This window comes from Candidatus Enterococcus murrayae (assembly GCF_017315985.1).
Taxonomy (GTDB): Bacteria; Bacillota; Bacilli; order Lactobacillales; family Enterococcaceae; genus Enterococcus_A; species Enterococcus_A murrayae.
This window is the reverse complement of sequence record NZ_JAFLVR010000009.1, coordinates 1-57,671: the sequence shown is the minus strand read 5'-3', so window position 1 is coordinate 57,671 and position 57,671 is coordinate 1. Positions and strand designations below refer to the sequence as shown.

Annotated in this window: 49 protein-coding genes (1 of these 49 running past the window's edge); 7 read left to right on the top strand and 42 right to left on the bottom strand. The window is 40.5% G+C overall.

All coding sequences use genetic code 11. The features are described 5' to 3' along the window. Window positions 1-1,862: the 5' portion of a Xaa-Pro dipeptidyl-peptidase gene (locus JZO85_RS04455; protein WP_207107322.1), read on the bottom strand. Its footprint begins 529 nt before the window's first position; 1,862 of the gene's 2,391 nt are visible here — the first part of the coding sequence; the start codon lies at window positions 1,860-1,862; its stop codon lies off the left edge, out of view. 138 nt (window positions 1,863-2,000) lie between these two features. Further along, the gene (locus tag JZO85_RS04450) at window positions 2,001-2,606 is read right to left on the bottom strand and encodes a TetR/AcrR family transcriptional regulator (RefSeq protein WP_207107321.1); all 606 of its coding nucleotides are present in this window, start codon (window positions 2,604-2,606) and stop codon (window positions 2,001-2,003) included. A 138-nt stretch (window positions 2,607-2,744) separates the two neighbouring features. Between JZO85_RS04450 and JZO85_RS04445 the strand changes: the two genes are divergently transcribed. Beyond that, window positions 2,745-4,652, top strand: a complete 1,908-nt coding sequence (locus tag JZO85_RS04445; protein ID WP_207107320.1) for an NAD(P)/FAD-dependent oxidoreductase — start codon at window positions 2,745-2,747, stop codon at window positions 4,650-4,652. Window positions 4,653-4,838: 186 nt separating this feature from the next. Next, window positions 4,839-5,111, top strand: coding sequence for a zinc ribbon domain-containing protein (locus tag JZO85_RS04440; protein WP_207107319.1), 273 nt, complete (start codon window positions 4,839-4,841; stop codon window positions 5,109-5,111). Between the two features lie 41 nt (window positions 5,112-5,152). On the opposite strand, the gene JZO85_RS04435 is transcribed toward JZO85_RS04440, so the two are convergent. The 14 genes from JZO85_RS04435 to JZO85_RS04370 form a co-directional block, all read right to left on the bottom strand. After that, a complete protein-coding gene (locus tag JZO85_RS04435) occupies window positions 5,153-6,388 on the bottom strand; it encodes an MFS transporter (RefSeq protein WP_207107318.1) in 1,236 nt (411 codons plus the stop codon). A 53-nt stretch (window positions 6,389-6,441) separates the two neighbouring features. Further along, on the bottom strand, window positions 6,442-9,030 hold the full coding sequence (locus JZO85_RS04430) for a glycoside hydrolase family 38 N-terminal domain-containing protein (RefSeq protein WP_207107317.1): 2,589 nt from the start codon (window positions 9,028-9,030) through the stop codon (window positions 6,442-6,444). Continuing rightward, window positions 9,030-10,136, bottom strand: a complete 1,107-nt coding sequence (locus JZO85_RS04425; RefSeq protein WP_207107316.1) for a PTS fructose transporter subunit IIC — start codon at window positions 10,134-10,136, stop codon at window positions 9,030-9,032. Before JZO85_RS04425 ends, JZO85_RS04430 begins: the two co-directional genes overlap by 1 nt. 16 nt (window positions 10,137-10,152) lie before the next feature. Further along, window positions 10,153-10,473: a PTS fructose transporter subunit IIB gene (locus tag JZO85_RS04420; protein ID WP_207107315.1), complete on the bottom strand. Its 321-nt coding sequence runs from the start codon at window positions 10,471-10,473 to the stop codon at window positions 10,153-10,155. A gap of 15 nt (window positions 10,474-10,488) precedes the next feature. Then, a complete protein-coding gene (locus JZO85_RS04415; RefSeq protein WP_207107314.1) occupies window positions 10,489-10,935 on the bottom strand; it encodes a PTS sugar transporter subunit IIA in 447 nt (148 codons plus the stop codon). Continuing rightward, the gene (locus JZO85_RS04410) at window positions 10,932-12,833 is read right to left on the bottom strand and encodes a BglG family transcription antiterminator (protein ID WP_242550211.1); all 1,902 of its coding nucleotides are present in this window, start codon (window positions 12,831-12,833) and stop codon (window positions 10,932-10,934) included. Before JZO85_RS04410 ends, JZO85_RS04415 begins: the two co-directional genes overlap by 4 nt. A 329-nt stretch (window positions 12,834-13,162) precedes the next feature. After that, a complete protein-coding gene (locus JZO85_RS04405) occupies window positions 13,163-14,326 on the bottom strand; it encodes an MFS transporter (protein ID WP_207107313.1) in 1,164 nt (387 codons plus the stop codon). A 167-nt stretch (window positions 14,327-14,493) separates the two neighbouring features. After that, the gene (locus JZO85_RS04400; protein WP_207107312.1) at window positions 14,494-14,859 is read right to left on the bottom strand and encodes a PqqD family protein; all 366 of its coding nucleotides are present in this window, start codon (window positions 14,857-14,859) and stop codon (window positions 14,494-14,496) included. Beyond that, window positions 14,852-16,771, bottom strand: coding sequence for an OPT/YSL family transporter (locus tag JZO85_RS04395; RefSeq protein WP_207107311.1), 1,920 nt, complete (start codon window positions 16,769-16,771; stop codon window positions 14,852-14,854). Before JZO85_RS04395 ends, JZO85_RS04400 begins: the two co-directional genes overlap by 8 nt. Window positions 16,772-16,857: 86 nt before the next feature. Then, window positions 16,858-18,276, bottom strand: coding sequence for a dipeptidase PepV (pepV, locus tag JZO85_RS04390; protein ID WP_207107310.1), 1,419 nt, complete (start codon window positions 18,274-18,276; stop codon window positions 16,858-16,860). Between the two features lie 616 nt (window positions 18,277-18,892). Beyond that, window positions 18,893-21,520, bottom strand: coding sequence for a pyruvate, phosphate dikinase (ppdK, locus tag JZO85_RS04385; protein ID WP_207107309.1), 2,628 nt, complete (start codon window positions 21,518-21,520; stop codon window positions 18,893-18,895). Between the two features lie 204 nt (window positions 21,521-21,724). Continuing rightward, window positions 21,725-22,225 carry a YehS family protein gene (locus tag JZO85_RS04380; RefSeq protein WP_207107308.1) on the bottom strand — a complete coding sequence of 167 codons (501 nt, stop codon included), beginning with the start codon at window positions 22,223-22,225 and terminating at the stop codon, window positions 21,725-21,727. Window positions 22,226-22,341: 116 nt separating this feature from the next. After that, on the bottom strand, window positions 22,342-22,713 hold the full coding sequence (locus JZO85_RS04375; RefSeq protein ID WP_207107307.1) for a DUF1304 domain-containing protein: 372 nt from the start codon (window positions 22,711-22,713) through the stop codon (window positions 22,342-22,344). A 198-nt stretch (window positions 22,714-22,911) separates the two neighbouring features. Continuing rightward, complete coding sequence (locus JZO85_RS04370) at window positions 22,912-24,660, bottom strand: glycoside hydrolase family 13 protein (protein ID WP_207107306.1); 1,749 nt, start codon at window positions 24,658-24,660, stop codon at window positions 22,912-22,914. Window positions 24,661-25,262: 602 nt separating this feature from the next. On the opposite strand from JZO85_RS04370, the gene abc-f reads away from it, so the two are divergent. Further along, window positions 25,263-26,756 carry a ribosomal protection-like ABC-F family protein gene (gene abc-f, locus JZO85_RS04365; RefSeq protein ID WP_207107305.1) on the top strand — a complete coding sequence of 498 codons (1,494 nt, stop codon included), beginning with the start codon at window positions 25,263-25,265 and terminating at the stop codon, window positions 26,754-26,756. A gap of 83 nt (window positions 26,757-26,839) precedes the next feature. Here the strand turns inward: abc-f and JZO85_RS04360 are convergent, their stop codons facing one another. From JZO85_RS04360 to JZO85_RS04350, 3 genes are all read right to left on the bottom strand, one after another. After that, window positions 26,840-27,538 (bottom strand): GntR family transcriptional regulator, encoded by a 699-nt coding sequence (locus tag JZO85_RS04360; RefSeq protein WP_207107304.1) that lies wholly within the window; start codon window positions 27,536-27,538, stop codon window positions 26,840-26,842. Window positions 27,539-27,717: 179 nt separating this feature from the next. Beyond that, window positions 27,718-30,120, bottom strand: coding sequence for a trans-4-hydroxy-L-proline dehydratase (hypD, locus tag JZO85_RS04355; protein ID WP_207107303.1), 2,403 nt, complete (start codon window positions 30,118-30,120; stop codon window positions 27,718-27,720). A 134-nt stretch (window positions 30,121-30,254) separates the two neighbouring features. After that, a complete protein-coding gene (locus JZO85_RS04350) occupies window positions 30,255-31,034 on the bottom strand; it encodes a glycyl-radical enzyme activating protein (RefSeq protein WP_207107302.1) in 780 nt (259 codons plus the stop codon). A gap of 176 nt (window positions 31,035-31,210) precedes the next feature. Between JZO85_RS04350 and JZO85_RS04345 the strand changes: the two genes are divergently transcribed. Next, on the top strand, window positions 31,211-31,753 hold the full coding sequence (locus JZO85_RS04345; RefSeq protein ID WP_207107301.1) for a helix-turn-helix domain-containing protein: 543 nt from the start codon (window positions 31,211-31,213) through the stop codon (window positions 31,751-31,753). 114 nt (window positions 31,754-31,867) lie between these two features. Here JZO85_RS04345 and JZO85_RS04340 read toward each other — a convergent pair whose 3' ends face one another. The 10 genes from JZO85_RS04340 to JZO85_RS04295 all read right to left on the bottom strand — a co-directional run bounded on the left by JZO85_RS04340 (window position 31,868) and on the right by JZO85_RS04295 (window position 41,386). Further along, complete coding sequence (locus tag JZO85_RS04340) at window positions 31,868-32,668, bottom strand: N-formylglutamate amidohydrolase (protein ID WP_207107300.1); 801 nt, start codon at window positions 32,666-32,668, stop codon at window positions 31,868-31,870. 117 nt (window positions 32,669-32,785) lie between these two features. Then, complete coding sequence (locus tag JZO85_RS04335; RefSeq protein WP_207107299.1) at window positions 32,786-33,892, bottom strand: M42 family metallopeptidase; 1,107 nt, start codon at window positions 33,890-33,892, stop codon at window positions 32,786-32,788. A gap of 15 nt (window positions 33,893-33,907) precedes the next feature. After that, the gene (locus tag JZO85_RS04330; protein WP_207107298.1) at window positions 33,908-34,972 is read right to left on the bottom strand and encodes a M42 family metallopeptidase; all 1,065 of its coding nucleotides are present in this window, start codon (window positions 34,970-34,972) and stop codon (window positions 33,908-33,910) included. 30 nt (window positions 34,973-35,002) lie between these two features. After that, entirely contained in the window at window positions 35,003-35,524 is a 522-nt protein-coding gene (locus JZO85_RS04325; RefSeq protein ID WP_207107297.1) for a GrdB-related putative oxidoreductase, read from the bottom strand. A 12-nt stretch (window positions 35,525-35,536) separates the two neighbouring features. Continuing rightward, complete coding sequence (locus JZO85_RS04320) at window positions 35,537-36,877, bottom strand: PTS sugar transporter subunit IIC (RefSeq protein WP_207107296.1); 1,341 nt, start codon at window positions 36,875-36,877, stop codon at window positions 35,537-35,539. A 25-nt stretch (window positions 36,878-36,902) separates the two neighbouring features. Continuing rightward, window positions 36,903-37,232 (bottom strand): PTS sugar transporter subunit IIB, encoded by a 330-nt coding sequence (locus JZO85_RS04315; protein WP_206919259.1) that lies wholly within the window; start codon window positions 37,230-37,232, stop codon window positions 36,903-36,905. 18 nt (window positions 37,233-37,250) lie between these two features. After that, window positions 37,251-38,204 (bottom strand): glycosylasparaginase, encoded by a 954-nt coding sequence (locus tag JZO85_RS04310; RefSeq protein WP_207107295.1) that lies wholly within the window; start codon window positions 38,202-38,204, stop codon window positions 37,251-37,253. A 389-nt stretch (window positions 38,205-38,593) separates the two neighbouring features. Further along, the gene (locus tag JZO85_RS04305; protein ID WP_207107294.1) at window positions 38,594-39,112 is read right to left on the bottom strand and encodes a GNAT family N-acetyltransferase; all 519 of its coding nucleotides are present in this window, start codon (window positions 39,110-39,112) and stop codon (window positions 38,594-38,596) included. A 205-nt stretch (window positions 39,113-39,317) separates the two neighbouring features. After that, window positions 39,318-40,619: a M20 family metallopeptidase gene (locus JZO85_RS04300; protein WP_207107293.1), complete on the bottom strand. Its 1,302-nt coding sequence runs from the start codon at window positions 40,617-40,619 to the stop codon at window positions 39,318-39,320. Window positions 40,620-40,654: 35 nt separating this feature from the next. Next, window positions 40,655-41,386, bottom strand: a complete 732-nt coding sequence (locus JZO85_RS04295; RefSeq protein WP_207107292.1) for a GntR family transcriptional regulator, LSA1692 subfamily — start codon at window positions 41,384-41,386, stop codon at window positions 40,655-40,657. 308 nt (window positions 41,387-41,694) lie between these two features. On the opposite strand from JZO85_RS04295, the gene JZO85_RS04290 reads away from it, so the two are divergent. Next, window positions 41,695-42,438, top strand: coding sequence for an epoxyqueuosine reductase QueH (locus JZO85_RS04290; protein ID WP_207107291.1), 744 nt, complete (start codon window positions 41,695-41,697; stop codon window positions 42,436-42,438). Between the two features lie 115 nt (window positions 42,439-42,553). On the opposite strand, the gene JZO85_RS04285 is transcribed toward JZO85_RS04290, so the two are convergent. The 8 genes from JZO85_RS04285 to JZO85_RS04250 all read right to left on the bottom strand — a co-directional run bounded on the left by JZO85_RS04285 (window position 42,554) and on the right by JZO85_RS04250 (window position 49,127). Next, the gene (locus JZO85_RS04285) at window positions 42,554-42,964 is read right to left on the bottom strand and encodes an ester cyclase (protein ID WP_207107290.1); all 411 of its coding nucleotides are present in this window, start codon (window positions 42,962-42,964) and stop codon (window positions 42,554-42,556) included. Between the two features lie 13 nt (window positions 42,965-42,977). Then, window positions 42,978-43,661, bottom strand: coding sequence for a TetR/AcrR family transcriptional regulator (locus JZO85_RS04280; RefSeq protein WP_207107289.1), 684 nt, complete (start codon window positions 43,659-43,661; stop codon window positions 42,978-42,980). A 35-nt stretch (window positions 43,662-43,696) separates the two neighbouring features. After that, window positions 43,697-44,359, bottom strand: a complete 663-nt coding sequence (locus JZO85_RS04275) for a hypothetical protein (protein ID WP_207107288.1) — start codon at window positions 44,357-44,359, stop codon at window positions 43,697-43,699. 222 nt (window positions 44,360-44,581) lie between these two features. After that, window positions 44,582-45,376 carry a Cof-type HAD-IIB family hydrolase gene (locus JZO85_RS04270; RefSeq protein WP_207107287.1) on the bottom strand — a complete coding sequence of 265 codons (795 nt, stop codon included), beginning with the start codon at window positions 45,374-45,376 and terminating at the stop codon, window positions 44,582-44,584. A gap of 362 nt (window positions 45,377-45,738) precedes the next feature. Beyond that, the gene (locus JZO85_RS04265) at window positions 45,739-46,785 is read right to left on the bottom strand and encodes a hypothetical protein (RefSeq protein WP_207107286.1); all 1,047 of its coding nucleotides are present in this window, start codon (window positions 46,783-46,785) and stop codon (window positions 45,739-45,741) included. A gap of 270 nt (window positions 46,786-47,055) precedes the next feature. Further along, a complete protein-coding gene (locus JZO85_RS04260; protein WP_207107285.1) occupies window positions 47,056-47,574 on the bottom strand; it encodes a YjbQ family protein in 519 nt (172 codons plus the stop codon). A gap of 5 nt (window positions 47,575-47,579) precedes the next feature. Beyond that, window positions 47,580-48,275, bottom strand: a complete 696-nt coding sequence (locus JZO85_RS04255; RefSeq protein ID WP_207107284.1) for a triose-phosphate isomerase — start codon at window positions 48,273-48,275, stop codon at window positions 47,580-47,582. Between the two features lie 15 nt (window positions 48,276-48,290). After that, a complete protein-coding gene (locus JZO85_RS04250) occupies window positions 48,291-49,127 on the bottom strand; it encodes a class II fructose-bisphosphate aldolase (RefSeq protein ID WP_207107283.1) in 837 nt (278 codons plus the stop codon). A 156-nt stretch (window positions 49,128-49,283) separates the two neighbouring features. Between JZO85_RS04250 and JZO85_RS04245 the strand changes: the two genes are divergently transcribed. Beyond that, window positions 49,284-50,204, top strand: coding sequence for a sugar-binding transcriptional regulator (locus JZO85_RS04245; protein ID WP_207107282.1), 921 nt, complete (start codon window positions 49,284-49,286; stop codon window positions 50,202-50,204). 100 nt (window positions 50,205-50,304) lie between these two features. On the opposite strand, the gene JZO85_RS04240 is transcribed toward JZO85_RS04245, so the two are convergent. From JZO85_RS04240 to glf, 3 genes are all read right to left on the bottom strand, one after another. After that, window positions 50,305-50,904 carry a short chain dehydrogenase gene (locus JZO85_RS04240; protein WP_207107281.1) on the bottom strand — a complete coding sequence of 200 codons (600 nt, stop codon included), beginning with the start codon at window positions 50,902-50,904 and terminating at the stop codon, window positions 50,305-50,307. Window positions 50,905-50,920: 16 nt separating this feature from the next. Continuing rightward, entirely contained in the window at window positions 50,921-51,385 is a 465-nt protein-coding gene (locus JZO85_RS04235; protein ID WP_207107280.1) for a cysteine hydrolase family protein, read from the bottom strand. Between the two features lie 486 nt (window positions 51,386-51,871). Continuing rightward, entirely contained in the window at window positions 51,872-52,981 is a 1,110-nt protein-coding gene (gene glf, locus JZO85_RS04230) for a UDP-galactopyranose mutase (RefSeq protein ID WP_207107279.1), read from the bottom strand. Between the two features lie 218 nt (window positions 52,982-53,199). Here glf and JZO85_RS04225 point away from each other — a divergent pair, with 218 nt between their 5' ends. Next, window positions 53,200-54,141: a hypothetical protein gene (locus tag JZO85_RS04225; protein ID WP_207107278.1), complete on the top strand. Its 942-nt coding sequence runs from the start codon at window positions 53,200-53,202 to the stop codon at window positions 54,139-54,141. Window positions 54,142-54,941: 800 nt separating this feature from the next. Here the strand turns inward: JZO85_RS04225 and JZO85_RS04220 are convergent. Together JZO85_RS04220 and JZO85_RS23260 are read right to left on the bottom strand one after the other, a co-directional pair. Next, window positions 54,942-56,630, bottom strand: coding sequence for a MucBP domain-containing protein (locus JZO85_RS04220; RefSeq protein ID WP_207107277.1), 1,689 nt, complete (start codon window positions 56,628-56,630; stop codon window positions 54,942-54,944). 290 nt (window positions 56,631-56,920) lie between these two features. Next, on the bottom strand, window positions 56,921-57,526 hold the full coding sequence (locus tag JZO85_RS23260) for an LPXTG cell wall anchor domain-containing protein (protein WP_277988921.1): 606 nt from the start codon (window positions 57,524-57,526) through the stop codon (window positions 56,921-56,923). Window positions 57,527-57,671 lie beyond the last annotated feature (145 nt).

Here is a 57,671-nt window from a genome sequence, read left to right as displayed (position 1 = left end):
TTTTCCCACAAATCGATAGCTTTCGTGTAGCTTTGATATTGTGCTTCAGGCAATTGGTCATTGAATGTGAATTGACCTGAAGCCGCTGTTTCCGCTAAGTTGTTTTCACCCAAGTGATAAACTTTTTCGTTAGCAGGCGCCCAGTCCTTCAAGGTAGCCCATGTTTCAGCCGCAGTATTCTTTTGATAAACAATGTCTGGCAAGAGTTCTTTCGCATTGTTCTCTACGCCATAAAGTTTATGACTCAGCCATAGGTTCATCATATCTTGGAAATCCAGTGACGGCATATTATTGATATAAATGTGCTGTCCCTGATGTAGGATCAGTTTCTTCGCAACCGGTACATCCTTCAACGCATCCCACAAATCCGCAACCTGTCGCGGCTTCACGTTCCAGTCATTCAGTCCATGAACCATCACTACATCGCACTTGATATCTTTGATAAACGGCAAATAGTTGCGCTCATCCCAGAAAGTATTATAATTTCCATACTTCCGGTCCTGCAGCTCTGCCATTTCTTTCAAGTAATCCAAGAAAAATTTCTTGCTGTGAAGATAATCGCCGGCATTGCGCATCTTACTGAAGGTCTCGATCGCCAAAACATCAGCGTCTTCGCCCGGAAATCCGCCCGGCGCTATAACCAAGCCGTTATCGCGATAATATTGATACCAATCAGAGATCGCCGCTTCAGAAATGATGGTTTCCAGCCCTTCAACTTGACGCGTCGCACAAGCAGTCGCTAAAGTACCAAGGTATGATTTTCCCGTCATTGCCACTTTGCCGTTGCTCCACCATGCTTTGATTGCGATATTGTCCGTCCGATTTGTGAAAGCACGGCGATTGCCTGCTAACCATTCAATGTAGGCAACCATTGATGTCGTCTGTTCGACAGATCCGCAGGTTTGAATCCCATCAGAATCTCGTGTACCAATCCCTGAACCATAGACTACCGCAAAGCCGCGAGCTAAGAAGAAATCATTCAAGCTATGATTATTTTCGCGAACGAAGGTCTCTGTTGCATGGGTCGCTTTCCCTTTGACTTCCCGTTCTGCCGGCAATTCTTCTGCTGCCGGCTTATATTGGATTTCTTCGTAAGTCGTCTCTGTTGGTTCTTTGCGCTCCAACGGAACATTCACATCATAGGTCAATTCCTCGCCTGCTGGTCCGTTGACTCCTTGACTGTATGGGCTCGCTGTAAATAATGTTGCCACCTGCAGCCCAGCTTCCGTTTCGGCTGGCCGTAGAATCTCCAGCTTCAACAGATCACGTTTTCCATCTTTGTCCGTATCAAGCGGCGCCTCGACATAGACGACTTCACGAATTAAACGAGAGGTATCAAAGACCGCCTGCGCTTTTCCGTTGAAGAAAAATGGCTTGCTGACTTCCTTATCCAAGTAAAATCCTTCTGAAGCAAGTTTATCAAGATAGTTCAGTCCATTTTTTGTATGGCTTGTTAATAATAAATACCACGCTTCAATGATCGTGTTCTTATCGGAAAAATCACCATCAATCATTGGTATTCCGATTTTTTCAGCCTCTGCAAGAACATCCTTTGCCGCAAAATCAATCGTCGGTTCAAAGTCTAATTGCTGCAGACCCATCGTATAAAAAACTTCTTTCGTTAAAGGAGTATGCGCTTGATAAAATTCCGCCAGATCCGTCGCTTCATCTGCTAAGAAATTGCCAAGTTTACTAATAAAGCCGCTTTCTTCCTTTACTGTTAAAAAGCTTTTGCGTAAAAATTCAAACCATAATTTCGTCGCATTCTTTGCTGAATCGATAGTTAAGAAACCTGCTTCGGTCAATTCCTTCTTCGCTTCATCTAGCGGAACACGTTTTAAACCAAATTGATTGATTTTCATCTACTTCTCTCCTTTTTTTCAGATAGTATAAGTATAACAAAATACTCCGACTTTTCGGTTAAAGTTCAATGAAAACGTTCCCTCGCTTCTTTTAAAAAATAAGCCGGTTCCAAAATTATTTCAGAAACCTTTATCCGCCTATTGAAAATTTTCGAAGTGCAGCGAATCGCTCTCTTTCTGAACAGCATATTCAGGAGCAACGTCGAACATTGTCTCCAATGCACAAATAACACTTTGTTCCCGCTCAATTCGGCCTTGTTTAATACTCCAGAAAACCTCAAACCCGGTAAACATAAATGATGACGCAATGAACAAATCTTGTGCCCCCTGCTGATTTCGGATTTGCTTTTCCTGCTGCGCCTGCTGGATCAGTCCAATGCCGATTTCAGAAAAGGAATGATTGAAATTAAAGGACCCTTTATCTTCATTTAAATTGGCAATATACAACTGCTTCATTAAATCTGCCCCTAATTCTTCACTAGCTCTGGTCAATTCAGTGAAGCAAAACAAGTATTGCTCCCAGTAATTGCCGTTAAATGTCTTTGTTTTTAAGGTTTCATGCAAATAATGTATAACATCATCATAGTAATGAATAAGCAAATCTGCTTTAGAAGAAAAATGATAGTAAAACGCCGGTTTAGTCAATCGGCACTTTGCACAAATGTCTTCGATACTAACTTTATTGTAGGATTCCTCATGAAATAATTGATAAGCAGTATCAAGGATTTTATTTTTTGTCCCCATAATGATCCCTCCTGAGTCTTAATAAGTTTAGCATACCTTCAAAAAAACTGAAAACACTATTGTAAACGCTTCCTTTAAATGGTATTCTTTACTCGAGTAAAGATTGTGATTTACATAACTTTTGAGGAGGAAAACAAAATGAAGCTTTTCGAAAAGGGTAACATTGGAACAATGAAGCTGAAGAACCGAGTTATCATGGCACCCATGGGAACCAAACCAGAATCCGACGGCAGTTACACTCAAAGTTGTATCAATTATTTTGAAGAACGCGCAAAAGGCGGCGTAGGATTAATTATTACCGGTGCCAATATTGCAACAACAAAATATGAAGAACGTCCAGAAAACGAACTGTCTAATTTTCACAATGTAGAAAAGCTGGCGGTTCTGATTGAACGCTGCCACCATCATGGGACAAAGGTTTGTGTTCAGATCACACCGGGTTTAGGTCGGATGGTTTACGCTGATCCCTTCAATCCCCCCTATTCTGCCAGTGATGAAGCATATTCTTTTTGGTTCCCCGAGTTAAAATGCCGCCAGCTTTCTGTTGAAGATATCCATTACTTAGTCGATAAGATTGGTTACTCTGCCAGCCTAGCCAAAGCCGCTGGTGCAGATAGTGTAGAGCTGCATGGTTACGGCGGTTATTTGATGGATCAATTTCATTCGACACTTTGGAATAAACGAACGGATGAATATGGCGGCAGCCTCGAAAATCGCCTGCGCTTTTCAACCGAAGCGATCGCTTCTATTAAAAACTATTGCGGCGAGGATTTTCCGGTTATCATGAAATTTACCGCATATCACGGCTGTGAAGGCGGACGCGAGCTTGATGAAGGTATTGAAATGGCTAAATTGCTTGAAGCTGCTGGTGTTAGTGCTCTGCATGTCGATGTAGGCTGTTATGAGGTTTGGTACAAAGCGATCTCGACGGTTTACGAAGAACCCATGCATCAAATTTTCGCAACCAAAGCCATCAAAGCCGCTGTTTCAATTCCCGTAATCGGCCAAGGCAAACTAGGCGATCCTAGCGACGCCGAAAGTGTCTTAGCAAATAACGACGCCGATTTTATTGGGTTAGCCCATCAAATGCTAGCGGATCCTCATTGGGTAAATAAGGTGAAAAATAATCACCTGGATGATATTACTCCTTGTATCGGCTGTAACGAGTGCCTGCTAGGCGGTTTTAGTGGAAAGCACTACTATTGTGCAGTAAACCCGCTATGCTATGCAGAAAAAGATTATCAACTGACCCCTGCGGATCAACCCAAACGTGTACTAGTCATCGGCGGCGGTCCAGGCGGGATGGAGGCGGCGATTGCTGCAGCGGAACGCGGTTTCGATGTGCAGCTATGGGAAAAATCATCACGGCTCGGTGGAAATCTCCATGCAGCTGGTTATCCAACCTTCAAAAAAGATGTACTTAAACTGATTGACTATATGGAACGAAGAATTTTACGCTTAAATGTTGACCTGCATCTGGGAAAAGAAGCCAATGTTGAAGATATCGTGGCAGGGAATTTTGATAAAATCATTCTAGCAACTGGTTCAAAAAGTAAAATGCCGCCAATCAAAGGAATTGAGTTTGCTGCACCGGCCAACGATTATCTGACTGGCAAAAAACTGCCAGGGAAAAACGTTGTAATCATCGGTGGCGGCTTAGTCGGTTGTGAGACTGCCTTATATATGGAAGAATTAGCTGAACACGTGACCGTCGTCGAAATGCTGGATGATATTTTAAAAACTGTCGTACATTCCAAGAATAATGATTTGTCATTAAGACACCGCATTGCTGCTACGGATATAGAACTACTGACAAGTGCCTCCGTCCAAGAAATTCAAGAGGAGTGCGTAGTGGTGATGTATGATGGCAAAGAGAAAAAAATCCCGGCAGACACAGTGATTGTCGCAGCAGGCTATGACCCTATCAACGATTTGGAAGAAGCCCTGCCACAAACCCTTGACGTGACAACGGTCGGTGACGCGGTAGCTTCACGAAAAATCATTGACGCCGTTCATGAAGCCTATCATTCTATCCGTGTCATGTAAATTTCGGACATTCTGAAGAATAGATCAGCATAACCAAACCCAATCCTTCGTTAAATGAACCAAGGATTGGGTTTTCATGCTTGATGGATCTATTACTAAAGGAAGTTTCATTCCCTCATGTACCAGTGCCGAGCTTTTTGTTAAAATTATGGTAGAACCGATGGTTTATTTGAAGGAGGGAATTTTATGGAAGAAATGGTATTTTGTCAAAGCTGCGGCATTCCGCTAAGAGAAGGCCTATATGGCACTGAGCATGATGGTGCTAAAAATGAAGACTACTGCCTTTATTGCTATAAACATGGTACCTTCACTGAAGACTGTACAATGGATGAAATGATTGCCATCAGTGTGAAGCATATGAAGGAAGCTGGAATGCTGGAACAACAAGGTCAGACCGAGGCAGAAGCAAAAGAATTTATGGAAGGCTTTTTCCCAGATTTGAAACGTTGGAAAAAGTAATCTGACAAAACCTCTTCGCATTTTTTGCGGAGAGGTTTTGGTTAGGTAGACTGGACCCTTTCACCACTTACTTCATCTGGCAGCTTTAGCTGTGAGCTTAGTATACTGGCCAAAAAATAGAGTCCCGCGAAAACAAACAAAGTAATATTCCCGCCAAATCGTTGAAACAAAACCGTTACCAGCATCGGCCCAAAAAAGTTGCTGAGTCCTGACCCCAGGTTTAAAACAGAGACTGCTGTAACCTTATGCTCCGGTACCATCGAAGGGATCAAGGCAGAAAGTGGTCCAAACGCAGCAACCCCAATCGCAAAAACCGAAAATGCCAGAACTAGAAAAATGAAATTGCCTGGGAAATAATTAATAACTACTATCAACAATAAACATGAAAAGCCCGTGATAGTCCCAGAAAATAAGGTGACAATTTTGCGCCAGCCAAACTTATCCCCTAGCTCGCCGAATAAAATACCTGCAATCGAATTAATCACGTAACACGCGGCCCACGCACTGCTCCATTGCAGCAATGTGAAACTGTGCTGCAATAAGAAAATCGGCATCATGATCACAAATCCAAATTGGCCGATATTATTAATCGCTTTGACCAGTAAGCCTAATGTCAGACGTGGAAAGCGAAATAGAATTTGTAATCCCTCCTTCATTTCCCCTGTAATCGATTTGGAAGCTGCTTCAGCTTTTGCTTCCTGACACAATAAAATTGAAAGTATTCCACCGACCAGGACTAAGAAATTGCCTAGCAGAAAGACAGCATAGACACTAAAATAATTTAATAGCTTCGTCGCTAACACCGGACCCACAATGGTCATGCCTAAATTGAAACACAGCCAAAACCATGAAGTTCCTCGTCCCAAATTCTTTGCAGGTGTTTGAATAGTTATCGCCACTAAAAATGCGTAAGCAAATAATGGATATACTGTTCCCCGAAGCATATATCCCGAAAAAATCAACATGGATTGTTTTGCTGCCAACCCTGTTAATAAGACGCCTGTACTTAGGAGCGATAAAAATATACTTGACAACATCACCTTCTTTATCGAATAGCGCTTGACTAGAAAGCTCGTGATCCATGAAAAGAACGCAACAAATATTCCATAGCAGCTAAACAATAACGAGGCTGCCTTTACTTCGAAACCGATTGTTGTTAAATAGGAAGAAAACCAGCTTGTTTCGATTGTCGCACCCAGCATGAAAAAAATTAAACCCACATAACCCCAAAATAGTCCGCTGGAAATACCTGTCTTTTCAATAATTATTTTTTTCATTTACTCTTCCTTTACTAAAAGACTGAGATGATTGGTATCATCCCAGTCTCAGGTTACTTGATTAAGAATGTAACAACACTGTATGGATCAACTATTTCTGTATACTCCAAAGGTTCTTCTACTGCATTGATTCGTAAAACCTTGTTTCCAATGAATAGCTCCCTGACTGGTAACTGGATTTCATTAGCCGTCGGGTTCTCAAAACGCACGATGAAAGCAGAAGAATCATAATAGGAACGATGCAGACTACTAATGAATAATTCTGTTTCACCAAAATCAAGTAGGCTATACTCTTTTTCCTGAAGTGACAGCTTCGTTTCAAAGGTCTGGATTTTATTATCGATTCGCTGTACGAAATAATTTAATGCTTGTTTTTGATAAGATACGGATGGCTGCAGCAACTGATTTTTCCAATGATGGAGTTTTTCTACTGGTAGTACAGACGCATCAATTCTTAAATCGAAATCAAAACGAATATCTTGTCCTAACTGTTGAGCCAAAGGTGTCTCCATCATGATATGACCTTTTTTGGTTGTATCACCGGAAGCACGCCCTGGTCGATACAGCAGATCAGGTTTTCCCAAACTATCTGTTGTCGCCAATAGCGTAACCCACAGTCTGTTCGCTTGATACTCATATTCCTTACTATCCTGAGTAAAAAGTGTCAATCGATAATCCGGTGAAAGACCACTGACAATTTTCTCAAAGGGATTCACATTCACCGGCATTTCGGAATAGATTTCTTCCCAATTTTCCAGCGGCTGATTTTCACGAGTGATCATACCGAATGGCAAGCCCGCTTCCGCCTTCACAAAATCCTGCAGACCTCTAAGCTGCAAACGAACTCGATGGTTCATGATGGAGTTTTTGAATGTAATTGAACCGGAAAGCTGTCCCTCTTTTTTCAATGTTAAAGTCATTTGATAAGAAAAAGTAGTGTTGTACTGTCCTGCTTCTCGATCAGTCATCGTTTTAGGCAGCTTCATTTGACCCTGCAAGATCATCTTTTGCTGTCTCTCCTCAATCAAGCATTCGCAACGATCAAAGCGCAATGTTTCTTCTACTCGGTCTTTGTTTGGTGAAAAATCATAGGTGTCTCCTGCATTGCCTTCTTCTACTAAAGAAAGAAAATCTTTGAAGACGGTACCTTGGAAGTTCAGATTAACCACACCATCCATAAACTCTACTGAAAGCTCTTTGCTAGAGATTTTGCTTTCTTTACCCACATATCGTTTCAACTCGTTTTCCGTTTCTTCAAAAGCGAAGACTTTATAACCTAACCCCGGCAGCTCGCAAGTTAGTTCAACCGTTAAAATGTAATATCCCGGTTCTGTGATATAGCGATTGCCAGCAGGTGTCTCTTCCAAAATATTCTCTCGACTAGCAACAAATTCTTGTTGGACCACGACTGACTCAGCGGTTAAAAATTGCACATTTGGTTTGGATGAAAGCACCGTGACCGTTTTAGTACCCTTAAATCTATTTGGCGAAGTATTTACTACCAAAATTTCATTTTGATTTAGTGCCAAATAATCAGCCAATTGTTTTAAAATCGTATTTTCTATACTATCGCAAATTTCTTGTGCTTCCTTTAAGCGATGCTTGATATCTTCAGCAACACTATCTGAAACACATCCTGCCAAGCTGTCATGGGCTTGCGATTCTAATAATTTTTTCCATGCCAACATTACTAAACGATTACTTAATTTAATTCCGACTTTTTCTGCCAACACCATTAATGGCTCGATTCGTTGAATCAATTTGTCTTCTAAATGGAAAATCATTTGCTTTAAATCCATTCGAACAGACCCGATAGTTTTATGCACACGAGCCAGAACCGGCTCACGGAATTCTCCAGAATAAATTTCCAGCTCTTGCTGCTTCACATACGCTAAAAAATCCTGGTAAGTGCTGACTTGATAGGTATATTTTCCTAACTGATTGATTTTTTCAATCTTTTCGGTAAAGTCATGAATAATTGCTAACTGATCATTTCCAGAGGGAATCAAAATCTCACTGTCAGTATATTGCTTAATAAAATCGATTGCCGGATCAAGACGACCATCGACGTACTCCGTTGTAGGCTCCAATAACATGCCTGTGCCATATCCTTGAGGTAAGTTCAAAGCGGTCACTTCTGATTTCCGGTTCAAGCCCCGCCATTTGAAATAGGGTGATTTGACATGTTTATTCAAATGCAAACCACGCCACATTATGATGCTTTCCAATCCTGCCTCTTTTAAAATCACTGGAATCTGTGCATTAAAGCCAAAAGTATCAGGCAAATAACCGATTGGCATATACTCTCCGTATTTCTTGCTTTCAAAAATACCGATCATTGCGTTGCGTAAAACCGCTTCACCAGTAGTAAAGAACGCATCCGATTGTGTATACCACGGACCAATAAACAATTGCTTATTGGTCACCAATTCCTTAATGTCATCTCGGCGCTCTGGATATAATAGTAGATAGTCATCCAAGATCGATAATTGACCATCTAAAACAAAACTTGCTTCTGGATGCTTTTTCAACTCATCAATTGCGTCTGAGAACAACTGGTCACTTAACACTAAGGCATCCATTGAGGTAAAATACCACTCACGATCCCAATGAGTATGATTTACAATATGAACGTTTGTCATTAGCTCTCCCACTCAGCTTCATCAAAAGTGTACTCTTCTTCTTCAATCGGATTCAAATCAATTCCTTGATCATTTTTACGTAATAACACACTGGATATCGCAACAAACAGTGCACCTGTTGCAATCGACAAAACATAGATTGGCCATTTTTCAACAGTAAACCAGCCATAAAAACCACTGATTGGAGCTTGGTTGACCGCACCTAGACCAACTGCCATCGCCGAACCGATTGCTGAACCAATCACAGTTGACGGAATAACTTTTAACGGACTTTCAACAGCAAATGGGATCGCTCCCTCACTGACACCGACTAATCCCATAATAATTGCTGACTTTCCGGCTTCACGTAATTCTGTATTGTATTTTTTCTTTGCAAAAACGGTTGCCAGCCCAAGTCCGATTGGTGGAATAATAATCGCTACTTGTGCAGCAGTATTTGGTGCATATACTTGACTAGTTAATAAAGCCATCGCCGTTGTAACCGCGGCTTTGTTGACGGGGCCTCCTAAATCAAAGCCGACCATCGCACCGACGACCGCTGCCATGATAATTTGATTTCCACCACTTAAGCTGTTCAACCAGTTCTCCAAACCAATATTCAAGGCAGCGAACGGAACCCCAATAATATAATTAATGATCAATACAGTCGATAAGGTTCCTAAAACAGGAATCAAAAAGACCGGAACGATCGATGCCATTGATTGCGGTAATTTCACATGGTTACGAATCCAAAGGCAAATGTACCCTGCAATCAATCCTGCTGCAATAGCACCTAAGAAGCCAGCATTGATATCCTTCACCAGCATCCCGCCTACTAAACCAGGTACAATTCCCAGTTTGTCAACAATTGAGTAAGCAATAAATGCTGAAATGACAGGGAACATTAAACCTAGCGCGGTCCCGCCAAAGCCATCAATACTGTGAAGCAGACGTATAAGTCCATTCGCGCTCTCTGCGTATTTCGCATCCCAAATATCAGTCAGTCCGTACAATGAACCACCCACACGGGATATTGCCATAATGACGGCACCTGCAATTACCAATGGAATCATGTAACTAATCCCGGTCAACACATGATTTTTGATTTCCGACAACACTTTCTTCATTATCTATTCCTCCTAATTAATTATTATCGACTAAGGCCAATGCGTCACTGATTACTTTTTCTGCATCCTTGATCGGCGCCGCCACAGGAACCTTCAGAATCTTCTTCCCAGCGAAACGTTCCTCATCACGAACTTTGGTATCTACTGCAAAAATTACCACCTCACCAATCTGACAGTCCTTTTCTGTCAAAGCATTATCAATTCCTGTCGCACCTTGCGTCTCTACTTTTAATAGATACCCCTTCGCTTTAGCTTCCTTTTTCAATGCTTGCGCCGCCATAAAGGTATGAGCAATTCCTGTCGCACATGCTGTGACTGCAATAATTTTTCTTTTCATAGTTTTCTCCTCCGTTTAACTTAGAATTTCTACAATTTCATCAGCCTTTGTTGCTGTTTTTAATTTTTCTACGACGTCATCATCCATTAGCTTTATCGCAATTTCAGAAAGAATGGATAAATGAGTTTCCCCTTGTTGACTATCCGGTATAGCTAGCATCACTACTAATGACACAGGCTTTTCATCCAATGCCTGCCACTCCACTTCGCTTTCTAATCTGGCAAAAGCAATTGCTGGCTCCACAACAGTTAATGATTTCCCATGAGGAATCGCGATACCATTTCCAACGCCCGTGGTTGAATGTTCTTCTCTTGATAAAACGGAGGAAACAAAGACCGCTTCATCTTTTAATAAACCTTCGGCAGACAACATTTTAGCCATTTCTTGAATAGTTTCTTCTTTCGTCGCAGTTTTTAATGCTAGATTCACACGATTGGTGTTTAATACTTCTAATACTTTCATTCTTTAAGTCCTTCTTTCAAATAAGCTAAAATTTGTGGCGCATCTCCCTTTACTAGATAGCCCTTTTCGTTTTCATCAATAATTTCTAACAAAGAATCAAATATTTTTTCTAATTGTTGGGGGTCCTCATCTTTTACACAAAGAAAAAAGACAAATCGAACATTCGTACTTCCCCAAACAAGCTCATTTTTCAGTCGTAAAAAACTGATCGCTGATTTTTTGACAAACTCAGGATTTCCATGAGGTGTCGCAAATTTTTCAAAAGAGGTATAAGAAAAATGCTCCCGTTCTACAGCGCTCTTTATTATCTCTGTCGAAGCATATCCTTTCTCAACTAATTGCTCGCCGATAAATGCCAGCGCATCCTCCATTGTCTGAAAGTTTTCATCTAAGAAAATCAATTCTTTTTTGATCAGGCGGCTAAACTCATAATTGCGCTGACTGATTCCTTGATTTTCCTGTAATAATTGTTGAATTCGCTGGCGGTCGATTTGGCTAAGAATTGGGGAAACGACTAAAAGCCGCTGTTCTGGCAACGAGATATTCACTGTAGAAAGAACCAAGTCCTCTGAGATGCTAGTATTGTATAGCTCCTGTACCGAAAGTATCCGATTGATAATCAGTTCTGGAAACGCTCGTTTAATTCTTGCAGCTAGCAGCTGTGAGGTTCCTTTCCCACTGCTGCAAACCAGTAAAACTTCAATTTGAGAATCATCCTCAGATTTCATTCGCTCTCGATGCGCTTGTAAATGTACGGCCATATAAGCAACCTCATCTTCTGGAATAAACAACCGATAATGCTTTTCCAGCTTCTGCTTCAAGCTCAATGCCTCATCAAACGAGATAGGAAAATTCTTTTTGATATCCTGCGTATAAGGGTTATTAACAGGCAATTTATTTAAGATTCGTTCAAGGGCTAGCTTGATATGTTGGGATAAGGTCATGATGGCTTCCCGATCATCGAGACTCGTATACTGTTTAATAATTTCAGTAACTGCATGTTCATCAATCCGCGATTCCTTCACCAATTCTTGATTCAGGTGATTGAAATATATTTGAATATAGGTAATTTCAAGCTCAGGTATTTGAATCTGAAAAGCTTCTTCCAATTTAACAACCAGTCCTTCCAGCACTAGCTCCTTTTTCTTCCCCTCAGTGTCTTTTTGGACATTGATCAGCTGATGATCTTTGATTCGTTCTACCGCAATCAGCAAATGTAAAATCAATGATTGATAATTCAAATCGCTGATCCGAATATCATTTTGAGAAATGAACTGCTGCAAAATGATATTGATCTGCTTTAAGTAGTCAATATTGACAAAGTTTTGAGCAAAACGCGGCACGCCTTCAATCAAATGTAAAAACTGTCCATTCTGATTAATAATCTGCCAGTTTTGTCCCCAAAAATAATGAATCAAATCCAACGCTAGTTTTCTGCGTTCATACTCCATGATGTTCAAAAAGGAGCCCTTACCAGGAATCTTTTCAATTGTCACATGGAAATAAGCAAAAATTTCATACACTTGAACCATGTCTTTCTCTAAAGTTGTTTTGCTGACAAATAGCAAATCGGACAAGTGGGCTAAAGTGAAATATCCCGAGTTGTTCAAAATTTCAAAACAAAGGTATTGAACCCGTTCTTCTCTAGTATTTGGCACATCACGATCAGTCTGCTGATTTAACAATTGATAGCCAAGCGTTTTATCACCTAGAATAGAGACACCAATTTTTGGCTTTCGACTTAGTACTAAATCACTCTCCTTCAAAAAATCGGCTATTTTGTCTAATGATTTTGAAATGGTCTTATTGGATAATTTCATTTGTTTAGAAATTTCGGTGATCGTTAGTTGATCATTTTTTAATAAAATTGCGAACACCTCATAGTCACGTTTATCCATTTGAATCACCCATTCCCTTTCCTGTATTTATCATATGATGAAAGCGTTTTTTAGAAAACACTCTCTTTTACACCATTCAATCCTGTAAAAAGTTGGTATACTTTTTCAAAGCAGCTTTTACTGTATCATTTACTATCGCCAAAGCATATTAAAAAAGCGGGCAAAGAATCGTGTTTACGACTCTTCACCCACTTTTTAGCTGTTAAATACAAAACACCTGCTGTTTCTTGAAATTTCAAAAAGATTTTATAGCGCCTCATACTAGCCCTCAGCACCGGATAAGCAACACCGTCTGTTCACATCATTTGCTTTTTATGCTAAACAACGAATTATCGCAAATTGGTTGCTTGAACTGTTTTTTCTAAAATAATAGTCGAAGCGAACACGATACCACCGAATAAAAAAAGTAAATACGGAAAAATCGTCAACGTAAAACGATCTGCTAATACACCTAATGCAGGGGGTAAAAAGGTCGTTCCTGTATAAGCCAAAGCGAGCTGTAAACTCATGATACGGGCAGAATTTTTTGTGCCAAAGCGCTCGGGGGTCTCATGAAGCATAGTCGGAAAGATCGCCGCAGAGCCTAGTCCAGTAAAAATGAAACCTATTGCTGCAAAATTGCCTTTTCCTATCATCAGAAAAACTACACCTGCCAACAAAAAGCCTTCACTTATGTAGAGCAATTTACGACTAGATAAGAAAAATGTGAAAAAACCAGCCGCAAGTCGGCCAACGGTCAAACTAGCATAATAGCTTGAAGTCATAAATGCTGCAGTCGAAATGGGAATGTCTTTTACTTTAACTAAAAAGCTGCTGCCCCATAATCCCATACATGCCTCGACGCCAACATAAAAAATGAAGCAGATCAGTGAAAAAATCACTCCCGGCTGCTTGAACAAAGTCAAGAGCGAATCCTGTGCTTCCAGCGAGTGGGCTGCCTGCTTCGGCTGCTTCCACTGCTTCCGAGTAAAATAAACAACCGTAACTAAAATGAATTGCACTCCAGCTAAAACCAGATATCCGCCCCGCCAATTTTGATTTCTTAAAAAGACACCCATAATAATCGGACCAAGGGTTGCCCCTATCCCCCAGAAGCCATGCAGCCAATTCATATGATGAGCCTTATAATGCAGCGCAACATAATCATTCACCGCAGTATCAATCGCTCCTGCTCCCAATCCCAAGGGAATCGCACTGATAATTAAAAAGACAAAATTCTTTGAAACAGAAAAACCACACAAGCCAATCACCGTAAAGAGAATGCTGCAAACAATTAAATTACCGACTCCGATTTTTTGAATCAGCTGATTGGTTTGGAAACTTGAGAGAATCGTTCCAATGGAGACCACCATGGCAATGATTCCGGCAGAGCTGGCGGCTACATTAAACTCTCCATTCATACTTGGCCAAGCAACCCCTAAAATAGAGTCCGGCAATCCTAAACTAATAAAAATCAAATAAATCAATCCTAAAAACAGTATACTTTTCTTCATTTTTACCTCATTTTCTTCTCTAAAATCAGAATGTCATTTATCTAACCTTATTGTACAGGAGTATAAAATTTTTAAAACGTCTCTTTTAAAAGAGTTTAGGATTTGTATGTTTTTCAAAACATGCAAGAAAAATGACCTTCAAGCGGCTTCGCTTGAAGGTCATTTTTTTATACTAATTCAATATATTTTTCATTCTTCTCTAAATGATGTAAATAAATCAATAAACGATCATACAACTGATCATTGGCTTCTTCAATGGCAGCGCCAAGGTTTTCACCAATTTCTTTAACGGTTCGTTTACCATCGATTTGCTGAAGAATGAAGCTGCCGTATTTATCCAGCTCCATCTCAGAAGTTTCTGGGATCTTATAATGAATCTTGCGTAAGACTCGTTGGATCCAGGCATTTTGTTCGGTGATGACAAAAACGATGCCATCACGAATTTCATAATGCAGTCCTTCTTTGATTCGGTAAACACGCTTTAACAGCTCTTCCGTTTCCGGATTCACAGCATTTGGCTGTTGATTAGTCATTGTGTTTCACTTTCTTCACACTTAACAACGGCGCAATGATTGCAACGATTAAGATTGCAAGCAACAAGAATGCTGAACCATTAGAACCTAAGAAGCCTGTTGGTGTTCCTGGAGTTACTACGCCCGTTACTTGTAAAATGATTCCGATCAAACCGATAATTGAACCACCAGCGATCAAACCAGATGACAAGCTGACACCAAGAGTAATACGTTCTTCTGCAACTTCTTCTGTTTCTTTTTTGTTTAATTCATCAATTAAACGACGGATCAACGCACCAACTAAGATGATTGAAGTTGTTGAGATTGGTAAGTAGAAACCAATCGCGAATGTCATGATTGGCACCTTCATGAAGTGTAAAACCACACCCATTGCGATACCAGCGATGATCATGTGCCAAGGCAGAGAGCCAGACGTGATCCCTGAAGTTAATGTTGCCATCAAGTTTGCTTGTGGTAAACCAAATGGAGGGTTAGAACCAGTGATTGCTAATTGTGGTGACAAGATAACCATCATACCAGTAACGATTACCACACCTACAATATTAGAAATCAAGAAGTAACGACGGCCTTCATTGAAGTTTCCGCCCATTACAAACGTAACTTTTTGTGACTGAGCATAACCGCCGGCTACTGAAATGGCTAATACGATAAATGTACCAAACAACAGTAATTGTTGCGTGTTTTCAGCTGAAGTCCAGCCCATCATTACAAATACTAGCGTTAAGATAACCATTGAAGCGATTGTCATACCAGATACAGGTAAGTTTGATGTACCGATCGTACCAGTCAAACGACCTGCAACGATAACAAATAGGAAGCTTAAGATAATGGATAAAATACCTGCTACAAGTGCCATTGCAATACTTCCAGTGATCACAAATCCCATAACGATACCGATCACAGCACCTACGATCAATGGCAGCATGCCGCCGCCTTCTTTTTCAGAACCGTCTTTGCGGCCTTTCAAAGTTGCAGAGATCGATGAAATGATGGTAGGGATCAATTTGATCGCACCGATTAATCCACCAGAGATCATCATACCAGCACCGATGTATTTAACATACGAACCAGAAATTACGGCAAAGTTTGAAGCACTCAATAGTTGAGACGCATTATCCCAAACATGTGCATTGCTGTTCGCCATTTCCATGAAGTAACCAAGTAATGGTGCGATCGCGAAGTTCGCTAAGATCGAACCAGCAAACATCAAGACAGATACGTCCATTCCGACGATAAATCCGATACCTGCTAATAATGGGTTTACTTCTGTTTCAAATTTCCATTTATAGAAACTTTCATTGACATAGCTGATAACATTGTTCATGATTCCAAAGACAGAACCAGTTAACGCAGTTAAGACACCACCGATACCGAATCCGATACCCATGTATTTAAGTGAATCGCCACCAGTATCTGAAGCGACTAATGTTTCAGAAATAGCCATTGCTTCAGGATAAACCAGTTTACCGTGTTCACTGACTAGCATGTAATCTTCAACAAGTGAGAACACACCAACACCGAGTAAGACAGCGCCGACTCCGATTCCTACACCTTCGATGAAATTCACTTTACCGCCAACTAAGATTACGGCTGGTAATACGAAAATCATACCTGATGCTACAGATTCCCCACCACTAGACATTAATTGCAATAAGTTCTTCCCTAAAATGGTTTTAGGTTTTACAAATAGAGCGACTAGCCCTGATCCAATAATTGCACCTGGAATACCTGCTGCTACAGTCAAACCAGCCTTCATACCTGAATAAGCGGTCGATGCAGCAAATAGTGCAGCAAGTAAAATACCTAAAATCATAATGATTGGTGAACCTGATTTTTTAGGCTTATCAGCTACATACGGGACATAATCTTTCCCTGCTACTCCACCAAAAGCGTCTTTTGAGAGTTTTTTCATTATCTTTGAAATTCCTTCCTTACTATCATTTCCTCAATGAGATAAGGAATCCTGACAAAGACAGGATCCCTGTCTCCCATTACCGACTATTTTACTAAGCGATAAATAGCATCAGCGTAAATTGCTGTTGCTTTGAACAAGCTGTCAATCGGCATAAATTCATTTGGTTGGTGCATTACGTTTTCTTCACCTGGGAACATTGCGCCATATGCAACACCACGTTCTAGGATTCGGCCGTAAGTCCCTCCGCCGATTGATTCTTCATGGCCTTCAAGACCAGTATGTTCTTCGTAAACGTCCAATAATGTTTTCACTAATGGATCGCTTGCTGGAACATAATGAGGAGTTTTTACGTCGCCAATGATCGCGATTGAAACGCCTGCATCTTTAAGAACTTCTTCCATGTTGGCTAAGATGATATCTTTTGTGATGCCTTCTGGATGACGAACATTTAATGTAACTTTTTTGTCGCCGTCTGCACTGTAGTCGAACAAGTTCGCTGATGAAGTTGTTTCACCCATTACATCGTGTTTTGTGTAAGCATTGATTTTCTTACCGTTGTAATCTAAGTGCATATATTCAGAAATTGTTTGAATGTAGTTAGCACCATTGCCGTCAAGGTTGTAGTCAGCTAAGAAAGCTGCTAAGAATGTTGCTGAGTTAACACCAAATTTTGGTTCTTGTGCATGAGCACCTTTACCGATCACAGTAATCGTGATTTCGCCGTTGCTTTCAGCAAATTCGCCTTTGACTTCAGATTTTTCGATGAATGCGTCAAATGCCGCTTTCATGTCTGCAACTTTTGCTTCGTCGTTCACTTTAAGAACAGCTGTTGCATCTCCTGGTACCATATTCGTACGCAAACCAGAATTGAAGCTTACAAGATCAAAGTCGCCAGCTTCAGCGTTGTCTTTGTTTGCAAAAGTCACTTCATAAGATAAAATTCCTTTTTCACCATTAATGATCGGAAATTGTGCATCTGGAGAAAAACCAACCTTAGGCATTTCTTCAACTTCCATATAACGGTGGATTCCAACCCATTCACTTTCTTCGTCAGTACCGAAGATAAAGCGAATTTTCTTAGAAATAGGTAATTCTAAATCTTTGATAATACGCATTGCATAATAAGCAGCGATTGAGGGTCCTTTATCATCGGCTGACCCACGTGCGTATAATTTTCCATCTTTGATGACTGGTTCAAATGGATCTGTGTCCCAGTTATCGTCAACGGGAACAACGTCAACGTGTCCTAAAAGCCCAAAGGTTTCTTCTCCATCACCGTATTCGATGTGACCCGCTACGTTTTCGATATTTTTCGTCACGAAACCATCGCGTTCGCCAAATTCCAATACTTTACGTAAAGCGGCTGCTGGTCCTGGTCCAAGAGGTTCTTCTTTTGTTCCATGTTCCACATCGCGAATACTGTTGATACGAATAAGATCGCCTAAGTCTTTCAGTAAGTCGTCTTTGCGTGCTTCTACTTCTTTTTGCCAATCAATTGTCATTGTTTAATCCCTGCTTTCTTTTTTTTATAACAGATTGTTAAACCTGTTAGATTCATTAGAAAGATCATGTCTAAATAGAGTTCTCCAATTTTGACAGCTTAGAATAACCTTCTTACTTAACGACGAATTCACGGTCCCTTTTGGGGATGCAATACGTCAAAACAATCAACGGAAAAGACCGCTCATGAATGTCAAGATGTTATTCTATGATTCCTAATTCCGCAGTTTGTTTCACCTCCCAAGTCAGCATTATACCGTATTTTTATTCATAAGTCATTGTGAAAAAACCACCATTTAATAGAAAAAAGTTGATTTTCATTAAAAATAAAGCTTTCACGTAAAAAAACATGTTATTCAAGCTGACCAAAAAAGAAGCTGTTTTATTGTGACATGACATATTTAAAGCCTATAAGAAGTATAACGAAGGTTGAATCCGTTTACAAATTATATTTCATTCATTTAAGGGCGATCTTTCTCATCTATTTGTTATCTATAATTAATTTTAAGTTTTTGAATTTTCCTGTTAATAACAAAAAAAAGATAGCCTAATAAAAAGCTATCTCTTTCCAAATTCATGCTGTTTTTTAACCAAAAACTAATATACGTGTTTTTTTATTCAAGATTCCGATGACAAATCGACCGCTGATTGAGCCAAGGTCATTTTTGCCTGAGGAATTCTAAATGGTGAACAAGAGATATAATCGATCGCCAAATGATTTAAGAAGGCGATTGACTTCGGATGAGCTGCCGCTTCACCGCAAATTCCAATCTTCAGTTTCGGATTTACACTTCTCCCGCCTTCAATGGCCAGCTTCATCAGCGCTCCGACTCCTGATTCATCCAATACTTGGAATGGATCATCCGCGAAAATCCCTGCTTCCATATATTGATTAATGATGCGCGGTGAATCATCGCGAGACAGTCCCAGAGCCATCTGAGTCAAATCATTGGTGCCAAAGCTGAAGAAGTCCGCATGTTTTGCGATCTCATCTGCTACAAAACAGGCTCTTGGAATCTCGATCATGGTACCGATTTGATAGTCTAGCACTTGCTCGTGCTCCTTGAGACTCTTTTGGATTGCTTCTTCAATCGATGCACGCACGCGAGCAAACTCCTGCGCATCAATGGTAAATGGAATCATGATTTCTGGTTGGATCGTAAAGTCATTTTCCTTCGTCACTTCGCAAGCCGCTTCAATGATCGCCTCCGCCTGCATTTGATAGATTTCTGGATAAGCCACGCCTAATCGCAAGCCGCGAAATCCTAACATTGGATTGACCTCCGCCAGATTATCCGTTTTCCGCTTCACTTCATTAAAGGTCTTACCTAATTCTTTTGCGACCTCGCGGCATTCATCTGATCCTTTAGGCAGAAATTCATGCAGCGGCGGATCAAGTAAACGAATCGTCGTCGCTTTGCCCTGCGCTGCTTCATACATAAATTTAAAGTCCTGCTTTTGCACTTCCTTTAAATCCTTCAGCACTTCTAAGCGTTCGTCCAAACTATCTGCCAAAATCAATTGACGGAATTGCAGCAGACGGCTCTTTTCAAAGAACATGTGCTCTGTCCGAGCCAACCCAATACCGACTGCCCCTAAGGACATTCCTGTCTCGATATCATTTGGTGTTTCGGCATTTGCACGGACTCTGATTTTCGCATGACGATCCCAAATTACATGCAGCTCATCTAACGCGACGGTATTCGTTACTTCCTCCATCGGAATTTCGCCAAAATAAATGCTGCCGCTGGTTCCATCAACAGATAGAATTGTTCCTTCTTCAATGACCTTGTCTCCAACGGTCGCTTTGTTTTCTTCCAGTACATTCAATCGTTCACAGCCCACCACCGAACAGATCCCCATTCCGCGAGCGACTACTGCCGCATGTGAGGTCATACCGCCGCGACTGGTAACTACCGCTTCGCTGACTGCGATTCCTTCGATATCTTCAGGTGACGTTTCTTCACGAACCAATACGACTTTTTCCCCGCGAGCTTTGGCCTCGGTCGCTGCTTCGGCAGTAAAATATGCCGCTCCTGTTGCAGCGCCCGGGCTAGCTGCTAATCCAGATAAAAATGATTCATGCAGTTTCAATTCTTTTTCATCGAAGTTAGGATGCAACGCTGCCTCCAAGTCCTTCGCTTCGATGCGGCTGACTAATTCCTTTTCGTCAATGATTCCTTCTTTATAAAAATCCAACAGGATCGTTAGCGCCGCCTTCGACGTGCGCTTCCCACTACGGGTCTGCAGAATAAATAATTTTTCCCGCTCGATCGTAAATTCCACATCCTGCATGTCGTGATAATGCTTTTCTAAGTTTTCGCAGATACTCTTTAATTGCTGATACTGTTCCGGCAGCTCGTCCGCCAAAACTTGGATCGGTTTTGGTGTTCGAACACCTGCCACTACATCCTCTCCCTGAGCATTGATTAAATACTCGCCGAATAAACCAGGATCACCTAACGATGGGTTGCGGGAGAATACTACACCTGTCCCAGAGCTTTCGCCAAAATTTCCAAAGACCATTTCCTGAATATTTACAGCGGTTCCTAAATCATCACTGATATCATGCAGTCGACGATAGGTTTTTGCCCGTTGATTGTTCCAGCTGCCGAAGACCGCTTCGATCGCTAAATATAATTGTTCGATCGGATCCTGCGGGAATTCCCGCTGTAATTTCTTCCGATAAATCTCTTTGTACTCGCTTACAATTTGTTTCCAATGATCGGCGGTCAACTCATTATCAAATGACAAGCCGTTTATCTTTTTTAACGCGGTGATGTGGTTTTCAAAATCACTATTATCCATCCCCATCACGACATTGCCGAACATTTGCAGCAACCGACGATAACAATCATAGGCAAAGCGTTCATTCTGACTATTCTCTGCCAAAGCCGCAACTGTTTGGTCATTTAATCCAAGGTTCAAAACAGTATCCATCATCCCCGGCATCGAGAACTTTGATCCGCTGCGAACCGAAACCAATAAGGGATTGTCTAAATCGCCAAACTTCTTCCCGGTTTTAGCAGACAATTTTTCAACGGCCTCCATCACCTGATCCTTCATTTCCGGAATCAATTGATTGCCTTGATTCAAATAATACAAACATGCTTCAGTGGTTACAGTGAAGCCGGTAGGAACTGGCAGACCTAATTTTGTCATCTCAGCAAGATTGGCTCCTTTGCCGCCTAATAAATCCTTTTGTTCCTTTGATCCTTCTGAAAATAAATAAACCCAACGATTCATGCGCTTCTCCTCTTAAAATAGTTTTATTTAACCTGATTCCAGTGTAATACGATGATTATACAAAGTCAATAAGATGTTTATATAATTTTATTACGCACATATATGTGCAAGTAAAACAGAATTTAACGCTTTAGCAAGAAAATCGTAGCGACTCGCCTATTCTAGGCACAAAAATAGACCAGTCTAATGACTGGCCCAATTCATTTACTCCCGATAACACAAAGCTAATCCCTTTAGAAAATTCCGAGTATAATTATCGCCGCAGGGTTTAAAATTGCGGTGTCCTTCTTTCCGCAGGATCGCACCGAGCTCGCCCTTTGACGGATAAACACCGGCTTCAGCTAAAATTTCCAGCATGTCCTCACTGGTCAATGCTAAAGCAATCTTTACCTTTTTCAATAAAACATTGTTGATATGCTTGATTTCTCCGCTTTGCGGCTGCGGCTTATCCTTTGCTTCACCGCGTATTAAGGTGATAAAACCATTCAAAAATGTATCGAGAACTTTGTTATTGATCATTTTTTGATAAACGTTCTTTTCAAAATCGTCATTTTCTTCCAGATCCTGATCACGTACCTTTGTCAGCATCGCTTGCTCTTCTTCTCTAGAAATCTCCATGCCGCCTAGTTGAAAGGCCTTTACGATATCACTATCCTTGATATCCAACGCGTATCTTAACCGCAGCAATAAATCATTATTATTCATTTTTTTCCTCCGTAGCTGTCGCCTGATTCTCCTACTATACCATAAAAACGCTCTACTTCTCTCGACTCACTAGTACAAAAAAATCGACTAAGAAACAAGTCTTAGCCGAGCTTTTTTTAAACTAATTGAAGCAGAATCAGCAAAGCCGTAATAATTGCAGGCAATGCTTGAATCAAATAAATAGATTTTGTCACAGTCTTTCCGCCATAAAGGCCGACGATCACTACAAAAAGATTAAGCAGCAGCAGAACCTTTAGCCGAATGTCTCCTTGAAATAGGAATAAACTGACCAGCATCACCAGCCCCAAGCTGCCATTGTAAATTCCCATGTTCTTCAAAGCAATCTGGGCATTCTTTTGAACGACAAATTCATGGGGCATATCAAATGTCTTGGCCTGTTTTTCCATCGGTGCAAACATTTCTAGGCCCATGATCACTAAATGAAGCAGACCGATGATTCCTGAAAGTAAAAAAATGAACAATTCCATAAGTATCTCTCCTTATTCGAGTAAATGATCCCGATTTGAATGCCGTATATCGTTCCGCTAAACGACCTGTTCGCTCTATACCTGAAATCTGATATTCCAGTTCCACCATAGCCAACTGTGAACAGCTTGACATCCTTATTCGTTTCTTCATCTACTATATGCATCTTTTTACTTTTTTCCAATTAAAGCGACTCGCTATTACTGCTCTTGAATCACAAATCCATGGGGCGATAGCTGATATTCCTCCGCCTCATGATAATTCTGGCCGAATACTCGACGTCCCGCTTTTTCAACCTCAAAGGAATCCCCTTCGTTAAATGTCGCAATCACGGCTTTTTCCTTATAGCTGCGTGTCAGTGAAAAAGCCTTTTTATCATCATCATAATGCCAAGTCATGGTCCCGTAACTGAACACCTCGGAAAATTGCTTCCGTAAAGCAATCAGCTGTTTGAAAAACGTCCGAAGCTCCTCATCTTGTCCTTCCCAAATCATACAACGGCGACAATCTGGATCCATCTCGCCTTCCATTCCAACTTCCGTCCCATAATAAAGACACGGCGTCCCCTTTTGAATGAACATAAAGGTCAGAACAGCCTTCATCAAATCCTTGTTTCCTTGACACAAAGTTAAGATCCGCGGAGTATCATGAGAATCCAGCAAATTGAAGCTCACCTCATTGGTTTGATCCCGATAAAGCAACTGCTGGCGATTCATTCCGAAAATCATTTGCGAGATCGAAATCGTCTGCTCTACGAAAAAGGCCTTGATACTGTCGGTAAATGCGTAATTCATCACCGCGTGGAACTCATCTCCTTGCAGCCAGCGCTGGGAAGAATGCCAAATTTCACCTAAAATATACAGATCCTCTTTCTGCTGCAGCACCGCTTCATGAAATTTTTTCCAAAAATGATGATCGACCTCATTGGCCACGTCCAGCCGCCAACCGTCAATGTCAAATTCTCGAATCCAATAGGTCGCGATCTCCAATAAATACTTTTGAACTTCAGGATTCGCCGTATTCAGCTTCGGCATATGTGGATTGAAGCTGAAGGTGTCATAATTCAAATTTTTGGCATACTCTGAATCCGGAATCGCTGTATAGCTCGGTGGAAAGGAATCAATATGAAACCAATCAGCGTAAGCAGATTCTTGACCATGTAAAATCACATCCTGCCATTGATGAGAACTCGCACCTAAATGATTGAAGACCGCATCCAGCATCACTCGAATACCGCGCTCATGGGCCTTTTCAACCAGCTCGCGAAAAAGCTGCTTATTCCCAAAGTGAGGATCAATCTCATAATAATCCACCGTATCATATTTATGATTCGATGGAGAGGTGAAGATCGGGCAAAGATACAACCCATTTACACCTAAATCCTCCAAATAATCCAATTTTTCGATAACACCCTGCAAGTCACCGCCAAAAAAATTCTCGCGCGTCGGCTTTTCGCTTCCCCACGCTAAAGCATCCTCTGGGTCGTTTGACGAATCCCCGTTGTAAAAGCGCTCTGGAAAGATTTGATACCAAACTGTTTTTGCCACCCAATCCGGTACCTTAAAACGATCGATTTCTTGAAAATAAGGCATGCGAAAATATAAATAATCTCGACTCAATCGGTCTTCTTCATATTCAAAGATTCCCTGATCGGTGTAAAAAATCTGTGTACCGTCATAACCCGTAATGCAAAAAGCATACGCCAAGCGATGATTGGGTGCTGTTACTTCAATTTCCCAATAATCATGAGTATCCGTCGTATACGTTTTGTTCATTTCCTGCTTGGTTTGGTACCATTTTTCCTCAGCAAAGGTATAAAAATCGCCGCTGATTAAACCGACCGATTTTATCTCATTGCGACCTGTTTGCAGACGAATCCGCATCAAGTCTTTCGTATAAAGAAAAGCAAATTCGCTTTCGGGACGATGATAAATTCCTGCATAGTTCATCCCTCCACCTCCATTTCTGCATCCATTGTACCAAACTTTTTGATAACGGCTCCACTGCTATCTTTTCCCAAGTGTTTAAAAGACTTTTTTTTTCTGAAATATGCTACTATAATAATAGAAGAATGAATTTTCTTCGCCTCGTATATCGAGGATCACTCCAGGGCGTAGCATGTTTGGGGAAGCGGCTGCGTCCGTATTTTTTTGACAAAGCCAGAAAAATTTGGTTTAATAAAAACATCTTAAATTGAAACGAGGGATTATGCCATTGAAAAACTAAGCGAATGTTGGAAGCTGCAAACCGATCTTAAATTAACGAACGTTGATAGGATTAGTGTGCAGATTTTCAGGACTGGCTTAGGATTTCAAAGGGATGGTCTCTTTTTTCTGTCAATTATGCTTTTCATCGTTCGTTAAGCATGAATAGACAATAAAACTTTTTTTGAAAATAGCGAACAAGCGGTACCGTATGCAGACAAGATATGAGCTGTACGCCCTTCCTGCCTATCACTATTTGGAAAAAGACCCTTCACCTCCTAATCCTTTCCTGAAAATTGGTTAGGATTTTTTTGTTTCCATAGCGAAACGAACAGGGGGTATTTTTTATGTCTACAATTAAAATCACACATTTGACCTTTGGCTTTGACAAGCAGGTCGATTTACTATTTGAGGATGCCAATTTAACAATCGATAGCAGCTGGAAATTAGGCCTAGTCGGACGCAACGGCCGCGGGAAAACCACATTGCTGCAGCTCCTGCTGGGAAAATATGCGTATCAAGGAGAAATCCAATTTCCTCTGCAGCCGGTCTATTTTCCGGCTGCTGTAAACGAAACGGACCAGCTGACCTACTATGCGCTGCTGGAAATAGCTGATTTTGAGCTATGGGAATTGGAACGAGAAATGAACTTGATTCAACTGGACCCGCAGGTATTATGGCAGCCCTATCAGACACTTTCCGGCGGTGAACAAACGAAAGTCTTATTGGCGCTGCTCTTCACCCAAGCTGACTTTTTCCCGTTGATTGATGAACCAACCAACCATTTGGATTTACAGGGACGCCAGCATGTTGCGAACTATTTGCAGCACAAGGATGGCTTTATCGTCGTCAGCCACGATCGTCAATTTTTGAACCAAGTCACTGATCATACATTGGCGATTGAAAAAAGCCAGCTGGTGCTCTATCAAGGAAATTTCGCCACCTACGAAGAACAAAAAAAGCTGCGGGATGAATTTGAACTGGCACAGAATCAAAAAATCAAAAAGGAAGTCGGCCGGCTCAAAAAAACAGCGGCTGAAAAGGCGGAATGGTCTCGTTCTCGAGAAACAGAAAAATACGGAAAGCCATCCGAAAAAGGCAGCGGCGGTATTTTTGATACAGGCTTCATTGGCGCCCGCGCTGCTCGTACAATGAAACGTTCAAAAACGATCGAACAGCGGATGTATGATCAAATCGATGCCAAAGAAGGTCTTTTAAAGGACTTAGAGGATGTCGATCGGCTAACGATGAATTACCATCCAAGCAGACACGCACAATTATTGAAGCTGGAGAACTTGACGCTCCATTACCCAGACCAAAAGCCGCTCTTTGATCCTCTTTCATTTGAGTTAAAACGCGGGTCAATCGCTGCTTTGACCGGGCCGAATGGCATAGGAAAATCTAGTGTCCTGCATTATCTACTAGGTACTTTTGCTGGCGAGTCAGCCGGAGAGCTTCTTCGACCGAATGCGAAAATCAGCTATGTACGGCAAAACTACGAAAGCAATCGAGGAAATCTGCAGGATTTCGCCGAAAAAAATCAATTGGATTATTCAGCCTTTTTGAATAATCTGCGAAAATTAGGGATGGAACGAAATGTCTTCCAAAATCGAATCGAAGAAATGAGTATGGGGCAGCGGAAAAAAGTCGAACTAGCCAAATCCCTCGCTCAAGAAGCCGAGCTCTATATTTGGGATGAGCCGTTAAATTACCTCGATGTCTTCAATCAAAAGCAATTAGAGGATCTCTTACTACAGATCAAACCCACGATGCTGATCGTGGAACACGATCAAGCCTTCTTGGAAAATATTCACGCACAGCAAATCGCTTTAAAAAAATAAAATGAACCGTCCAAAAAGGACGGTTCGCTTTTTTTTTACTCACCATTCAAAACATTACGAACTTGGACATAAAAATTTTACTTTTAACAGTCCAAATAGAAATTCTTTTCTTCTGTAGGCAAAGTGGCCTTAACATACGCACGAATATGGTTATAAAACTCATGAACAACTGTTGGAAGATCATTTTTACTTAGAACTTCAACGAACGCTAAGTGTTCTTCTGATTTTCTTTCAAGGATCTCCTGAGAAGAAATATCTTCGTTTATTGCAATGAGTAATTGATAGTACAAATTCTCTAAAATACGTGCTCTTCTCACATTACCAGATAGCTCCCAAAGATATTTATGGAAGGTAAGATCTAGTGTATTAAATAAAAAGACTCTGTCCTCTTCAGTTTGACATGCCTGTTCATTATCCTTCATATCTAAAGCTATTTTGGTTAATCGTCGAAGATCCTCCTCCTTAAGTAGTTGTTTTCTCAAAATTTTATGCAATGTTTGTTTTTCTAATGATGTTCGAATTTCGAAGACCTCCATCATTTCAGCTGACCCCATCTCAATCACATGGTTGCCTTTTCGTGGAGAAAAGGTAACCAATCCTTGTTGGTTCAGTATCCGCATTGCTTCTCTTACCGGTGCTCGACTGATCATAAGTTCCTCTGAGATATCTGTCTCAATTAGTCGATCACCACTCTTTAAGGTTCCTGCCAAAATTCTATTTTTGACATATGATACAACCATATCGCTTAAGCTCTGTTTTTCATATCTATGTATACCTTCCATAAATGGCCCAGTCTCCTTTCGATTTATTCAATTAATTATATCAGAAACTTCTTTCCAAATCTTTTGAGGTTCAGGCTTTGAATATCTCAATCCTCTTCTCCGTAATATGCTTGATCTATGAACAATAAAAAAACCAGAGAAATTTCTCTGGTTTTTTTAGTCATTATTGAAATATGTGTTTAGCCGAAAGCTTGCTCGGTTCTGGAGATGATTTCATCCTGTAATGCTTTTTCCAGATTATTGAAGTAATCGCTATACCCTGCAACACGTACGATCAGATTTTCATATTCCTTCGGATGCTTTTGTGCTTTTAGCAATGTCTCGCGATTAATCACATTGAATTGGATATGGTGACCATCCAAGGCAAAATAGCTGCGAACGAGTGATGCCATATTAGTAATTCCAGCTTCTCCGGCAACCACGCTAGGTGTGAACTTCTGATTCAGCAACGCTCCGCCTGTTTTCGTTTGATCGATTTTTGATGCCGATTTGATCACTGCCGTTGGACCGTTGCGATCTGCACCTTTTTCTGGCGAAATACCATCTGGTAATGGAATTCCTTTGTGACGGCCGTTTGGCGACGCCTCCATTACCTGCCCAAAGTATACGTGGCAAGTTGTTGGCAGGAATTCGACAACTGTTTTCGAGCCTTTCGGTGTAGGCCGATCAGCAATGACATCTTGCAATGAAGCAGCTACATCGCGCAATAGGGTATCCGCGTATTCATCGTCATTTCCGTATTTAGGTGTTTCATTATACACGCGATCAAAGATTTCGTCATAGTTTTCAAAATCAGCTTCACAGGCATCAAGCAGCTCCTGCATCGTCATTGTTTTTTGTTCAAAGACATTGTGCTTGATCGCTGCCAATGAATCGGTGATCGTCGCAATTCCTACACACTGGATATAGCTAGTATTGTAACGTGCCCCGCCGGCATTATAATCCTTGCCGACTTTGATACAATCATCAGACATCACAGAAAGCAGCGGCACAGGCATGAATTCCATGTACATCCGTTCGATCATGTTGTTTCCTGCAACCTTCACATCTACCACGTATTGCAGCTCTTTATGGAACGCTTCGAAGATTTCTTCATAGGTTTTCATTTTCGTGAAATCGCCTACGTCGATCCCGACCTGTTTATCTGTGTAATGATCATAGCCGCGATTCATCGCCAGTTCAAAAACTTTCGGGATATTGAGATAACCAGTTAGTACATACGCTTCTTTTCCTGCTACACCAACCTCAACACAGCCTGAACAAATTCCGCTTTCTCTGGCATCATCGACGGATTTCCCGAGATAACTCAGCTCTGCTAAAATCGCCTCCGAGTTGTACATCGCCGGCTGTCCCCAGCCTTTGCGGGAGACCTTTAGAGCTTCGCGCAGGAATTTTTCAGGCGACTTACGAGAAATCTGCACATTCGAACTCGGCTGCAGCAGCTTCATTTCATCCATAACTTCCAAAATCAGATAGCTGACATCGCTCACCCCGCTTGTACCGTCAGGACGTAAAGCGCCCGTGTTCAAGTTACAGAAATCGGTATAGGTTGCACTTTCTTTCAAGGTGATTCCAACTTTTGGCGGTGCTGGCTGATTATTGAATTGAATCCAAAGATTTTCCAATAGCTCACGAGCTTCTTCGCGGGTCAAACGTCCTTCTTCGATGTCTTTTTCATAGAAAGGTTCTAAATGCTGATCTAATTTTCCTGGTGAATAGGCATCCCAGTTGTTCATCTCCACGGTTACACCGATATGAGTGAACCAGTACATCTGGATCGCTTGGCGGAAGGTTTGCGGCGCATGTTCTGGAACCACATCGCAGACCTCAGCTAAGTCCAGCAGCTCCTGTTTCCATTGCGGATCTGTCTCTGCTTCAGCTAAATCACGACATTGCTGCGCGTAACGTTTGCCGTAAATGATCATTCCTTCGCAGACCAGCTTCATTCCTTCTAATTCTTCGCGCTTATTCAACGCTTCCATATCATTGTTATAGTCTAGGTTATCGATTTCCTGCTGGATATCAGCTTTAAAATCAGCGAAGCCTTTTTGATACATTTTGCCGTCCGCAACCGTATGACCAGGTCCGCGCTGCATCAAGAACTCTGTATATAAGCCCGCATCGAACAACAAATGCCACTCTTCTGGCAACAGGCGATTCATTCGTGTCATCATGGCACGGTCATGCCAATAAGGGATGATAACTTCCTCTTGAATACGACGGTCTTCTTCACTCACACGGAAGAAAACCTTCTCGCGGTTGTGCATATTGTCGAAATCTTCCAAGGTGTGGCAACATAATTCAGGGAATGTTGGAGCCGCCCATGGCTTATCTCCCTTTTCTCCTAAAACTAGCGTTCCTTTTTCAATGTAGTTCGTCCGATTTTCCATGATATACTTGAAGGCACGTCCACGTAATACTGGAGCAGAAACTTTGCCTTCCCATTTTTTATACGCTTCTGTCAACAGGATCGCTCGTTCCATCGAAATACTAGGTGTACATTCCTTGTCGCTGATTTCCCGCAATCGTTTAATCCGTTCTGTGCTGCCTCTTCTTGTTGGTTCCAGTGTTAATTCCGCCATTGTTTTTCCTCCTTGTATTTAGGTATTTCCTTCTTATATAAAACATAATGCTGTACCGCGTCATCTAATTTAGTTAGAAATTTTGCTTCATTATAGGACTGACATCTTGTTTGTTCTCAATTGTTTTAGCAGCATTATCCGCCAATCGTCACTTGATAACCGGCGTCTTGATAAACCTTTTTGAGTCTTTCCACCTTTTCATCTGCTGGTTTGACAAAATTTTGAGTGCAGACACGCTTTAATCGTTCATATTTGTCACGACCAAAATCATGATAAGGCAGCAGTGAAATTTCACTCACATGAATTTTTTCCTTCGCCAGCCAATCGATGATCTCCTCTGCATCTACTTCTTCCGCGTTTATTTCGTCCAATAAAATCAAGCGTAAATTAATCTCTGCTTGCTGTTCCGACAAAAAACGTAAATTTTCTAATACCAGCTGATTGCCGGCTCCGGTATATAACTGATGATTATGTGAATCAATGAACTTTAAATCGTACAAAAACAAGTCCGTATAAGGTAGAATTCGGCGATAATTTTCCGTCGGCGCGACCCCGCAGGTATCAATGGCAACCGAGATGCCTAAACGTTGACATTCTTGAGCCAGCTCTACCACATAGTCCATGTTTTGCGCCATTACCTCACCGCCAGAAAACGTAACTCCGCCGCCTGATTGATCATAGAAAATTTGATCTGCCTGAATCTTTTTCACCAGCTCGCGGATGGAGTACTCTTCTCCAATCAGTTCTTCTTTGCCATATTTGTTCAACATAATTTCTGGTGCAAATACCTGACTTTCTGGATTGTGACACCATTCACATCTAATGGGACACCCTTTGAAAAAAATCGTCGTACGAATCCCTGGCCCATCATGGGTCGAAAACTTCTGTATATTAAAAATCGTAGGCTTTTTCACGTGCTTCCCTCCCGTCTTTAATTATAAAGTCCCCGCGCTGTAGTTGCAAGCGCTTTATTCATAATGGTGAATTTTTTTATTTTATTTTCTCTAAATAATTCACTTAAATGACGGTTAGGCATTTGGTCTTTTTTCAGGTATACTAAAATAATCAATTGATGTAAGGGGTTAAGCAGATGAATATTGGTGAAAAAGTGAAAATCCTGCGTAATGAACGGGGAATGACTCTGAAGCAGCTTTCTGAAGCCACAGGCTTGTCAACGGGTTTTTTGTCCCAATTTGAACGAGGCATCACGACCATCGCGGTCGAACACCTTTCAAATATCGCAGCTTTGTTTAATGTAAGAATCAACTACTTTTTTGAAGAGGAGCCTGAGATTGAGCCCATCGTTCGCGGCTATGATCAGCCAGTAATCCATAAATTAAACAATATAATCTACAAACAATTAAGCCGGACACCGCAGGATAAAAGGATCGCGCCAAAAATGATCGAGATCATGCCCCATGAAAAGCGTGAGCTGCCGACTACTTATCCGCATCAGGGAGAGGAATTTGTGTATGTTCTAGAGGGGATTTTAACTTTAGTGATCGAAGAAAAAACCTACCAGCTCTATCCCGGTGATTCGGCACACTATTTTTCCACGATCGATCATAACTGGGACAATCAAACAAGTAATGTTGTAAAATTTATTGTTGTTCATTATCCGAATGATTACTAAAAGCGCTCGATCAAAAATGATCGAACGCTTTTTAATTGGAGTCACAATCTTCAACAATCTATGTCTTCTACACTCTCTGGTAATACCGCTCCGCTGAACCTAACTCATTTAGAGTCATTCATGTTTTTTTGCTGGAAGTACTGCTAATAAATCTTCAAAAATCCTTTGAAGTCTAGCTTGTGCCTCGAAAAATAATTTTGGCTCGCAGCCTGTCAATTCTTCTTCGCCAAACGAACGCTGCTCAATGTAGCGATTATAGCGAATTTCTAATTGCAACGCCGCTACCTCCGCCTGCTGGCCGTAATGCCGTGTAATAAATCCCCCACTAAACGGATGATTATTCGAAACGCTATACCCTTCTTTTTCTAATAGTCCCGCCACTAACTCACGCAATCCAGCACTGGTCGTTCGATCTGCTTGATTACCGATCACAAAATCAGCTGGTTTGGTTTCATCGCCATTCGGATATTCCGCAAAGCTATGTAAATCAAATAAATAAACCTGTGAAAAATGCTGCTTTTTCTGATCAATCAATGCTTGCAGGGCTTGATGATACGGCCAATAATACTGAGTCAAACGTTGATTGATCGTTTGCTTTGATAATGGCTGCTCGTACAATGGGTTTCCAAAAGTATTTTGTTGATAAACCACCGTATCCTGATAATCCGCCCCAGACATTCGACTCTCTCGGTTCGGATCGACAGTATAGCGGTTGATATGATTTTCAATCACTGTGCAACCCTCTGCTACCAAAAAGTTATACAGCTCTGGTAAAAACCAATCGGTATTTGCTAAAACTGCCTCTTGCCGTAAGCTTTCTCGCATATCCTCTGGAATCCACGTTCCACTGTGAGGCAGGCTGATAATTATCGGATAATCATTTTTTCCTTCATTAAAGATAGTAAATGGCATCATTGGCAACCTGCTTTCATTTTGACTTTGCTCTGATTATACCCCTTCCAGTCTTTTAGCGGATAAAAAACTGACAAGGAAAAATATCCTTGCCAGTTTTATCTCCAACTTGTTTTTTCGTTAGTCCATTGTTATTCCAACAGAAGATTTCATTTGATTTAATCTATCCCAGTTCAATCTTCTACAAAATTCCGTGACTAATTTGATCGTTTGGATATAATCTTCTTTATGAATAATTAATCTTGGTGAATGCATGTATCTTGTAGGAATAGACAGCGTCATACTTACTACCCCGTCCATCATTTTGTGAATATTACAGGCATCCGTCCCGCCAACAGTCATAAAATCAAAGCGTACATCTAACGACAAATCATTGACAATTTCTTCCATCATCTGCACTAGTCCGTTATTACCAATAGTAAGTGAATCTAGCACTGAAAGAACTACACCCTCACCTAAAGCCATTCCTTTCTTATCAAAAGGAGTATCCGTCGCAGTCGTTACATCTAAAGCAATTGCCACATCTGGTTTTATCGTATGAACAGCCGTTCTGGCACCTCTGATCCCTACTTCTTCTTGAGTTGTAGCAGCAAAATAAATGTCTGCTTCGTAATCGCTCTGATTCATATTTTTTAAAACTTCTAGACCTACTCCTACACAGCATCGATCATCCCACGCTTTACCCATAAGATAGTTTGGATCATTCATTTCTCTAAAGTGCACATGAGGTGTAATCATATCCCCAATCGATATTCCTAGTTGTTCAACAGATTCCCTTGAGGGCATCCCTAAATCTAGATAAAGATCCATTGGTGGAATGACTCTTTCTTTTATTTCTGAAGACAATCCATGAGGAGCTCTCGATCCAACTATACCAATGAATTTTTCGTCGTTGATCGTGGTGATCGTCATTTCCTGCGCTGGCATCACATGCCCCCACCAACCGCCAACTGGCAAAAGATTGACATAGCCATCATCCGTGATACTTCTTACCATAAATCCCACTTCGTCCATGTGACTTGATAACATGATCTTCGGACCGCTTGTTTTACTTTTTCCGGTGCTTTTCAAGACAACTGAGCCTAAGTTATCATACTGAATTTCATCACTATATTCTTTCCCATAAGCAGTAACGATTCTGCTAACTTCTCTTTCCCTACCGCCTATGCCGTCGGCCTCAGACAATCGTTTTAATAAATCCAAATCGATTTCGTTGAAATTTAACATTCTTTTCTCCTCCAATCAACGATTTTCTTCTTTGAATTCTTGAATATTTTGAACAGTAAGCGAATTTAGAAAAAGCAATAATGCTTTTTTAGCAGCTTCATAATCTCTGATATCCATAATAGAAGAAGGGGTGTTCATATTCCTTATTGGAACATTCACGAAAAGAGTCGGAGTCCCTGTTCTCAATTTATTAATCCAAGCAGCATCGGAGCCTTCCATAGAGTAGTAATACTGATGAGGTAGATTATGCTTGATGCAGATATTTTTTAAAGTAGTTAATAATAATCGATTAGGCAATACAGTCGTATCATAAAAATTAATTAGCATGCCTTTGCCTAATTCCCCATTTTTTTCTTTTAAATCCATCTGATAATCAAATGCCTTGTTTGTATCTAGCACGATGCCCAAATCAGGCTTTACAAGATTCGTTGCTGTTTGAATTCCTCTGAAACCAACCTGTTCTTGAACTGTACACCCTACATATAAATCAAAATCAAATTCTTGGTCCTTAATCGCTCGCATTACTTCTATTCCCATTAGAGGTGCGTAACGCCCATCCCAATTTTTGCAATATATTCGTTTGCCATTTGAAGAAACTCGATTTTGACTTGTAAATGACAGGCGATCACCGAAAGCTAGATTATTCTCTAGGACTTCCTCTTTATTTTCAAATCCAAAGTCAACCAGAACCTCATTTGACTGATCCAGCACGGACCCAGACTTATCATGAGCCAGCAACGTACCGATGAACGTCTTGTCATTTCTCGTTTTTAGTTTGACTGAAGCTCCCAAAAGACTTGTCGCCTCAATATTTCCAAGCGCAAGTGCTCGGATGGTTCCATTTCCATTGATGCCCTTCAAAATGAAGCCTGATTCATCCATATGTCCGACGATCATCACGCGAGGAGCATCTGCTTTTTTACTTTTTTTCACTGCAAAAATAGATCCTAAATTATCATAAACAATACTGTCAGCTAATGATTCATATTCCGATTTTAAGGCAAGAGAAATAGCCCTTTCATCACCAGAAACACTATCGATCCCACTCAATTTTTTAAATAAGGTTTCATCTATAGACATCAATATTCCACTCTTTTCAACAGTTTGATATTAATAACAATTTTCCTTAACGAAATCATCAATTGGTTTGTTTGCTGCTTTTAGCGCACCCAGCTCTAATATCTTCTTCAAAGAATCGGTCAAGCCAATACCACCTTTTTTAGGCATTTTTACAATTGTTAAATCGGCTTTATGGGCATTGATCGCTTCCTCGCATTCGACAGACATAGCCGCGACTACTGGAATATTTAATTGATTCTCAATAGCATAGCCTACTTCTGAGCACAACAACCCATATTTTTCATAATTGAAGGCTGGTCCGCAAATTACAACATCAGGTGAAAGTTTTTTTGTCATTGCAACTAGCTTTCTTGTAACAGTCTCCTTGTTCTTTAGGTAGAAATCATCTCCGCAATACAACGTACCAATAATTTGTCCGTCCACTTCTGGTAGATATTTTTCAAACATGTTGGCTGAACCAATTGGCATTTTCTTTCCGCCTAATTCTAAATCGCCCTTTTCTTTTCCGCCAAACCCGGCTTGAATTTGATCGAATATCATTAAAATCTTCATCCTATTCCCCTTCTACAAATCATCAAATGACAAATCGTCAAATGAGATATCTTCTTCATCTTTTTGGCTGCTAGCTTCAGCTTCTTCCTTCAAATACTGCTTGTCCAAAGTCTTTATGAAAGGATAATAGATGAAGCACCCTAATGTTAGCAATGCAAATTGCCAGATAACTGCTATAACACTACCTGTAGATAAATATCCTGAGAAACCAATAGGGGTCGTCCATGGTAGAGCAACACCGTTCGTATACGGAATAATGCCAAGCTTAGTTATTGCAGTAGAAAGCAACAGGTTGATTGTTGGAGTCAAGATAAATGGAATAATAATGATAGGATTTAATACAATAGGTAACCCAAAAATAATTGGTTCATTAATCCCAAAAATACCTGGTACAAGCGAAAGCTTTCCTAATTTTTTGATTCGTTCAGACTTGCAAAAGAGAACCATGACAATCACTAAAGAAAGCGTACTTCCTCCACCACCATAATTAGTGAAAAAATTGGAGAATGGATCCGTAAAAATATTCGGCAATTCTTTTCCAGCTTGAAACGCGTTTAAATTCTCCATCGTCAACACTTTACTTATCGGAGCAAAGACCGAATTTGCAACAGCTGGACCATTGATCCCGAAGAACCAGAAGACTGTACAAGCTAATGAATAAATAATTTGCGCAAACAACGTATTTCCTGCACCTTTTAATGGTGTTTGCAGCAGTTCAAAAATGAAATTATGAACTGTTTCATAAGGTGTAAACTCAAAAGCAATTCGGATAAAGAAAAATAGCAGCATTACTACTCCACTTGGAATCAATGCTTCAAAAGATTTTGACACTGCTGGAGGAACGCCATCAGGCATTTTAATCGTCCAACCTCTTTTTGCTACAAAAGCGTAAATTAATACAGAAATAATCGCAACGACTAATGCTAAAAATATTCCGTTTGTTCCTAAATATTGTAAATCAATTGCTCCTAAAGGGTCAGCAAGACCAGTTACAGTCATTCTCATTGGTGTCAAGATTAGAAATCCAACTACAGCAACCGCTGCAGATTGAATCGGATCAACTTCTAGTTCACGTCCATAGGCATAGGCCGTACCTAAACAGGATAAAAAGCCGACCACATCGAAAACTGCACCTGAAACATTACTAAACCAAGAACTCCACTGATCACCTAAAATTCCTGTCCAGAAACTTTCCCAGCCAGGAATAGGAAAGTTGCTGAATAGCAAAAATAGTGAACCAACAATGATCAATGGTGTTGTAATTAAGAAACCATCTCTAATCGCTACTAATACTTTGTTCTTTCCCAGTTTCTCTGCCAAAGGCATCATAGTCTTTTCTAATGCGTTAAACATTTTATGTCCCCCTTTGAATTAATGATTATTGAGCTTTTTTCTTTTTTAAAGCAATAATTGCTTGTTTTAACACTTTTTCACCATTCATCACTCCGTAGTCTTCAGGGCTAATCATTAGAATAGGTGCCCCATACGATCCAAAGTTTTTTACTGTATCTTCATATAAATATTTAACTTGTGGGCCGAGCATAATAACATCCGGCTTTTTCTCATTGATTATTTGATTCAGAAGACCATGGGAGTATGCCGCAACTTCCATAGGCAAATCATGCTCATCCGCCACATTTTGCATTTTTTGAGCCAGCATACTTGTTGACATTCCTTGACTGCAGAATAAGTAAACCTTTTTCTTCATAATTTTTTCTCTCCTTTTTTATTCAATCGGTGCTTTAATCCGTTTTTCATAAGCGTCTAGCCAGTCTTGTGTGATCGGCTGAATATCCGTGGTATGATCTGGTCCCCTATTGGCGATGAAGACTTGTGCTGCTTCCAGATCGTTTCCGACACTGAAGGTAAATTCAACGTTTGTTGCTACCCCCCACTCGCCTTTGGTATTCATAGCAATCAATGAGAATGCTCCTGCTTTTCCATAGCGTGCCGTTAATTTATCGTGGAAATCATAAACGGCTTTGTCGCAGGCCGCCTGCGGCTTGATGCCTTCACCCATCAAGCGAACAATCTCATAGGAGAGACAGCCCTTCATCAAATCTTCCCCCAAGCCTGTTGCTGCTGCGCCGCCAATCTCACTATCGACATAAAAGCCTGATCCAGATAATGGCGAATCGCCAACACGACCTGGTTTTTTCATAAACAAACCAGAACTGGATGTTCCTGCTGTCATCGTGCCCCTCTGATCTAATGTGATCGCACCGACTGTATCGTGACCATCGTAAGGATTTAAATTATTTTCTTGAATCTCCTTCAAGCGTTTCTCCCAAATTTTATGGGCCCGCTTCGTCAGCATACTCTTTCTTTCAAAGCCCTCCAGCATCGAATACTTAGTAGCGCCCTCACCGACTCGAAAACTATTAAACTTGTCTTGACTCAGTTTTCGTGCAACAGAGATGGGATTTTTTACATCCGTGATTCCGGCTACCGCGCCGATTTCAAATGTATCGCCGTTCATGAAGGCCGCATCCATTTCCAAGATGCCCTCCGCGTTTGGCAAGCCGCCAAAACCAACTGATTTATAGTAAGGATAATCCTCTACGGTCTTGATCAATGTCTCTACCGCATCGCCAGCTCCCTCTTTCTTTTCTAATATTCGCAGTGCTTCTACTACACCATCATGCGCCATACGCCAGGTGGCAATCGCTCCCCACGCCATCGTCGTGCTCCTTCCCGTTACCGTTTACATTTTAAAAATCTGACCTCATTATAAATAGTATATACTGTTTTGTATATACTAAATTCGGAATTTTTTTATCTTTTTTAGCGTTTTCTAAGCGAAACGAGAACAAACTAAAAAAGCGATACTCTGCCGTAGCGGAAATATCACTTTGGAAATAGGGAGCTGTGAGATTATTTTAGAATGCCTTACCGCAACATTCAGCAAGGAACTCGTCAGAACATTTAGAGAATAAAAAAACTACGGCCCTCATCAAGCAGAGCCGCAATTCTTTAGGCAAATTATCAGAATGAAGCAACAAAATCAAGTGAAATATCTATAACTATGAATTTCTACTTTTCCACCCATTTCTTGTAAATAATCGAAGCTTATATCATCAAGCCCATTACATATAAATGATAGTATTGACCGTCAATCAATGTAGTGTTCTTCAGTTCTCCTTCGATTTGGAAACCAAATTTTTTATACAATTCCACTGCCATGCTATTGTCTTTTCTAGTATCTAGCTGAATTTTGGTAGTAATACCGTTTGTTTTCGACCAATCTAAAAGACGTCGGATCAATTCACTGCCTATACCTTGTCCCTGAAATTTTTCCGTAACGACAATCCCAAGTTCTCCACAATGTCTTGCTTTAACTTTATGACTGGATGTAATCGTCCCAATACCTACAATCTGATTGTCTGCTACTGCTAAAAACATAACAGAATTCGGTTGTTGCTCCGTACTGATAATGCTCGCCTTTTGCATATCCACATCTAGCGGATACTCATTTTCTGTGAAACTCAAATAGGTCGTTTCCCCACCGACACGATTATAGAAAGCTACAATTTCCTCGGCATCTTCCACCACCGGATTTCGGTAAACAACAGCATCATTTAAACTCATCTTATCCTTCTTTCCGAATACATATTCTAGAAAACGCATTCATTCTTTGCTAAAGAAATTGTATGCCCGCCTAAAACGAATGTCAAGGCGCCAACCCAAAGCGCATAGCTATCTGACAATCAAACTTTGGGGACAGTGAAAACGAGCGACTGGAGAGACTGACTAGCATTCCATCTCTTTTATCCAACCGCTCGTTTTTAATCTATCATTCCATTAGCTTCAGCATAGCCCGCATATAAATTTCCATATTTAGCAACAGGTCTTCCTCATCCATGTACTCATCTTGATTGTGGGCAATTCCTTTTTGACCGGGAAACGATGGGCCGAACGCGACGATATTCGGAACAAATCGCGCATAGGTGGCGCCAGTCGTCGTGACAGGTGTTCCATCTAAACCGGTCACCTCTTCATAAACCTTTGCTAATAGCTGAACGTTGGCATCCTCTTTTGGGAAATGGCTGCTTTTGATCCGACGAGTAACGTTTAATTGGCTGTTGAGGGGTAAATGCTTTTCCAATTCCTTCGTTACTTCTGTCTCAGTAACTGACACTGGGTATCGAATAGCCACAGAAAGTGATAGCTGCCCATCTTTTTTGATCAGCTGATAGGGTGTGATCATCAATTTTCCACTGTCTGCATCTGAAAAATCGATTCCTAAGCCTTCTCCATAATGCTGGTTTGCCAGACTGGTGACGATCCATGAGAAATACTCTGCCAATTGTCCAGTAACCAATTTTTCATGAAGAATCTTTTCTGCTAATAAAGTAATCGCATTTTTTCCAAGCTCTGGTGCATTTGAGGGCGCTCGTTTGCCAATTGCTTGAATGTTTTTTCCAGCAATTGCGACAGACAATTCATCTGGAACATGATCGCGCGCCTGATCCCCCACAAAATCACCTAAACTACGCAATATGTCTTCAGGAAAAGACGTTTCTATTTCATAATTAACGATCCCGCGTTCCCCATAAACCACCGGATATTTACAATCTGGAGTAAAACCGAACTGCGGCGCTTTCTCTTCACTTAGATATAGCGGAATATCCGAACTGCCGCTTTCTTCATCTGTACCAAAAATGATGCGGATCGTTTTTTTAGTCGGCAGCTGCAAATCTTTTAGCAGCTTTAGCCCAAACAAACAAGCAAGAATCGGGCCTTTATTATCCAAGATCCCTCGACCATAAAAACGTTGATTCTGTTTACTCAATTTAAACGGTGGGAAAGACCAGCCATCTCCGGCAGGCACGACATCCAAATGCCCTACAACACCGATATACTCTTCCCCTTCACCCCATTGGGCATAACCGACGGCATCGTTTACAATTTTCGTTTTGAAGCCGTAGCTCTGAGCCAATGCCATAACAGCTTCTAATGCTGCTTTGGGGCCTTTACCAAAGGGGGCATGCTGCTCAGGCTCGCCTTTAACACTTTCTACCTGCAGCACCTGATCAAGATCCTGATAAAATTGTTCCTTGCTCTCTTCAATCACTTTTCTAACATCAACAGACATGAGAAGACTCCTTTATTATGTTTTGCTTTGACATTCTAATGGTTATAACGAGTAAGTGTTGTCTTGAACACATAACGGTCTGAACGATAATAAGAAATATCATAAAAAATCGGCGTCGCGTCCAAAGCATAGGTCACTGAATAAACCTGCAGCAATGGGTCCCCCATTGGAACATCCAGCAGCTTTGAAAGCTCCGGCTTCACTAAAATGGCCTCTACCTCTTGATGTGAATAGGCAATTTCGGTCTTTTGCTCCAGCAATTTGAATAAGGAGCCGTTGAAATCTTCTTTGGTCAATCCTTTGACATAATACTCAGATAGATAGATTTTTTCCACCGTCATCGGCTCATCATCTAAAATCCGCCGCCGAACCAGCTCATAAATCGGCTGATCTTCTTCTAATTGCAGGGCATCCAAAATGGCCTCCGAGGGCTCGCTGACCTTTTGAAACGAGATGACTTCCGTGCTGCTGGTTTTTCCGTAGGCCTTCGCGGCTTCAGTAAACCCTTGCAAGCCTGAACGACCGCTTTGGATTTTTGGCTGCGACATCACATAGCTGCCCTTGCCGCGGCGTTTGACCAAAATGTTTTTATTGATCAAATCATCGATGGCCTTTCGAACCGTTAAGCGGCTGCAGTCAAATTCTTTGGCTAGATCATACTCGGAGGGCAATTTTTGCGAACTGACATAGATACCTTCATGGATACGCTTTTCGATTTCGGCGGAAACTTGATCAAACTTGGCTTTTGTCGTCTTTTTTTCTTCCATATTTTCTCCTTATTTTTTTCCTTTATTGTTCCAGTGGTGGATTGAACCAACAAGTGAAACAAGTAGTCATTTTTATGTTTCTCTTTCAAACTGAAAAACTTTTCAATTTCACTATACTGATTCTTCATTGACTTGGCTAGATTTTTTTACGGTATATACCGTAAAGTATATACTATATCCCTAGAATAAGAAATTCAATCATTCTCAGACTTTTTTTACTTTCAAAACAGTGTGCTCTAATTTATCAGAACGTCTTCCACAGCTTTCTTTATGATCTTCTTTCGCTTATAATACCTTCAGGTGATTTTATGAATACAATAGATGCAACGGAAATCGTTGAAAAAATGAGCAACCAAAAAATAAATTATGATCGTGTGCTGCATAAAATGATTCAATCGTGGGAAAAGGAAGCTGTCCGCCCGCGGATTTTGATTCATTCCTGTTGTCCTCCCTGCAGTACCTACACTCTGGAATTTCTGACTCAGCACGCGGATGTAACAATCTTCTTTTCAAATTCCAATATTCATCCCAAAAGTGAGTATCAGCGGCGTGTCTTGGTCCAAGAAAAGTTCATCAACGACTTTAACGCGGCGACAGGAAATCGAGTGAACCTGATCATCGATGACTATAAGCCAAATGAGTTCATTCAATTGATGCAGCAAAAAGAGCTGACGGAGGAGCCTGAAGGCGGCCAGCGGTGTACAGCTTGCTTTAATATGCGCTTGGATTTAGCAGCGAAAGAAGCAGTGGAGCGCGGATACGACTATTTCGGCAGTGCGTTGACGATCTCTCCGAAAAAAAATAGCCAATTGATCAATCAAATCGGTATGGATATTCAAAAAATTTACAATACTCACTACTTACCGAGTGATTTCAAGAAAAATTCTGGCTACCAGCGTTCGATTGAACTGTGTAAAGAATACGATGTTTACCGTCAATGCTACTGCGGCTGTGTTTTCGCCGCGAAGCAGCAGGGCTGTGATCTAAAAACAATCAACAAAGAAGCCAAAGCCTATGTAAAGGAACATCAAGCCCAAACAACTGAAGCCTAAAAAAGATCGATAGAGCGAATCTATCGATCTTTTTTAGGCAAATTCATAACTTATTAGTGTACTTATGCTTCTGGTTTCCCGTGTTTCGACATCTGTCGCTGTGTGCCTCAAATCTTTAAGAAGGCTTGATTATGTTTTCTTGGAAAAGAGTTTCAAAGGTATTCACTGCTCCACCATGCTCAACGATTTTTCCATCTACAACCTTGTCGATATCCACACCTGTAAATGAAAGCTTCTTATTTGTCGCTTTCATTCCTAACCAATCCCCCTTATGAGTCCCTTCCATAATAAATTCCGAAATAATATAGTCGTGATCCTCAAACTGACGGATGATATTCATTGTATAGTCGGGATAGGTTTTTTTTACATCAATAAGATGCTCCTTCATCCCTTCAACACCTAGCGGAATAATCGCCTCCCCTGCCCTGACCGTACACTCCGGCGAAATATAGTCCGCCACTTGATCAAGCAGGTTCTTTGATACAACAACCTCGTAAAAATACTTAATGATTTCTTTTTTGTTCATTCCTATCCCTCCACTATGCTAAAACGGTATGATCTCCGTTAAGAAGTAAAATGACACTTTTACACAATGCTGCGATAAGCTTTTCCCCGTTAAACTCGTAATCAGGTGTGCCTTCCTTAAATGAATAATAATTTGAATAAAGGACATCTCCGACAATCCCGTCAAAGGAGGCAATGATAAAACTAGTGATTTCTGACAACGGAAGAAGCGGGTGAAAGTAGCCTTCCCGCGTTTTCTCAGTAATAAATGTAAAAATATGACCGCTTAAATAGACAAATCTCGCATTTTCCTCGATTCTTGAATGAAACGCTTGACTTCTTTCTGGATCATTGGCTAACGGGATATCCATGTCCAAGAAAATTTTCCCATAAACATTGAAGGCAGCCAGTACCCGTTCTGTTGAATAATCAAATAGATCAACAAGCACCTGCTCAGGCTTCTTTTGAGCTTGAAGAATCTGTTCGATCCTCGAAACGTCATTTCCTTCAAACCTGCTGCCCTCTCGGTTAACTAGTGCGATAAGTACCTCATCTATGTTCTCGAAATACTTGTATATCCCGCCGCGGCTGGCCTTCATTTCCTTGACGATATCCGACATGCTGACCTCGTAAACCGCCTTCCTCATACAGACAGCTAATGCAGCATCCAATATATCGTTTCGCTTCTTTTCAAAATACTCTTCTTTTACTTTCGGCATAAATTTTCCTTTCAATATTTCCCAGTTGAGAAGCATCATTCCTTGATGTCGTCGCCTGCAGCAAGCAGTTCGTCATACGTATCGGCACTGATCATTTCTAGGCTCATCATGTTGAAGGCTTTTGCTAATCGGGCATATTTTTGGGAGTTAACACCCATACTGTCAATTTGCCTTATGTCGATTTGATCCTTCCATCTATTAGACTGCTTCTTTGCTGCTTTAACAGTCTCCAAAGAGTAGGATTTTATGATTTGCTTCTTTTCCAGTACATTCGTGCTGAAAAATACCTCACTCTCGACATCCCTAAGTAAAGCCTCTACCAGCAAAGCTTGTCCCGCTTCCTCAAGGGAAAAATTTCTTTGGCGCATCTCACCCCCATAAAGTGTAAACGGCGAAAAGTTAACGGGGATTTCATTTATCTGGACCACTAAACCAAAATCCAGCTGCTTCCGATTAAACGGGATAAACATGGAATCTGTTGCTTTTTGATAAACCTTCTGTTCCTTTAGATATTCTCTAATCATTGGCATATCACTTTTTTCAACGACGACGTCAATATCCCCATGTTCACGATCCGACTCACTATCAGCTAATAAGTAAGGAACAATTCCCCCGGCAAAATAGAACAAGCCACGAATTTTTTCTGCCTTTATCAGTTGTAATGCGACCTGCTTGATTTCATTGTATGAATGACTCATTTTTTCACTCCTTTACGATTTGATCAGTAATCGAAACCGCTTCTTCACATCCAAGTGTTACTGTTATTAATTTTTCAATATATAAAAACGACACCGTTGTCGTTTTTATATATTAGCATGTTGCCTGCAAGAGTTCAACCTGTAGGCAAAGACCACTTTGCTAGACAAAAAAAGTGGGAAAACAGTTTTTCCTGTTTTCCCGCTTTATCGCTTTTTTCATTATTACAATAATTTTTCCAGCACCTGCAAGACACCGGATTCATTATTCGAGGGAGCTTGCTTTTTCGCAGTCGCTAATACCTCCGGACTGCACTCCTTCATGGCATAGCTTTGCTCAGTCAGAGCCAGCATTTCCAAATCATTATTTGCATCACCAAAAGCAACCAACTCGTTTGGCTCAATTTCCCATTCGTCTAACAGCCATTTAATCGCATTTCCTTTTGTGATTCCTGGAATAATAATATCAATACTGCCATGTCCGCTGGTAACCGCGGTAATAGATCCCTCAAAAGCCTGATTGAGCCGCTCTGCAATCTCTGCGGTTTTTTCCACCGCGACATCTAAGGCGAACTTTACAATCGGGTCCTCCGGCAAGGTTTCGAAGCTGTCCACTTCCTCCATTTCATAGCTGTAGATCCTGGCAAATTTTTTGAACCCCTCGTTGGCACTTTTCAACATATAGGAAGATTTGATCCCACAGGCTACAAAATCCAGATCATTGCTTTTTTCTACTAGAAACGCAATAATTTTATTGACCAATTCACTAGAAAAATGATGCTCTCGTGCCAGCTTTTGCTCCTTAAAAATCAGCGCGCCATTATCCGAAACGAAAGTAATTTGCCCCTCCTTACCAGGAAAGAAAGACTTCAATTGATAGTATTGATTACCGCTGGCAACAATAAACCGAATGTCCCTTTCCTGCATCTGAGCAAACAGACGATCGAACCGCTCATGTTCATAAGTATTGGCCCCATTCAAAAATGTGCCGTCCATATCCACCGCAACTGCTTTAATCATTCGTCTCCTCCTTGTTATCGTTTTCCGTTAAAAAAAGCAGGGCATTCACATTGACTGTCTCATTACACTCATCCTGCCAAATATCAAAGGGACACATGTTATATGAGAACGTCATCAATTCCTTTAACTAATTATCCAAGCAAAGCTTTTTTGCTAACACAAAATCACCGCATTCGAAACTATTTCTATCCTATATACATAAATTATAGATTATAACGATGGCTTTAGCTAGAAGTTGTCTTAACGTTTCGCTGTCGGTTTTACCAGATCAGCTAATTTTCTCCACACTGAATAAGCCTGATCGTCTGTCTTTTTCAATCATGCTGCACCTTTAATAAGCCACCTGTTCTGAAACAAAGAGGCTATTTCTTATTTCTTCCTAAAAACTTTCCAAGTGTCCTTTGCCACGGCCACCGCTCGCCTTCGTTTTGGCTCTGATCAAGGTTCTTGCCAATGGTCATGTAGGAGGTGTCTGTTTTTTGCGGAACAGTGAAAGGCTTTTTCTCGTCCGTTTTTTGCGGCAAAGCGACAGTACTTATCGGAGAAGTTCGCGGATTGCTGCTTTCAGTCTTGATAATCATTTGGGGTGATGCCGAATCTGCACGGGTTTTCTTCGTGGAGTGGTCGCCTTCATTCTCGTGTTTGTCCGAAGGGCTCTCTGATTTCACACTCTTTGTTGATTCAGTTCCAGTATCCGTCCGCCCTGCTCCACCTGCAACGGATTTATCTTGTTCACTAGAACTCGGCTTCTTCTCATTTGCTGCAGCTTGAGTTGGCTCCTGAGCTTTTTCCGACCGAGCGCTATATTTTGTGGTGATGATTTTTCCAGAGCCTTCATAGTTTAAGAAATTGACGAATTTTCGCACGCCGTCTACTTCAAAAATAGTCAAGGTAGTCAGGATTTGTAAACTATTTGAAATAATCTCCTCGTCCTTCGTAGGATCTGCTTCACGAATAGTCAGCTTATGGCGTTTGCCATTGGCATCCGAAAAAAAGGACTCCATGATGTAAGCATGGTTTTCCTGCCAATTATCCAATTTCCCTTCCTGCTCTAAATACTTTTTATAGCCGCGAGCCTCTTCTGTGGCCGCTAAATAAGTTGTTCTATTTTTAAACAGACGCTTGATGAGTGTCTTCCGTTCACCTTTTTTAAAATATTTTTCAAAGTACGGCAAATGACGGCGCAGTGTATCATCAGGCTCTGCAGTCAAAAACAACTCGCGAATCAACGATTGAAGTTTCTCCGAGATCGCTTCCGAGCAGATAGCGCTGCGCACCAAAATAGCAACAAGATACTCAATGACCTCCGAAACACTTTTAGTTTGTTCATATCGTTTGATGATTCTCCGTTCAAGATTTACCCATTTCATCAAAAAAAGCTGTCTTTGCCCTAATTTTGCTACATCCATTATTTATACCCCCACTTTAAAAGAAATCGTTTTCATTTTATAAAAAATATAATAACGATAAATAACTTGTTTGTAAATAGAAAATATAAATTTTTTATATCAAGCAGGATCAAAAACCTTTTATTTAAGCATTCATTTTCTTTATTTCTTTTAAAGTTTTTAAATCGGGAAATTTTAAAATAACTAACTACTATTTGTATAAGTGCCTCAAACAAGCAAAAAAAAGTGCGATCTAAAGTGAAAGAATTTCACTCAGATGCACTTCTTTTCTTATTGTCCCATGATCATCAAATTGCATGTGCGAGTGCGCTCGCGATTTTGATCCCAATCGACAAAATACAGATAACCGACAGAACCGATCAAGGGCTCTCCCTCTTTAATGATCACTGTTTCACTCGCGCCAAACAGTGACCCCTTGATATGCGCATCCGCATTCAAGATAGAGACCGGATCCGGCAGATAATTTGGATCTTTTGCGGCTAAATCCTTCAAAAATTCCACATGGGCCGGACCGGGATACAGGTAATCAGATTCCGTGTACTGTCGCGGCACCAAGCGATCCAAAATTCGGTTTTGATCTACCTGCAGAAATTCGTCGCCCTTCCAATCCTTATCGTGAACATATTCCTCAAAAATTACTGAACAGGTGGTATGCGGTGTCGTAATTGCGCACATCCCATCCTGAATACCAGAATTTTTTATCGCTTTTCTCAATTGCAGTGTAATATCCAAATACGTTACTTTCCCCGCCTGCGTCTCTAGGGACAGCTGCTCATGTTTGACATTCATATTATTTAGCCTCTTTCCTTATATGCTTTTACTAAAGCCTCCACCATTTCAGTTAACATCTCTAATGGTGATTCAGCATTTGTTATGCCGCTCGTGCAGCCGGTACCATCAGCGCCTAGTTCAATCGTACGGTAAACATCTTCTGCTGTGCTGATCCCAGCTGCCTGCATCACCAGAATGGTTTCGTCAATCTCCTTGATTGCTTGATTGGTCTGTTGGATATACGCGCTGTCACTTGTTTGTCCTGTACCAATCAGTTCCGTTGGTTCACATAAAATAACATCCGCTCCCATTATAGCCACCGCTTGCGCTTCAGCAATCGAGTCCGCACAAACGATGGTCTGGATACCCAGCTCTTTTGCTCGCTTCAACGCTTGAGACAAATCACTGACTGTCAATGGTCGTTCCGCATGGTTCAAAAAGACTGCTCGCGCTCCTGCATGATAGATCGATTCAGGCAGTACATGACCGATCCCGCGACCCGGTTTGATGCCATCCATGTGCTGTGCGGTCACAATAATCTGCTCCGTCGCATTCTTTACCGCTGCAATATCCGCATAAGGAACTGTCACTAATATGGAACATTCCGGATATTTTAAGGCTAATTCGTCTGCTCGTTTAGCCCAGGCTAGCAGCTCTTCTCCATACAAATAGGACTTTGGATTAAATACAAAAAATGGACGATTTATTTTAGTAGACATGTGCTTTCCCCCTTTTTAATCAACACTTTTAGTAGCGAAAGTCTTGTAGCACGCTTCCAAAGTATTCGCCATCGCATCATTAGCCAAGCGTTTCATTTCCAGATAATCCTTGGGACTTTCTTCCATATTACGTTTATAAGCAGCATTCAGAAAATCAGTAAAAATATTGATTTTCGCGATGCCATTAAGTGCACAGCGATTCAAATTTTCATTTCCAGAGGAAGAGCCGCCATGAAGAACCAATGGAATCTCTGTTGTTTCACGTATTTCTCTTAAACGATCAAAGTTCAAAACAGGAGTTCCTTTATACGCACCGTGAGCGGTTCCAATTGAAATCGCTAACGAATCAACATTCGTAGTCGATACGAATGTTTGAACATCCTTAACCTCCGTATAAATCGAATCGGTTGTTTCATGGTTTTCGTAGTTTGTGCCAGCACCGACATGCCCTAACTCGGCCTCCACCGTCACGTCTTTTTGATGAGCATAGGCCACTACTTCTTTTGTGATTTTAATGTTGTCCTCCAGCGTTTCCTTCGAAGCGTCAATCATCACAGAGGTGAATCCTAAGTCGATTGCTCTTTTGATAAATGCAACATCTTCTCCATGATCCAAATGTAAAACAATTGGGACAGAGACCTTTTCCGCTAAATATTTCCCAATCAAGGCCGCCTCTTCTAATGAAATCAGCTCCTTATGCGCCTGAGCAAACGGCAGCATCAACGGCTTATTTAATTTTTCTGCCACATTGACAAACGTGCGTGCAGAATCTAAATCAATAAAATTTGTAGCAGGAACCGCGTACTTTTCTTTTCGGGCTTTTTGCAGCATGACCTTTGAGTTAACTAACAAAAAAACATCTCCTTTTTTACAATTGTAAAACTGTATTTACTTTTGTAAAAATTGTAGTATGATTAAAGTTGAAAGTCAACGAAATCAAGGCATATCATATGATATAAAAAATTTCCCGATAGAACATTTGTTACATCGGCGATTAAGGAGAAAAACATGCTGGATAGAGAGGATTTAATGGTAAAGGCCGCCCTTTTATATTATGAAGAAGAAGCAACACAAAGCGAGATCGCAAAAAAACTGGGGATTTCTCGTCCAACCGTCGCCTCATTGCTTCATGAAGCAAAAGAAAAAGGCGTGGTAAAAATCACGATTCAACACAACGAGCTGCGTTTATTGAGGCTACAGGAAAAATTGATTGAAAAATACCAATTGGCTAATGTTAAAATCGTCGCAAAAACACAGAAAAACTTGAAGGCCGCCGCTGGAAAGCTTTGTGCCGACCTTGTTGAACCGCTTCTTAAAGATATCAAAAAATTAGGGATCGGTTGGGGGTCTACCCTTTATGAGTACGTCCAGCAGGCTAACCTATTAACGCTGGATCAGTTGAAAATCACTCCTCTCATTGGTGGGATCGGTCTTTCAGAGGTCCGCATCCACTCTAATCATCTAGCCTTTATGTTGTCTGAAAAATATCAATGCGATGTATCCTATTTCTACGCTCCAGCAATCGCTGACAGCTTGGATGTCAAAGAGACCCTGATGCAAACCAGCCTGATCAAAGAAATTATCGAGGAAGGAGAAAACGTGGACCTAGCTATTCTTGGCGTCAGCGACCCTATCCGCTCTTCAACCTATAAAAAATTGAAGTACATTTCTAACGAAGAGGCGCAGCTGCTTAAACAGGAAAAAGCGATCGGAGATATCGGAAGTACGATCTTCACGGCGGATGGAACGCCTCTCACCAAGGGCTTCTCACAACGCCTGCTTGGGATTGAATTGGCAGCTATCAAAAAAATTCCCCGTGTAATGATCGTTGCTACGGGAGTTGAAAAAGCTGAAAGTATCCAAACGCTATTAGCTATGGGCTTCATTACCGATTTAGTAATAGACGAAGAAATCGCTGAGCATTTATAGGGTGAAATCACGAATTTAGCTGCAATAAATCAAAAAGAAAGCTTCAGGATCAATGATCGCGTTCCCTGTTTGGGGCCATCAAAATCCTAAAGCTTTCTTTTTAATAAACTTGATATTCCTGTCCTGTTTGTTTTCCTTCGACACTTTTTACATAGGCCATTGCGACACGCTCTGCCGGCACGGGGACAAAGCCCTTAAAGGAATCCTGGTACTTATCATAGGATTCCACCAAAACATTCGGACTGACACAGTTGATGCGAATGCCCTGAGTAAAATCAATAGCGGCCGACTTTACAAAGGCTGAAACACCGCCGTTTGCCATCGCCGCAGAGGCACCTCCAGGAATGGGATCGTCTTTCATGATCCCTGTAGTCAATGTGATACTGCCATCACGCCGCAAATACTTTTGGCCGATCAAGGCCAAATTGATCTGTCCCAGCAGCTTGCTTTGTACCGCCACCATATTGTCCTCTGGTGTCATTTCTTCTACTAATTGAAATTTTGCGGCTCCCGATGCATTGACAATCGCATCGACATGTCCGACCTTTTTGAACATCGTTTCGATGCTGTCCGTCGAGGTCAGATCTACCTGTACATCACCGCTCGTCCTGCCTGCTAAAATCAGCTCGTGAGCATCCTTCAACTTCTCAACGATCGCTTGACCAATCGTTCCTTTACCGCCAACAATTAAAATGCGCACAATCATTCGCTCCCTTTTATTTTTCTAGATATTCTTTGGTCGTCATGGTGGTGACACCCAGCGCTTTTAGTTTCTTATTCCAACTATTTCGCATCGGCTTGATTAGCGAATCATGGGCATCTTCGATCAACGTTACCGGAAAATTCTCAGCCAAGGCCCCTTTGCAGGTGCTTTGAACACAGGCATTGCTCATTAATCCAACTACTACAAAATTTCCTAACGAATGCTCGGTCACCACTGACTGAAATTCTGGAGCTTTGAAGGAATTCATCTGAACCTTTGTGACTACCGGATCATTCGCCTCGCGATGCAGACTCTTTGAAAGCTCTCCATATCCGACCTTCTTAATAAAAACCACTGGCAGGTTTTCTTTATGAAAATGATCAATCAATTCATTCACATGCTTTAAAAAGGCTTCCTTACCGATTAGCGGCGCTAACGTTCCAGTTTGTATATCCACTACCAACAACGCTGTTTGCATGACCTTTCCCCCTTCTTTCTATCCCCTATTATAAAGCAATTGAAAAAGGCTTTCAGCAAAAAAAAGCTTGGTTTTGGCCTGGATGCCAGTGATTAAACTGAAATCGTCACCGATACTCAACCAATTGAAAATCATTCTATCTGCTGCTTGGAGCCAGTACTCTACTTGTACACATCAACTTGAACGAACGTCATTCTTTGATAAAAATGACTGCCAGTATTGTTAATTCCCTTTCTTTTGGCATAATTTCGTAAAGGAGGAAACACCATACTCGATGCTTTTTTCAGTTAATTTTAGATAAGATCGCTGGCGTTACTTAAAGGGTCCTTTCATTTGCCTACGTCCCATTCGAAATGTTTTCAGAATTTATCACTACTATTTTTAGCTAAGAACAGCTCGATGTCCGTTCTTAGTTTTTTTTAGCTATCTTTAGGAACGCATTGACGAAAATAGGTGACACAGAGAACGCTCATTTGATAGTGGTAACTACGTTGAACTCAGCATCTTACTAGACAAATTCAACGCTTCTTCAATCACCTGGTGCATATCGAAATAACGATACATTCCCAAGCGACCACCAAAAACTACTTGAGGCTCATTTTTAGCTAGTGACATGTATTTATCATAGATTTTTTGATTTTTCTGGTCATTCACAGGATAAAAAGGCTCCTCCCCTTTTTGCCACTCTTTTGGGTATTCCTTCGTAATTATTGTTTGTGGTTGATTGCCAGATTCAAAATGCTTATGCTCAATAATTCGCGTATAGGGAATGTCTTTATCGATATAATTGACTACAGCATTTCCTTGATAGTTTCCATACGGCAACTGTTCATGTACAAAGTCTAGCGAACGATATTCCAGCTCACCAAAGCAATAGTCGTAAAACTCATCAATCATCCCCGTGTAAACCACTCGATCAAATTTTTCCAACCATTCCTTTTTATTGCCCAAAAAATCGGTCATGAGCTCTATTTCAATATTGGGATGAGCCAACATCTTCTCAACGATTTGCGTGTATCCCCCAATAGGAATTCCCTGATAGAGATCGTTAAAATAATTGTTATCGAAGGTAAACCGAATCGGTAACCTTTTGATGATAAAAGCGGGAAGCTCCGTACAAGGCTTTCCCCATTGTTTCTCCGTATATTCTTTTATTAAGGCCTCATAAATATCTTTCCCAACAAGTGAAAGGGCCTGTTCCTCTAAATTATTCGGATTACGCTCCTCATAGTCCTTGGTTTGTTCAGCAATTTTTGCTTTCGCTTCTTCGGGCGTTTTTACACCCCATAAAGAATGGAAAGTGTGCATATTAAAGGGTAGATTGTATAGCCTCCCTTTACTAAAGGCCATAGGAGTATTTGTAAATCGATTGAAAGTTGCAAATTGGTTTATATAATCCCAAATTTTTTTATTTGATGTATGAAAAATATGGGCGCCATATTTATGCACCTGAATACCATTGACTTCTTCTGTGTAGATATTTCCCGCGATATGATTTCGTTTTTCAAGAACAGTTACCCTATGACCGTTCTTAGCCATTTGATCAGCGAAAACCGAACCAAATAAGCCACTGCCTACGATTAAATAGGTTGTCATTTGCGTTTTCTCCCTTACATAGTATCGTGCCACTATTATCTGACTTACACTAAACTAAAAAAATCTCCATATTTCATAATAAGCTATTTCATGTATCAAAATATTTTTTTCCCAATATTGAGACGTTATAAATCCAATGAAATGAACTATGAGATACTTAATCCAACACGTCAAAATCATTTTTTAGATTATTTTCGAAGGGAGAATTATTGAAAAGTATGGGACGAAAAGAAATACGTAAACAACTAAAGAAAGAACAAAAACGAACAAATAGAAATGGAAAAAATTGGATGTATGCAACTCTAACGGCGGTAGGAGGTGTCATTGGAGTGGGCACAACATCAGCGAGTGCTCAAGCTGCCGAAACTACTTCACAAGCCAATACAGGAGTAGAAATTGATACTGGAAAAGTATTGGCAAATAACAATACTGCCACCATTCCAGTTGCATCGACAAGTAACTCAATGGTAGCACCTTCCAGTACATCTACAAGTGGTTCCACAACTGAGTCTACTAGTGCTTCTTTGACTGAATCAGCTAGCACTTCAACTACAAATTCTACAAGTGGCTCCACGACTGAATCGACAAGTACATCAACAACAGAATCCACTAGTGATTCTACTAGTTCGAGTCTGAGTTCATCCACTTCTGTAAGCGAAAGCACAAGTACAGTGAATTCGGAAATTTTAAGTGATTATTGGAGCGAAAGTACATCAGAGAGCACCTCGACTTCATTTAGCGACAGTACTTCTGAAAAAACATCCGCTGTAAATAGCGAAAGTTCTAGCACTCGTAACTCTGAAATTTTGAGTGAATATTGGAGTGAAAGTACCTCTAGCTCAACTTCAGACAGCGCTAGCGGGAGCACTTCAAACTCTACTAGCGAAAACAAATCATTAGCAGCAGCGAATAAGAAAGATTCTTCAACAAATAGAACTGGCGGAACGAACACAGCAACTTCAGGTGCAAATAGAACTGCCACTAGTGGAAGATCAAACTCAACCAACTCAAATACGAAAGCGGCAAGCGCCACAGGAAAAGAGCTACCTAAAACCGGGACCTCCAATCAATTGAGTGGTCAACTATCACTACTAGGACTAGCAACAGTATTCTCTGCCGGAGCCTTTTTACATCATTTAGAGAAGAAAAAAAGTTTATAAACTAAAACATAAGCAAAATTATTAAAATTGAAACTATCTCGAAAATAGAGCTCCTTGAGAAATTCATTCAAAAGTCTAATTTCTCGAGGAGTTTTATTTTTGCAATACTCCTGTGATTATCACCCGATTGAATCAAAAAAATGCTAAAGAATCTGTCTCAATAATAATTTGTGAGATAGATTCTTTATTTAAAAGATGGATGTCCTATGTATTGAAATTATTATTTCAAATGAGCACCTCGCTAATTTCCCATTCCTTCTAGTAGTTTCACCTTAAAAAAAATCAACATTGAGGTATTAACATAATCTGATTGATGTTTTTTAATTGAACCCTGCCCTATCCAAGTTGAACCCTCCGATCAAAATACCATGTTCATCGATTAATTTCTCCCGGAATAATTACAAGAGAGTAGTGAAACAATAAAAACAAGTATTACTATAATTTTTAATTTGTTTTACCATTTCGGGAGGATACAAATAGTAATGGAAATGGCAGTTTTTCATAGAATTTAGGAATACTCTTCAATCTAAGTATTTCCTCATTCATTTACAACGACAAGGACGTCCAACAGTTTTTCACCGTGATATTTATTTATGGTTGAATCGATTGATGATGGGCTTGCTCACTCCCAATCTTGGGTATACGAAAGATTGATAGCAAAATTCTGTCTGAAAAGATGCATAGATGAACTCAGGAACCGTTACAAAATTTCAAGTTTTTGAAACGGTTCCTGTTCTTCTAACGATATTCTTGTGTCATTTTTTAAGTAATGTATTCATTTAACACTTAAGCAGCTTTATCTACCAAAAAAAGTCTTTGATCGACTCAACAACAAAGGCGGCCGCATTAACAAAATAGCTATATCCCTCAACCATGATTTTATAGTATTTGATCCCATACGAGGAAACGAATTCCTGAGTCACAGTGAACACATTGTCCTTCAGGTTCATAGAAGAAACGGTTCCTGTATAAGGTGGGATAGCTGCATCTCCATCTGTTTTTAGCAAATCATAGACATTATAATTGTTAACCAAAGAAATTTTATAGTTGACACTATTTATCTTATCTAGATAGTTTCCTAAAAAATCCAAACTGACACTTGCATATTTGTCCAAATCACTTTCTTGTTCAAAGTCAGAAGAAGTTGGCAAAGCCTGAAAAGCATCTGAATGTAGCATATATTGTTTCCCGTCTAACCACAGCACGTAATAAATCCGGCCATTCTTCGTTTGAACACGTTTTGTAGCTGTTTGGATTGTTCCTAATAAATGAAATTGTTGTGTAGTTCCTACGACATTCACATTCAATTTATTATCATTGTAATTCACCAAACTTAAATTCACATTCTTGACTATTTTTAACTGTCGTTCAATATCTGTTATACTAGTAACCGTATTTTCAGCATAGTCTACATAAGATCCGACAAAATTACTCGAATCGTCCTTTATATAAATATAGTTCACTTCTTGCTGCTTGGAAGTAAATTTCCCATTGATAGTGCCTTCAATTTTTACTAAAGTATAGCCAGGAATTGTTTTTGCACTCGTTGCATATTCTTCGTCAATTTCGCCAATCATCGAACTCTCTTCATCAATCGCATTCCCTTCAATATCTATATAACGACTAATAACTGGCTGCGCTATCATTTCCTCTACCGATCTATACCCATAACTAATACCATCAGAAAATGTTCCACCGGAAATATATATTTCAGAACCAATCATTCGTGGAGTAAAATATGGTGCTGTCCATACTAAAGCGAATTCTTCAGCAATATAACCTTCTACTTTTGGTGGATCAGGTATCGTATACATCGTTCCGTTTAAAATCGGATTTGGATCAGTTTTAGGTAATGTCTCCTTTATTTCATCAGGTAAACCTCGATAGGATATTTTCACATTGTATAGTTGAGGCTCATAATTATAGCGAAGATGTTTTTCCATTTCCTGAAAATCTAAAGGGCCTTTGAAAATATCATCATAAATTCTATCTCCAGGGGAATAAACTTCTCCTCTAAAAGTGATATTTACAAATTTCCAACCTACCTCAAACATGTATGGTTCGCCTAATTCAATATATCCTTGAGTCGTATTTATCTTAGAATTACCCCCACCCCAAAATGGAATATCATCATTGTAAGAAAATCTTCTATTATTAATCGTATCCCACCAGAAATATTCATTCCAGACTTCAGCCATCATATCTGATTCTTTTTTCTTTTTCTGGTCATCTTCTTTTGTCGGTGCTTCTTCACTATTCAAAGTAGTATCTTCTATCTCTTCTTGTTCTTTTTGAGAAGAACCAATCTCAGATTCTTCCGTCTTAATGATACTTGTCGAACTGATGGTACTATCTGTGCTATTGTTTGTACTTGCTGTCGATTCGTTTCGTTCGCTTTCAGTAGTATTTGCGATAACAGGAATATTAAACATTCCAAAAATCATTATTACAACTATGACCCATAAGAAACTATCTTTTTTAAACTTCATTTTTCTCACTCCTTAAATCTAAAGGTTACTCAAACGCTTATTTTATATAGAAGAACCAAGGATCAATCATGTGTATGATGAAAAAAAGCTGAGCGGAATCCAAAAAGCCCTTTTCAATCTCTTAAATGAAAAACATCTAAAGTAGAAAGAATTCTTCCACTTTAGATGTTTTCATACGCCTTCAGCGTTCCTATTGACTAAAGTTCTAAAAATGAAAGACAACGAATAATCATCAGGTCCTAGAGTTCAACTCTTTTATGTTGAACTCTATACCCATCTTTGTCTAAATACTAATCTTTTTGTTGTTCATCTTTTTTCTTTAGTAAGCCAAGAGCTGCAAGAACACTAGCTAAACCTACAAATGAAAGTTGTAAGCTTGATTCAAGAGATTCACCGGTTTTTGGAAGCTCGCTTCCAGAAGATCCGGTTCCACTTGAAATTGTTGTGCTTCCTGTTCCTCCAGTTGAAGCAACCCTAGAAGTGCCAGGTGATGCTTTTGTAGTTGTCCCTAAAGGCAGACCTTTATTGCTTGTAGATGTGCTATTGGAAATTGGAGTAGTTGTACTAATTGAAGTACTGTTGCTAATACTTGTACTTGCTGAAGTACTGTTGCTAATACTTGTACTTGCTGAAGTACTTCCACTATAACTTGCCGATTCACTTGTACTGGCACTGTTGCTGGTGCTGGTGCTTTCAGACCTAGAATCACTGATCGATGTGCTTGTACTTGTACTTTCACTGTTACTTAGTGACGTACTTCCACTGTAACTTTGCGATTCTTCTTTTTCACTCAAACTTATAGAAGTACTTAGACTTGTACTTTCACTGTTGCTCAAGCTTGTACTGTCTGATCTGGAATCACTAATTGACGTGCTGGCACTTGTACTATCACTCAAGCTTATGCTTGTACTGATTGAGTTTGAATCACTTACTGAAGTACTTAAGCTTGTGCTTTCGCTCGTACTTGCTGAGGTACTTCCACTATAACTAGCTGATAAGCTTGTACTTTCGCTGTTACTAATGCTTGTACTGTCTGATCTG

Coding starts and splice junctions, on each gene's coding strand:
- JZO85_RS04450 (WP_207107321.1), bottom strand. CDS start 2,606: ATGGGGACAAAAAATAAAATCCTTGATACTGCTTATCAATTATTTCAT.
- JZO85_RS04445 (WP_207107320.1), top strand. CDS start 2,745: ATGAAGCTTTTCGAAAAGGGTAACATTGGAACAATGAAGCTGAAGAAC.
- JZO85_RS04440 (WP_207107319.1), top strand. CDS start 4,839: ATGGAAGAAATGGTATTTTGTCAAAGCTGCGGCATTCCGCTAAGAGAA.
- JZO85_RS04435 (WP_207107318.1), bottom strand. CDS start 6,388: ATGAAAAAAATAATTATTGAAAAGACAGGTATTTCCAGCGGACTATTT.
- JZO85_RS04430 (WP_207107317.1), bottom strand. CDS start 9,030: ATGACAAACGTTCATATTGTAAATCATACTCATTGGGATCGTGAGTGG.
- JZO85_RS04425 (WP_207107316.1), bottom strand. CDS start 10,136: ATGAAGAAAGTGTTGTCGGAAATCAAAAATCATGTGTTGACCGGGATT.
- JZO85_RS04420 (WP_207107315.1), bottom strand. CDS start 10,473: ATGAAAAGAAAAATTATTGCAGTCACAGCATGTGCGACAGGAATTGCT.
- JZO85_RS04415 (WP_207107314.1), bottom strand. CDS start 10,935: ATGAAAGTATTAGAAGTATTAAACACCAATCGTGTGAATCTAGCATTA.
- JZO85_RS04410 (WP_242550211.1), bottom strand. CDS start 12,833: ATGGATAAACGTGACTATGAGGTGTTCGCAATTTTATTAAAAAATGAT.
- JZO85_RS04405 (WP_207107313.1), bottom strand. CDS start 14,326: ATGAAGAAAAGTATACTGTTTTTAGGATTGATTTATTTGATTTTTATT.
- JZO85_RS04400 (WP_207107312.1), bottom strand. CDS start 14,859: ATGACTAATCAACAGCCAAATGCTGTGAATCCGGAAACGGAAGAGCTG.
- JZO85_RS04395 (WP_207107311.1), bottom strand. CDS start 16,771: ATGAAAAAACTCTCAAAAGACGCTTTTGGTGGAGTAGCAGGGAAAGAT.
- pepV (WP_207107310.1), bottom strand. CDS start 18,276: ATGACAATTGATTGGCAAAAAGAAGTAGAAGCACGCAAAGACGACTTA.
- ppdK (WP_207107309.1), bottom strand. CDS start 21,520: ATGAATCGTTGGGTTTATTTATTTTCAGAAGGATCAAAGGAACAAAAG.
- JZO85_RS04380 (WP_207107308.1), bottom strand. CDS start 22,225: ATGAATAATAATGATTTATTGCTGCGGTTAAGATACGCGTTGGATATC.
- JZO85_RS04375 (WP_207107307.1), bottom strand. CDS start 22,713: ATGGAATTGTTCATTTTTTTACTTTCAGGAATCATCGGTCTGCTTCAT.
- JZO85_RS04370 (WP_207107306.1), bottom strand. CDS start 24,660: ATGAACTATGCAGGAATTTATCATCGTCCCGAAAGCGAATTTGCTTTT.
- abc-f (WP_207107305.1), top strand. CDS start 25,263: ATGTCTACAATTAAAATCACACATTTGACCTTTGGCTTTGACAAGCAG.
- JZO85_RS04360 (WP_207107304.1), bottom strand. CDS start 27,538: ATGGAAGGTATACATAGATATGAAAAACAGAGCTTAAGCGATATGGTT.
- hypD (WP_207107303.1), bottom strand. CDS start 30,120: ATGGCGGAATTAACACTGGAACCAACAAGAAGAGGCAGCACAGAACGG.
- JZO85_RS04345 (WP_207107301.1), top strand. CDS start 31,211: ATGAATATTGGTGAAAAAGTGAAAATCCTGCGTAATGAACGGGGAATG.
- JZO85_RS04340 (WP_207107300.1), bottom strand. CDS start 32,668: ATGATGCCATTTACTATCTTTAATGAAGGAAAAAATGATTATCCGATA.
- JZO85_RS04335 (WP_207107299.1), bottom strand. CDS start 33,892: ATGTTAAATTTCAACGAAATCGATTTGGATTTATTAAAACGATTGTCT.
- JZO85_RS04330 (WP_207107298.1), bottom strand. CDS start 34,972: ATGTCTATAGATGAAACCTTATTTAAAAAATTGAGTGGGATCGATAGT.
- JZO85_RS04325 (WP_207107297.1), bottom strand. CDS start 35,524: ATGAAGATTTTAATGATATTCGATCAAATTCAAGCCGGGTTTGGCGGA.
- JZO85_RS04320 (WP_207107296.1), bottom strand. CDS start 36,877: ATGTTTAACGCATTAGAAAAGACTATGATGCCTTTGGCAGAGAAACTG.
- JZO85_RS04315 (WP_206919259.1), bottom strand. CDS start 37,232: ATGAAGAAAAAGGTTTACTTATTCTGCAGTCAAGGAATGTCAACAAGT.
- JZO85_RS04310 (WP_207107295.1), bottom strand. CDS start 38,204: ATGGCGTGGGGAGCGATTGCCACCTGGCGTATGGCGCATGATGGTGTA.
- JZO85_RS04305 (WP_207107294.1), bottom strand. CDS start 39,112: ATGAGTTTAAATGATGCTGTTGTTTACCGAAATCCGGTGGTGGAAGAT.
- JZO85_RS04300 (WP_207107293.1), bottom strand. CDS start 40,619: ATGTCTGTTGATGTTAGAAAAGTGATTGAAGAGAGCAAGGAACAATTT.
- JZO85_RS04295 (WP_207107292.1), bottom strand. CDS start 41,386: ATGGAAGAAAAAAAGACGACAAAAGCCAAGTTTGATCAAGTTTCCGCC.
- JZO85_RS04290 (WP_207107291.1), top strand. CDS start 41,695: ATGAATACAATAGATGCAACGGAAATCGTTGAAAAAATGAGCAACCAA.
- JZO85_RS04285 (WP_207107290.1), bottom strand. CDS start 42,964: ATGAACAAAAAAGAAATCATTAAGTATTTTTACGAGGTTGTTGTATCA.
- JZO85_RS04280 (WP_207107289.1), bottom strand. CDS start 43,661: ATGCCGAAAGTAAAAGAAGAGTATTTTGAAAAGAAGCGAAACGATATA.
- JZO85_RS04275 (WP_207107288.1), bottom strand. CDS start 44,359: ATGAGTCATTCATACAATGAAATCAAGCAGGTCGCATTACAACTGATA.
- JZO85_RS04270 (WP_207107287.1), bottom strand. CDS start 45,376: ATGATTAAAGCAGTTGCGGTGGATATGGACGGCACATTTTTGAATGGG.
- JZO85_RS04265 (WP_207107286.1), bottom strand. CDS start 46,785: ATGGATGTAGCAAAATTAGGGCAAAGACAGCTTTTTTTGATGAAATGG.
- JZO85_RS04260 (WP_207107285.1), bottom strand. CDS start 47,574: ATGAATGTCAAACATGAGCAGCTGTCCCTAGAGACGCAGGCGGGGAAA.
- JZO85_RS04255 (WP_207107284.1), bottom strand. CDS start 48,275: ATGTCTACTAAAATAAATCGTCCATTTTTTGTATTTAATCCAAAGTCC.
- JZO85_RS04245 (WP_207107282.1), top strand. CDS start 49,284: ATGCTGGATAGAGAGGATTTAATGGTAAAGGCCGCCCTTTTATATTAT.
- JZO85_RS04235 (WP_207107280.1), bottom strand. CDS start 51,385: ATGCAAACAGCGTTGTTGGTAGTGGATATACAAACTGGAACGTTAGCG.
- glf (WP_207107279.1), bottom strand. CDS start 52,981: ATGACAACCTATTTAATCGTAGGCAGTGGCTTATTTGGTTCGGTTTTC.
- JZO85_RS04225 (WP_207107278.1), top strand. CDS start 53,200: ATGGGACGAAAAGAAATACGTAAACAACTAAAGAAAGAACAAAAACGA.
- JZO85_RS04220 (WP_207107277.1), bottom strand. CDS start 56,630: ATGAAGTTTAAAAAAGATAGTTTCTTATGGGTCATAGTTGTAATAATG.